Origin of the sequence: Cohaesibacter sp. CAU 1516 (assembly GCF_005771485.1) — a bacterium.
GTDB lineage: Bacteria > Pseudomonadota > Alphaproteobacteria > Rhizobiales > Cohaesibacteraceae > Cohaesibacter > Cohaesibacter intestini.
Genome location: NZ_VANT01000001.1, coordinates 747,093 through 804,763, shown reverse-complemented (window position 1 = coordinate 804,763; position 57,671 = coordinate 747,093). Strand labels below are relative to the sequence as shown.

53 protein-coding genes, 4 tRNA genes and 1 pseudogene (2 of these 58 cut by a window edge) are annotated in these 57,671 nt (G+C 55.4%); 26 read left to right on the top strand and 32 right to left on the bottom strand.

Annotation, left to right across the window (positions count from 1 at the left end):
- The 9 genes from rpoB to FDK21_RS03630 all read right to left on the bottom strand — a co-directional run.
- Window positions 1-1,953 carry the 5' end (the start) of a DNA-directed RNA polymerase subunit beta gene (gene rpoB, locus FDK21_RS03670; RefSeq protein WP_114009126.1) on the bottom strand. 2,190 nt of this gene lie to the left of the window's left edge, so the window shows 1,953 of its 4,143 coding nt (coding positions 1-1,953); its start codon is at window positions 1,951-1,953; its stop codon lies off the left edge, out of view.
- Window positions 1,954-2,109: 156 nt separating this feature from the next.
- Window positions 2,110-2,481, bottom strand: a complete 372-nt coding sequence (gene rplL / locus FDK21_RS03665; protein ID WP_114009127.1) for a 50S ribosomal protein L7/L12 — start codon at window positions 2,479-2,481, stop codon at window positions 2,110-2,112.
- A 54-nt stretch (window positions 2,482-2,535) separates the two neighbouring features.
- Complete coding sequence (gene rplJ, locus FDK21_RS03660; protein WP_114009128.1) at window positions 2,536-3,054, bottom strand: 50S ribosomal protein L10; 519 nt, start codon at window positions 3,052-3,054, stop codon at window positions 2,536-2,538.
- A 335-nt stretch (window positions 3,055-3,389) separates the two neighbouring features.
- Entirely contained in the window at window positions 3,390-4,082 is a 693-nt protein-coding gene (gene rplA / locus FDK21_RS03655; protein ID WP_138147547.1) for a 50S ribosomal protein L1, read from the bottom strand.
- 6 nt (window positions 4,083-4,088) lie between these two features.
- Window positions 4,089-4,517, bottom strand: coding sequence for a 50S ribosomal protein L11 (gene rplK, locus FDK21_RS03650; RefSeq protein WP_114009130.1), 429 nt, complete (start codon window positions 4,515-4,517; stop codon window positions 4,089-4,091).
- A gap of 108 nt (window positions 4,518-4,625) precedes the next feature.
- Complete coding sequence (nusG, locus tag FDK21_RS03645) at window positions 4,626-5,162, bottom strand: transcription termination/antitermination protein NusG (RefSeq protein ID WP_114009131.1); 537 nt, start codon at window positions 5,160-5,162, stop codon at window positions 4,626-4,628.
- A gap of 6 nt (window positions 5,163-5,168) precedes the next feature.
- A complete protein-coding gene (secE, locus tag FDK21_RS03640) occupies window positions 5,169-5,366 on the bottom strand; it encodes a preprotein translocase subunit SecE (RefSeq protein WP_114009132.1) in 198 nt (65 codons plus the stop codon).
- A 98-nt stretch (window positions 5,367-5,464) separates the two neighbouring features.
- Window positions 5,465-5,540: transfer RNA gene (locus FDK21_RS03635), tRNA-Trp, on the bottom strand.
- Between the two features lie 197 nt (window positions 5,541-5,737).
- Entirely contained in the window at window positions 5,738-6,682 is a 945-nt protein-coding gene (locus FDK21_RS03630; RefSeq protein WP_114009133.1) for a ribose-phosphate diphosphokinase, read from the bottom strand.
- Between the two features lie 326 nt (window positions 6,683-7,008).
- Here FDK21_RS03630 and FDK21_RS03625 point away from each other — a divergent pair, with 326 nt between their 5' ends.
- Both FDK21_RS03625 and FDK21_RS03620 read left to right on the top strand, forming a co-directional pair.
- The gene (locus FDK21_RS03625; RefSeq protein ID WP_138147546.1) at window positions 7,009-8,040 is read left to right on the top strand and encodes a 3-oxoacyl-[acyl-carrier-protein] synthase III C-terminal domain-containing protein; all 1,032 of its coding nucleotides are present in this window, start codon (window positions 7,009-7,011) and stop codon (window positions 8,038-8,040) included.
- Between the two features lie 64 nt (window positions 8,041-8,104).
- Window positions 8,105-8,956, top strand: coding sequence for a class I SAM-dependent methyltransferase (locus FDK21_RS03620; protein ID WP_138147545.1), 852 nt, complete (start codon window positions 8,105-8,107; stop codon window positions 8,954-8,956).
- Between the two features lie 61 nt (window positions 8,957-9,017).
- Here FDK21_RS03620 and tuf read toward each other — a convergent pair whose 3' ends face one another.
- The 3 genes from tuf to FDK21_RS03605 form a co-directional block, all read right to left on the bottom strand.
- The gene (gene tuf / locus FDK21_RS03615) at window positions 9,018-10,208 is read right to left on the bottom strand and encodes an elongation factor Tu (protein ID WP_114009121.1); all 1,191 of its coding nucleotides are present in this window, start codon (window positions 10,206-10,208) and stop codon (window positions 9,018-9,020) included.
- Between the two features lie 156 nt (window positions 10,209-10,364).
- A tRNA-Gly gene (locus FDK21_RS03610) sits at window positions 10,365-10,438 on the bottom strand.
- A 20-nt stretch (window positions 10,439-10,458) separates the two neighbouring features.
- A tRNA-Tyr gene (locus FDK21_RS03605) sits at window positions 10,459-10,543 on the bottom strand.
- Between the two features lie 398 nt (window positions 10,544-10,941).
- On the opposite strand from FDK21_RS03605, the gene FDK21_RS03600 reads away from it, so the two are divergent.
- Window positions 10,942-11,781, top strand: coding sequence for an RNA methyltransferase (locus FDK21_RS03600; RefSeq protein ID WP_138147544.1), 840 nt, complete (start codon window positions 10,942-10,944; stop codon window positions 11,779-11,781).
- Window positions 11,782-11,871: 90 nt separating this feature from the next.
- Here the strand turns inward: FDK21_RS03600 and FDK21_RS03595 are convergent, their stop codons facing one another.
- Window positions 11,872-12,255 carry a hypothetical protein gene (locus tag FDK21_RS03595; RefSeq protein WP_138147543.1) on the bottom strand — a complete coding sequence of 128 codons (384 nt, stop codon included), beginning with the start codon at window positions 12,253-12,255 and terminating at the stop codon, window positions 11,872-11,874.
- Between the two features lie 222 nt (window positions 12,256-12,477).
- Between FDK21_RS03595 and FDK21_RS03590 the strand changes: the two genes are divergently transcribed.
- The 3 genes from FDK21_RS03590 (at window position 12,478) to FDK21_RS03580 (ending at window position 13,840) form a co-directional block, all read left to right on the top strand.
- Window positions 12,478-12,861: a DUF2147 domain-containing protein gene (locus FDK21_RS03590; protein WP_138147542.1), complete on the top strand. Its 384-nt coding sequence runs from the start codon at window positions 12,478-12,480 to the stop codon at window positions 12,859-12,861.
- Window positions 12,862-13,106: 245 nt separating this feature from the next.
- Complete coding sequence (locus FDK21_RS03585) at window positions 13,107-13,565, top strand: TerB family tellurite resistance protein (RefSeq protein WP_138147541.1); 459 nt, start codon at window positions 13,107-13,109, stop codon at window positions 13,563-13,565.
- A gap of 199 nt (window positions 13,566-13,764) precedes the next feature.
- A tRNA-Thr gene (locus tag FDK21_RS03580) sits at window positions 13,765-13,840 on the top strand.
- 131 nt (window positions 13,841-13,971) lie between these two features.
- On the opposite strand, the gene FDK21_RS03575 is transcribed toward FDK21_RS03580, so the two are convergent.
- The 8 genes from FDK21_RS03575 to FDK21_RS03540 all read right to left on the bottom strand — a co-directional run bounded on the left by FDK21_RS03575 (window position 13,972) and on the right by FDK21_RS03540 (window position 24,607).
- Entirely contained in the window at window positions 13,972-14,244 is a 273-nt protein-coding gene (locus tag FDK21_RS03575) for a hypothetical protein (RefSeq protein ID WP_138147540.1), read from the bottom strand.
- Between the two features lie 353 nt (window positions 14,245-14,597).
- Window positions 14,598-18,620, bottom strand: a complete 4,023-nt coding sequence (locus tag FDK21_RS03570) for a M10 family metallopeptidase C-terminal domain-containing protein (RefSeq protein WP_171021936.1) — start codon at window positions 18,618-18,620, stop codon at window positions 14,598-14,600.
- Window positions 18,621-18,737: 117 nt separating this feature from the next.
- Complete coding sequence (locus FDK21_RS03565) at window positions 18,738-19,184, bottom strand: hypothetical protein (RefSeq protein ID WP_138147538.1); 447 nt, start codon at window positions 19,182-19,184, stop codon at window positions 18,738-18,740.
- Between the two features lie 753 nt (window positions 19,185-19,937).
- The gene (locus FDK21_RS03560; RefSeq protein WP_138147537.1) at window positions 19,938-20,429 is read right to left on the bottom strand and encodes a hypothetical protein; all 492 of its coding nucleotides are present in this window, start codon (window positions 20,427-20,429) and stop codon (window positions 19,938-19,940) included.
- An 8-nt stretch (window positions 20,430-20,437) separates the two neighbouring features.
- Window positions 20,438-20,947, bottom strand: a complete 510-nt coding sequence (locus tag FDK21_RS03555; protein ID WP_138147536.1) for a hypothetical protein — start codon at window positions 20,945-20,947, stop codon at window positions 20,438-20,440.
- A 126-nt stretch (window positions 20,948-21,073) separates the two neighbouring features.
- A complete protein-coding gene (locus tag FDK21_RS03550; RefSeq protein ID WP_138147535.1) occupies window positions 21,074-22,393 on the bottom strand; it encodes a helix-turn-helix transcriptional regulator in 1,320 nt (439 codons plus the stop codon).
- A 103-nt stretch (window positions 22,394-22,496) separates the two neighbouring features.
- Window positions 22,497-23,438 (bottom strand): carbohydrate kinase, encoded by a 942-nt coding sequence (locus tag FDK21_RS03545; RefSeq protein WP_281405401.1) that lies wholly within the window; start codon window positions 23,436-23,438, stop codon window positions 22,497-22,499.
- Window positions 23,439-23,581: 143 nt separating this feature from the next.
- A complete protein-coding gene (locus FDK21_RS03540) occupies window positions 23,582-24,607 on the bottom strand; it encodes a LacI family DNA-binding transcriptional regulator (protein WP_171021935.1) in 1,026 nt (341 codons plus the stop codon).
- 252 nt (window positions 24,608-24,859) lie between these two features.
- On the opposite strand from FDK21_RS03540, the gene FDK21_RS03535 reads away from it, so the two are divergent.
- Window positions 24,860-25,537, top strand: a complete 678-nt coding sequence (locus FDK21_RS03535; RefSeq protein WP_138147534.1) for a D-lyxose/D-mannose family sugar isomerase — start codon at window positions 24,860-24,862, stop codon at window positions 25,535-25,537.
- A gap of 126 nt (window positions 25,538-25,663) precedes the next feature.
- Here the strand turns inward: FDK21_RS03535 and FDK21_RS03530 are convergent, their stop codons facing one another.
- From FDK21_RS03530 to FDK21_RS03520, 3 genes are all read right to left on the bottom strand, one after another.
- Window positions 25,664-25,999, bottom strand: coding sequence for an acyl-CoA thioesterase (locus tag FDK21_RS03530; RefSeq protein WP_245418438.1), 336 nt, complete (start codon window positions 25,997-25,999; stop codon window positions 25,664-25,666).
- 225 nt (window positions 26,000-26,224) lie between these two features.
- Complete coding sequence (locus FDK21_RS03525; RefSeq protein ID WP_138147533.1) at window positions 26,225-26,926, bottom strand: GntR family transcriptional regulator; 702 nt, start codon at window positions 26,924-26,926, stop codon at window positions 26,225-26,227.
- A 2-nt stretch (window positions 26,927-26,928) separates the two neighbouring features.
- Window positions 26,929-28,299: a formimidoylglutamate deiminase gene (locus FDK21_RS03520; RefSeq protein ID WP_138147532.1), complete on the bottom strand. Its 1,371-nt coding sequence runs from the start codon at window positions 28,297-28,299 to the stop codon at window positions 26,929-26,931.
- Between the two features lie 136 nt (window positions 28,300-28,435).
- Here FDK21_RS03520 and hutI point away from each other — a divergent pair, with 136 nt between their 5' ends.
- The 15 genes from hutI to FDK21_RS03445 all read left to right on the top strand — a co-directional run bounded on the left by hutI (window position 28,436) and on the right by FDK21_RS03445 (window position 45,786).
- Window positions 28,436-29,593 carry an imidazolonepropionase gene (hutI, locus tag FDK21_RS03515; protein WP_246657475.1) on the top strand — a complete coding sequence of 386 codons (1,158 nt, stop codon included), beginning with the start codon at window positions 28,436-28,438 and terminating at the stop codon, window positions 29,591-29,593.
- Window positions 29,590-31,107, top strand: a complete 1,518-nt coding sequence (gene hutH / locus FDK21_RS03510; RefSeq protein WP_138147530.1) for a histidine ammonia-lyase — start codon at window positions 29,590-29,592, stop codon at window positions 31,105-31,107. Before hutI ends, hutH begins: the two co-directional genes overlap by 4 nt.
- Window positions 31,104-31,886: an N-formylglutamate deformylase gene (gene hutG / locus FDK21_RS03505; RefSeq protein ID WP_138147529.1), complete on the top strand. Its 783-nt coding sequence runs from the start codon at window positions 31,104-31,106 to the stop codon at window positions 31,884-31,886. Before hutH ends, hutG begins: the two co-directional genes overlap by 4 nt.
- Window positions 31,886-33,559: a urocanate hydratase gene (hutU, locus tag FDK21_RS03500; protein WP_138147528.1), complete on the top strand. Its 1,674-nt coding sequence runs from the start codon at window positions 31,886-31,888 to the stop codon at window positions 33,557-33,559. Before hutG ends, hutU begins: the two co-directional genes overlap by 1 nt.
- 84 nt (window positions 33,560-33,643) lie before the next feature.
- Window positions 33,644-34,729, top strand: coding sequence for a TRAP transporter substrate-binding protein (locus tag FDK21_RS03495; protein WP_138147527.1), 1,086 nt, complete (start codon window positions 33,644-33,646; stop codon window positions 34,727-34,729).
- Between the two features lie 92 nt (window positions 34,730-34,821).
- On the top strand, window positions 34,822-35,334 hold the full coding sequence (locus tag FDK21_RS03490; protein WP_138147526.1) for a TRAP transporter small permease subunit: 513 nt from the start codon (window positions 34,822-34,824) through the stop codon (window positions 35,332-35,334).
- Window positions 35,327-36,877: a TRAP transporter large permease subunit gene (locus FDK21_RS03485; RefSeq protein ID WP_138147525.1), complete on the top strand. Its 1,551-nt coding sequence runs from the start codon at window positions 35,327-35,329 to the stop codon at window positions 36,875-36,877. Before FDK21_RS03490 ends, FDK21_RS03485 begins: the two co-directional genes overlap by 8 nt.
- A 332-nt stretch (window positions 36,878-37,209) precedes the next feature.
- Window positions 37,210-38,565 carry an extracellular solute-binding protein gene (locus FDK21_RS03480; RefSeq protein ID WP_138147524.1) on the top strand — a complete coding sequence of 452 codons (1,356 nt, stop codon included), beginning with the start codon at window positions 37,210-37,212 and terminating at the stop codon, window positions 38,563-38,565.
- A gap of 102 nt (window positions 38,566-38,667) precedes the next feature.
- Window positions 38,668-39,981: a sugar ABC transporter permease gene (locus FDK21_RS03475; RefSeq protein ID WP_138147523.1), complete on the top strand. Its 1,314-nt coding sequence runs from the start codon at window positions 38,668-38,670 to the stop codon at window positions 39,979-39,981.
- 12 nt (window positions 39,982-39,993) lie between these two features.
- Window positions 39,994-40,830: a carbohydrate ABC transporter permease gene (locus FDK21_RS03470; RefSeq protein WP_114009159.1), complete on the top strand. Its 837-nt coding sequence runs from the start codon at window positions 39,994-39,996 to the stop codon at window positions 40,828-40,830.
- Window positions 40,830-41,888, top strand: coding sequence for an ABC transporter ATP-binding protein (locus tag FDK21_RS03465; protein ID WP_138147522.1), 1,059 nt, complete (start codon window positions 40,830-40,832; stop codon window positions 41,886-41,888). The genes FDK21_RS03470 and FDK21_RS03465 overlap by 1 nt, the downstream gene beginning before the upstream one ends.
- A complete protein-coding gene (locus tag FDK21_RS03460; RefSeq protein WP_138147521.1) occupies window positions 41,888-43,405 on the top strand; it encodes a glycerophosphodiester phosphodiesterase family protein in 1,518 nt (505 codons plus the stop codon). Before FDK21_RS03465 ends, FDK21_RS03460 begins: the two co-directional genes overlap by 1 nt.
- Entirely contained in the window at window positions 43,402-44,445 is a 1,044-nt protein-coding gene (locus FDK21_RS03455) for a LacI family DNA-binding transcriptional regulator (protein WP_171021934.1), read from the top strand. Before FDK21_RS03460 ends, FDK21_RS03455 begins: the two co-directional genes overlap by 4 nt.
- Complete coding sequence (locus tag FDK21_RS03450; protein ID WP_138147519.1) at window positions 44,442-45,236, top strand: inositol monophosphatase family protein; 795 nt, start codon at window positions 44,442-44,444, stop codon at window positions 45,234-45,236. The genes FDK21_RS03455 and FDK21_RS03450 overlap by 4 nt, the downstream gene beginning before the upstream one ends.
- Window positions 45,237-45,267: 31 nt before the next feature.
- On the top strand, window positions 45,268-45,786 hold the full coding sequence (locus FDK21_RS03445) for an aminoglycoside nucleotidyltransferase (RefSeq protein WP_138147518.1): 519 nt from the start codon (window positions 45,268-45,270) through the stop codon (window positions 45,784-45,786).
- Here FDK21_RS03445 and FDK21_RS03440 read toward each other — a convergent pair.
- The 4 genes and pseudogenes from FDK21_RS03440 to FDK21_RS03430 form a co-directional block, all read right to left on the bottom strand.
- Entirely contained in the window at window positions 45,777-46,691 is a 915-nt protein-coding gene (locus FDK21_RS03440) for a LysR family transcriptional regulator (protein WP_114009164.1), read from the bottom strand. The genes FDK21_RS03445 and FDK21_RS03440 overlap by 10 nt on opposite strands.
- Window positions 46,692-46,864: 173 nt before the next feature.
- Window positions 46,865-47,011 carry a hypothetical protein gene (locus FDK21_RS20555; protein ID WP_171021933.1) on the bottom strand — a complete coding sequence of 49 codons (147 nt, stop codon included), beginning with the start codon at window positions 47,009-47,011 and terminating at the stop codon, window positions 46,865-46,867.
- Between the two features lie 331 nt (window positions 47,012-47,342).
- On the bottom strand, window positions 47,343-48,236 hold the full coding sequence (gene iolE / locus FDK21_RS03435; protein WP_138147934.1) for a myo-inosose-2 dehydratase: 894 nt from the start codon (window positions 48,234-48,236) through the stop codon (window positions 47,343-47,345).
- 56 nt (window positions 48,237-48,292) lie between these two features.
- Window positions 48,293-49,186: pseudogene (locus tag FDK21_RS03430) on the bottom strand (DUF2090 domain-containing protein); the annotation flags it as partial.
- 428 nt (window positions 49,187-49,614) lie between these two features.
- Here FDK21_RS03430 and FDK21_RS03425 point away from each other — a divergent pair.
- The 3 genes from FDK21_RS03425 to FDK21_RS03415 all read left to right on the top strand — a co-directional run bounded on the left by FDK21_RS03425 (window position 49,615) and on the right by FDK21_RS03415 (window position 52,577).
- Window positions 49,615-51,129 (top strand): CoA-acylating methylmalonate-semialdehyde dehydrogenase, encoded by a 1,515-nt coding sequence (locus FDK21_RS03425; protein ID WP_138147516.1) that lies wholly within the window; start codon window positions 49,615-49,617, stop codon window positions 51,127-51,129.
- Window positions 51,130-51,283: 154 nt separating this feature from the next.
- Complete coding sequence (locus FDK21_RS03420) at window positions 51,284-52,162, top strand: MurR/RpiR family transcriptional regulator (protein ID WP_246657474.1); 879 nt, start codon at window positions 51,284-51,286, stop codon at window positions 52,160-52,162.
- A 91-nt stretch (window positions 52,163-52,253) separates the two neighbouring features.
- Entirely contained in the window at window positions 52,254-52,577 is a 324-nt protein-coding gene (locus tag FDK21_RS03415) for a hypothetical protein (protein ID WP_138147515.1), read from the top strand.
- Here FDK21_RS03415 and FDK21_RS21055 read toward each other — a convergent pair.
- From FDK21_RS21055 to FDK21_RS03395, 4 genes are all read right to left on the bottom strand, one after another.
- Window positions 52,574-53,632, bottom strand: coding sequence for a cupin domain-containing protein (locus FDK21_RS21055; RefSeq protein ID WP_138147514.1), 1,059 nt, complete (start codon window positions 53,630-53,632; stop codon window positions 52,574-52,576). The two genes, FDK21_RS03415 and FDK21_RS21055, sit on opposite strands and share 4 nt — an antisense overlap.
- A complete protein-coding gene (pdxA, locus tag FDK21_RS03405) occupies window positions 53,632-54,630 on the bottom strand; it encodes a 4-hydroxythreonine-4-phosphate dehydrogenase PdxA (protein WP_138147513.1) in 999 nt (332 codons plus the stop codon). Before pdxA ends, FDK21_RS21055 begins: the two co-directional genes overlap by 1 nt.
- A 147-nt stretch (window positions 54,631-54,777) precedes the next feature.
- Window positions 54,778-55,653, bottom strand: coding sequence for a hypothetical protein (locus tag FDK21_RS03400; protein ID WP_138147512.1), 876 nt, complete (start codon window positions 55,651-55,653; stop codon window positions 54,778-54,780).
- Complete coding sequence (locus FDK21_RS03395; protein WP_138147511.1) at window positions 55,650-57,236, bottom strand: acyl-CoA synthetase; 1,587 nt, start codon at window positions 57,234-57,236, stop codon at window positions 55,650-55,652. The genes FDK21_RS03400 and FDK21_RS03395 overlap by 4 nt, the downstream gene beginning before the upstream one ends.
- Before the next feature lie 371 nt (window positions 57,237-57,607).
- On the opposite strand from FDK21_RS03395, the gene FDK21_RS03390 reads away from it, so the two are divergent.
- On the top strand, window positions 57,608-57,671 hold the 5' portion of the coding sequence (locus FDK21_RS03390) for a TetR/AcrR family transcriptional regulator (protein WP_114009172.1). The gene runs 539 nt beyond the window's last position; 64 of the gene's 603 nt are visible here — the first part of the coding sequence; its start codon is at window positions 57,608-57,610; its stop codon lies off the right edge, out of view.

Genomic DNA, 57,671 nt, shown 5'->3' with positions numbered 1-57,671 from the left:
CATCACATCGCCAGCGTGACGGCAAATGACGGTTTCGTCAACAAAGCCACCTTCAGCGGTCAGTTCGATGTTGGCCTGTGCCACATAGTGCTTGGCTTCTTCCATGGCGGAGAGGTAAACCACTTCGCCAGTCACGCGACCATCCTTGACCTTGCGGTAAGGAGACTCGATGAAGCCATATTTGTTGACACGGGCAAAGGTCGCCAGCGAGTTGATCAGACCAATGTTCGGACCTTCCGGCGTTTCAATCGGGCAGATACGACCATAGTGCGTTGGATGCACGTCGCGAACCTCAAAGCCCGCACGCTCACGGGTCAGACCACCTGGGCCCAACGCGGAGAGACGACGCTTGTGAGTGATCTCGGACAGCGGGTTGTTCTGGTCCATGAACTGCGACAGCTGCGAAGAGCCGAAGAATTCACGCACAGCAGCAGCAGCCGGCTTGGCGTTGATCAGATCCTGAGGCATCACGGTATCGATCTCGATCGAGGACATACGTTCCTTGATCGCGCGCTCCATACGCAGCAGACCGATGCGATACTGGTTTTCCATCAATTCGCCAACGGAACGAACACGACGGTTGCCAAGGTTATCGATGTCGTCAATCTCGCCCTTGCCGTCACGCAGATCAAGCAAAGTACGAATGACTTCGACAATGTCTTCCTTACGCAGAATACGAACGGTGTCTTCGACATCCAGATCCATGCGCATATTCATCTTCACGCGACCAACCGCGGACAGATCATAGCGCTCTGCATCAAAGAACAGCGACTGGAACATTGCTTCCGCGGTTTCGATGGTAGGCGGTTCACCCGGACGCATCACGCGGTAGATGTCAAACAGAGCCGATTCACGATCGGAGTTCTTGTCAACCGACAGAGTGTTGCGGATGTATGCACCAACGGTGACGTGGTCGATATTCAGAACAGACACGTCCTCGAAACCGGATTCTTTCAGAGTTGCGAGGATTTTCTCGTCAATCTCGTCACCCGCTTCGGCGAAGATCTCACCAGTGGTGTAGGACACAGCATCTTCAGACAGGTACTTGCCATACAGGTCTTCGTCCTCGACCTTGAGGAACTTCAGGCCACCATCAACCAGTTTGCGGATTTGACGGGCGGTCAGCTTTTTGCCGCCTTCAAAGACCACTTCACCGGTTTCCGCATCCACCATATCGCGTTCTGGCTTGGTGCCTTTGACTTCATCGCCCTTGAAGGCGACGCGCCAGGCATTGTCACTACGCTGATAGTTGACGGCGTTATAATAGGTGTCGAGAATTTCCTCGGTGTCGAGACCAAGAGCATAAAGCAGGCTGGATACCGGGATCTTGCGCCGACGGTCGATACGGGCATAGACGATATCCTTGGCATCAAACTCGATGTCGAGCCAGGAACCACGATAAGGAATGATGCGCGCAGCGAACAGAAGCTTGCCCGAAGAATGGCTTTTGCCTTTGTCATGATCGAAAAAGACGCCCGGGGAACGGTGCATCTGAGACACAATCACGCGCTCGGTGCCATTGACAATGAAGGTACCCTTGTCCGTCATGAGCGGCATGTCGCCCATATAGACATCTTGTTCTTTGATGTCTTTAACAGACTTGGCACCGGTATCCTCATCCACTTCGAAGACAATCAGACGCAGGGTCAGCTTCAGTGGGGCCGAATAGGTCATACCGCGCAGGCGGCATTCCTCGGTGTCATATTTGGGAGCCTCAAATTCGTAGCGCACGAACTCAAGCTGAGCCGTTCCCGAGAAGTCCGTAATCGGGAAAACAGACGAAAAGACCGCCTGAAGACCCTCATCGAAGCGTCCGGAGGCGGGTTCATCTACTTGCAGGAATTGGTCATATGAAGCCTTCTGTACTTCGATAAGATTTGGCATTTCTGCCACTTCTTTAATATGACCAAAGTATTTTCTTAGCTTTTTGCGACCAGAAAACGTCTGAGCCATCGTCGCTCCTCGTATCGCTCTGTGGGCGGTTGGCCAAAAAGCCCGTCACAGGATTGTGCAGGCTCTTGAGAAAAACGCCCAATTAAAAATTGGACACCTGATTTTGGGCGAATTCCGGAGGAGTGATTCCCCCGGAATTCATCATAAGGATAAACCTTATTTCAGTTCGACGGTAGCACCAGCAGCTTCGAGCTTTGCTTTCAGCTCTTCTGCTTCTGCTTTGTCTACGCCTTCTTTGACAGCTTTCGGAGCACCTTCTACCAGCTCTTTGGCTTCTTTGAGGCCAAGACCGGTGATGCCACGAACTTCTTTGATGACGTTGATTTTCTTGTCGCCAGCAGAAGCCAGGACTACGTCAAATTCGGTTTTCTCTTCAGCAGCTTCAGCAGCTGGGCCAGCAGCAGCGGCAACAGCAACAGGAGCAGCAGCAGAAACGCCCCACTTCTCTTCAAGCATGGTGGACAGCTCAGCAGCTTCCATAACGGTGAGGGTAGAGAGTTCTTCTACGAGCTTTTCAAGATCAGCCATCGTATTGTTTCCTATTGGTACGAACCTAGATTTCTAAATGTTTCGAGAACGGCCTTATGCCGCTTCGTCCTTCTTGGCATATGCGCCGAATACACGCGCGAGCTGTCCGCCCGGAGCCTGCAGAACCTGAGCAACTTTGGTCGCCGGTGCCTGAATGACACCGATGATCTTGCCGCGCAGTTCGTCCAGCGATGGCATGGTTGCAAGTGCATTCACGCCCGCGGTATCGAGTACGGTGGTTCCCATGGCACCGCCCAGAATAACGAGTTTGTCGTTTTTCTTGGCGAATTCAGAGGCCACCTTCGGTGCTGAAACCGGATCGCCAGAGGTGGCGATAACGGTCTGACCCTTGAACAGGTCAGCGAGTGGTTCAGCGTCCGTGCCTTGAAGAGCGAGCTTGACAAGACGGTTCTTGGCAACCTGCACCGTGACACCTGCATCACGCGCTTGACTACGAAGCGCGGTCATTTCGGCGACGGTGAGGCCAGCATAGTGAGCAACGACCACCACTTCCGCGCTGTTCAGCGTTTCATGCAGGGACGCGACAAGCTCTTGCTTTTCCGCTCTATCCAATGCCTTCTCTCCAGTTACCGGCCCATGTTCGAGACAAAAGCCGGAGGTTACACTTGACCAGATCACGCTTATCAATAGCGGTAAGGAGACCTGGCGCGAAGGGACCTGTCCTCCTTGCCGCCTCGATGCACGAGAGTGGCAAGCATAGGTTCGAACCAACAGACAAAATCCTTTGTCATATCAGTCCACCCCATCTGTGCAGGATATTAAGCGTCACACCAAAAGCGATCGGCCCCCACAGTCTTGGACAGGCGTCTGACAGGGTCATCAGATGACCACAACCAGACATCCCCCCGATCGGAATCGGAGGGAATCAAGTTTGACTTCTAATCGGTTTATTCGACAGAAGCAAGATCTACGCGCACACCTGGCCCCATTGTGGAGGACAGGGACAGCTTTTTCATGTAGGTGCCTTTGGCGCCCGATGGCTTTGCCTTGGAAACCGCAGCGACGAACGCCTTGATATTTTCAACAATGGCAGCTTCTTCGAAGCTTACTTTGCCAACGCCGCCATGAATGATACCGGCTTTCTCAACGCGGAATTCTACAGAACCACCTTTGGAATCCTTCACAGCCTGAGCAACGTCAGGGGTAACGGTACCAACTTTTGGGTTCGGCATCATGCCGCGTGGGCCGAGCACTTTACCAAGACGACCAACCAGAGGCATCATGTCAGGGGTTGCAATGCAGCGATCAAAGTTGATCTTGCCGCCCTGCACTTCCTGTACAAGCTCTTCTGCACCAACGATATCAGCGCCAGCGGCTTTTGCTTCTTCGGCTTTGTCGCCACGAGCAAAAACAGCAACCTTGACGGTTTTACCGGTACCGGCTGGCAGCTGACACACACCACGAACCATCTGGTCGGCATGGCGAGGGTCAACACCAAGATTCAGGGAAACCTCAACGGTCTCGTCGAACTTGGCACTGGCAGCACCCTTGATGGCCTTGACCGCTTCCTCGAGGGAGTAAGTGGCGTTGGCGTCGATTTTTTCGCGCGCGGCGCGAACACGTTTACCTAGATTAGCCATATCGAATTACCCCACGACCTCAAAGCCCATCGCGCGGGCGGTGCCTTCAATCTGCAACATCGCAGCTTCGATGTCGTTGGCGTTCAGATCTTTCATTTTCGCTTCCGCGATTTCTTTGACCTGATCCTTGGTGACCTTGCCACCAACGTCGCGACCCGGAGCAGAAGAACCCTTCTGTACCTTTGCAGCCTTCTTCAGGAAATAGGACGCTGGAGGCGTCTTCATTTCGAAGGTGAAGGATTTATCCTGGAAAATGGTGATGATGACCGGAACCGGTGCATTCTTTTCCATTTCCTGCGTCTTGGCGTTGAACGCCTTGCAGAATTCCATGATGTTCAGGCCGCGCTGACCAAGAGCAGGACCGATTGGCGGCGACGGGTTAGCCGCACCAGCAGGCACCTGCAGCTTCAGGTAGCCTTGAATCTTCTTTGCCATAGTATCTTTCCCCTACATCCGTAGATGTATGCGTTAGACATGAGAAAGGCGCGCGGTTGGATGGACTGCTTGGCAAACAGACCAATCTCCCGCACGCATGAGAAATAATCAGAGCTTGTCGACCTGATTATATTCGAGCTCGACAGGGGTCGCGCGACCAAAGATCGACACGGTCACCTTCAGACGTGCACGTTCTTCGTCCACTTCTTCCACGAGCCCGTTGAAGGAGGCAAACGGGCCATCGGAAACCCGAACCTGCTCGCCCACTTCGAAACTGATGGTTGGCATCGGCTTGTCGACACCTTCCTCTACCTGGGACAACAGACGCTCAGCCTCAGCATTGGAGATTGGCATAGGTTTGTTGTCGGATCCCAGAAAGCCGGTAACTTTCGGCGTATTCTTGATCAGGTGATAAGCATCATCCGTCATCGCCATTTTCACCAGAACGTAACCCGGGAAAAACTTGCGCTCGGATTCAACCTTGCGGCCGCGCCGGACTTCAACGAACTTTTCAGTCGGAACCAGCACTTCCTCGAAAAGGTCAGCCAAACCGGTCTGCTCCGCCTTAAGGCGAATATCATCGGCGACTTTCTTTTCAAAATTCGAGTAGGCGTGAACGATATACCAACGCTTTGCTTTTGACATCTTGGCTTATCCTCCCAAGCCCAGAATGTAACTCACACCAAAGCTCATCACCTGGTCAGCAAGCAAGAAGAACAGAGAGGCAAGTGCTACCATCACGAAAACCATCAAGGTGGTAACCAGAGTCTCTTTCTGCGTCGGCCATGTAACCTTGGCTGCTTCAGAACGCACTTGCTGCAAAAAGGTAAAAGGATTGGTCTTGGCCATATAACCGCTCACATATAATAACGCGCGAAACAGGTTCCGCGCGTTCAAAAGATTCTCACCATATATAGTATCTTCTGCACGAAGATCAAGCACGAAAATGGCAGGGGCGGAGGGACTCGAACCCCCGACCCTCGGTTTTGGAGACCGATGCTCTACCAGCTGAGCTACACCCCTACTTCCGTGTCACTCAGTGAAAACCAAGTTGGTGACTACCTATTGAACTTCTCTGCCCACCGCAAGGCCAAATTCTAAAAAAAGTGCAAAACATCAACAACTGATGACAAAAGGATGACCATCTCGAATCCGACATTCCTGCGAAAACGAGTGAAACATCTCACTTTCCCGTAGAGCCCACCACCGCGTTAAAGCGCTCAGAGAAATAAATCCGAGACAGACGCCCCATTGTGGATCGACTCAATCGCCTTCGCAAACATCTCTGACACGGTGCAAATTTCTATCTTTTCGGTCTTCTCGGTCGCCAGAATGGGCAAACTGTCGGTTGCCACCAGAGAACGAATGGGAGAATCGGCAATGCGCGCCACGGCTTGACCAGACAGAACCGGATGCACCACCGCCGCCTCAACGGACAAGGCACCGCGATCCAGAACAAATTTCGCCGCTTCGATCAAGGTGCCGCCACTCGCCACCTCATCATCAATGATCAGGGCATGTTTGCCCTTCACATCGCCGATCATGTGAACGGCGCGCGGCTTTTCATCATCTCCATAGCGGCGCTTGTCGACGATGGCGATCGGCAGATTGAGACGGTTGGCATAACCGCCAATCTCTTTCGCCTCCCCCACATCGCCAGCCACAAGAACATAATTGTCGAGATTCCGCGTCTGTTTGAGATAGTCGCACAGCAAAGGTTCAGCCTTCAGTTGATCCACCGGAAAGCGGAAAAAACCCTGCACCTGTGGCGCATGGAGATCCATCGTCAACACCCGATCTGCCCCTGCCGTCTCCAATAGATCAGCCATCAAACGGGCTGTCACCGAGATACGCGGTTGATCCTTCTTGTCAGAACGGGAATACGGGAAATAGGGAATGACGGCCGTGATGCGCCGGGCCGACGCATGCTTCAAGGCATCGATGGTGATCAGCAGCTCAAGGATTCCGTCTGATACCGGTGGACTGGAGGGCTGGATGACAAAGACATCCGCTTCTCGCACATTCTCCATGATCTGAACCAGAATATTCTCGTTAGAGAATTTCACCACCCGGCTTTCGCATTGCCGAATACCCAGATGGTCGCATATTCTGGTGGTGAACTCCGGATGAGCCGTTCCCCCAATGATCCGAATGTCGTTGCGCATGGCCAATCCTTCCGCTCATTGACTGGTCTGGTCTAAACATCTTCAGATAGGCCCTATCGCCGCTCACAGCCAGAGTCAAGCAAACACGCCAGCCAAGCCCTTCCGGGCTTGATGCTACATGCGTAGCTCTAACAAATCATCGCATTTGATGGAACTCTGGAAGGGTCGGCGAAAGCTCGAGTGGAGCGCCATAGGCTCCTGACGCCAACATATGGGCCCCTTCTGGCAATCTCCGGCCATCAGCCAGATGATCAATCTGCGCCTCAACTGATCAAGCGACCATCGACAACCGATCGGCCTGCGCGGACAAGGGGGGAGTCCCGAGCATGAAATTCCACGCCATCAAGCACGCTGTGCCCGAGCTTGTCATCGACAATGATCAGGCCCTGATGATGTTTCGTGACCGCAATCACGGCCACTTTTCCGAACAAGACCTTGATGAAATGGAGCGGAAAATTCGCGCGGGCCTTGAGTTGACCGGCATCAAGAAGCGTCATATCACGCCCCCCGGCCTGCCCGTCGGCCATCTCGTACTGGATGCGGCCCGCCGCGCCATGCAGGAGGCGGACACAGCGCCCGAGGATATTGATCTGGTGCTCTATGTCGGCATCGGCCGTGGCTGGCTGGAACCTGCCATGGCAAGCTGGGTTCAACATGAACTCGGACTGACCAAGGCAACCGGCTTTGACATTCTCGATGCCTGCGCCAGCTGGATGCGTGGCCTCGACACCGCCCAGGCCTTTCTGGAACAAGGTCATTTCAAAAGGGTGTTGCTGGTCAACAGCGAAGCAGGCATGAGCGCCTTCGCCAATCTTTCGCTCACCAACACAACAATGATGGAACAGGCCTTTGCCATTTTCACGGTCGGCGAAGCCGCCACCGCCACCATCCTGAGCAACGCAAATCCCGAAAAGCCACATATCCGCCTGCGCTCATTTCCCGAAGGCTTTGATTGGTGCCTCATTCCCCTGAGCAATGCCGCCTGCTATGCCCCCGACACAATAGGGAAGCTCGATCCGGGTCGTTTCTATGCAGCATCAGACAAGATTGTCAGCACATCCATCCGCCGCATCGTTCAGACCTATCGCTCGGATGACCATTTCAATCATGGGGCCTATGACATTTTCTTCTCGCACTCCGCCAGTGGCAAGGCCATCGAGATCATTGCCGCGCAACTGGGTCTGCCAATCGAAAAATATGTCAGCACTCACGAAGAATACGGCAACACGTCCAGCGCCTCCATTCCTCTCGCCATGAGCCTTGCCTTGGAAAAGGGCCAGCTCAAACGAGGTGACCGCGCCCTCGCAGTGGTTGGCAGCGCAGGCGTGACCATCGGCCTCGCGAGTTTCACCTTCTAGCCTCGCCGGCCAAAGCCAGAACACTCACCCACTGGGCAGCACAGCATTTTGTGAGAAGAAACCGATGGCAAGCACAGCAGAAGTTCGCAATCATTATGACACGCCAGCCGCTTTGTTCGAACTATTCCTGGACGATCACTATTTATCCTACAGCGCAGGACAATGGCAGGATCATGATGATCTTGAGACCGCACAAACGCGCAATCTGACAGCAATCACGCACACCATAGCTCTGGACGCAGACAAATCCGTTTTGGATATCGGCTGTGGCTGGGGTGCCTTCACCTGCCAATGCCTCGAGCAGGCGACACACGCCCACTATCTTGGCCTGACACCCAGCCCCGCCCAGATCGCTTATATCAAGCACCGCTTTCCCAATCATCCCGCACTGCGGGAAACCACTTGGCAAAGCTACGCACAGAATGGTCAGCGCTTCGACGCACTGGTTGCTCTGGAATCAACCGAACATATTGCCTCCTACAAATCTCGTAGGGATGGCACGGCAATCAAGGAATACAGACACTTTTTCCAAAGCTGTGCCGAGCTGTCAAAGGATCACGCTCCCCTCTATCTTCAGACATCTGCCGTTCAACGCCTCCCGCGCACACGTGCCGAGTTGAAAGACTGGAACTTCTTACTGCACGCGGTCTTTGCCGGTTCGGCCCTTCCCGACCTGCCCATTCTGGAGCAGGCAAGCGGCAGCAGCCACGCCATCACGCAATGTGACTGGAATGCGGAGGATTATATCAAGACACTGCAAGCATGGTGCAAACGCCTGAGAAGCAACGAAGATGCCTTCATCACCAAATTCGGGCAAAGGCAGTATCACTTTTATCAAACCTATCTGGAGAGCTGCATTCGACTGTTTGATAGTGGGATAGCCAACCTGCTACGCCTCCGGCTGGAAAAGAAGTAGGCAACAAAAAAGCCCCGCTCTGCTGAGCGGGGCTTCTCAAGAATTCTGATGTTCGCGAGACTTACTCGACGATAGAGCCGACGATGCCGGCGCCTACGGTACGACCACCTTCGCGGATAGCGAAGCGCAGTTTTTCTTCCATGGCGATTGGCACGATCAGCTCGACATTCATCTCGACGTTATCGCCAGGCATAACCATCTCGGTACCTTCGTTCAGGGTAACAACACCCGTCACGTCAGTGGTACGGAAATAGAACTGAGGACGATAGTTGGTGAAGAATGGGGTATGACGACCGCCTTCTTCTTTCGTCAGGATGTAGGCTTCTGCCTTGAACTTGGTATGCGGGTTCACAGAACCCGGCTTGCAGAGAACCTGACCACGCTCAACTTCTTCACGCTTGGTACCGCGCAGAAGAACACCAACGTTGTCGCCTGCTTCACCGCTATCAAGCAGCTTGCGGAACATTTCAACACCGGTACAGGTGGTTTTCTGGGTGTCCTTGATGCCGACGATTTCAATCTCGTCACCAACATGAACTTTACCACGCTCAACACGACCGGTCACAACCGTACCACGGCCAGAGATCGAGAACACGTCCTCGATTGGCAGCAGGAACGGAAGGTCAACTGGACGATCCGGCGTTGGGATATAGTCATCAACCGCAGCCATCAGTTCCTTGATGGAATCACGGCCAATCGCTGCATCACGGTTTTCAACCGCAGCAAGAGCAGAGCCTTTAACGATAGGAATATCGTCGCCTGGGAACTCGTAGGAGTCCAGCAGCTCGCGCACTTCCATTTCAACCAGCTCAAGCAGCTCTTCGTCGTCAACCTGGTCAACCTTGTTCAGGTAAACAACCAGAGCAGGCACGCCAACCTGACGGGCAAGCAGGATGTGCTCACGGGTCTGTGGCATCGGGCCATCGGCTGCGGAGCAAACCAGAATAGCGCCGTCCATCTGAGCCGCACCGGTGATCATGTTTTTCACATAGTCAGCGTGGCCTGGGCAGTCAACGTGGGCATAGTGACGGTTCTCGGTCTCATACTCAACGTGAGCAGTCGAGATCGTGATACCACGTGCACGCTCTTCTGGCGCACCGTCAATCTCGTCATAAGCCTTGGCAGTTGCACCACCAACTTCCGCAAGGGTCATGGTGATTGCTGCAGTCAGGGTGGTTTTACCATGGTCAACGTGACCAATCGTGCCGATGTTTACATGCGGCTTATTACGTTCAAACTTTTCCTTAGCCATGGAAACAGCTCTCGTCGTCTTCAGGCCAATCGAGTTGGCTCACTTCAGCGCAAAAGGGAAGCAACTCTTCTCTGCAAGAAGCCGCAAACCCGGTTCAACACAAAAAGACCGTATTGGAAGGAAATTCGAGCCGACCTGATCGATAGCTGGAGACGGTGGAGCGGGTGAAGGGAATCGAACCCTCGTCATCAGCTTGGAAGGCTGTTGCTCTACCATTGAGCTACACCCGCGCGAGACTACAAGATGAAGATGGTGGAGGAGGCTGGATTCGAACCAGCGTACGCTAAGCGAACGGATTTACAGTCCGTCTCCTTTAACCACTCGGACACTCCTCCAAGCTTCATCTTCCTGTCCCTGCGAACAGGATGGTCTCGAAAAGCCCGCCAAGTCGCGGTCAGTTCGTGAGCGGCTTTATGCAAAACCACATGAGCGAAGTCAACACGCATTTTATCATTTTTGTGGGTATTCCCTTTTTCCTCTTCTGCCTTGGGGATATTTCCGGGCAAATCTCAAATACGATCAAAGACTAAGGACGTATGTGACAAAAATTCCCCGCTCGCTTCTCCAGTCTCTGGCACAGGGTCAAACAGCACCGCACCACGCCGACACCATCCTCCATCTTGTTGCGATGAAACAGCCTCCCACGGAAAGGGGATCACAAAAAGAAAGGGAAAGACCACAAAAGCACTGCTTTTCACTTGTTCTTTGCCAAAAATGCGCCATAACTCGGCCCATGACAAAAAATCGCTCCCAAAAACAGAAAAAGGCTCGGCAGGCAGCGCAAGCCAATGCCGCAAGCCGCCAAAAGCGCCGGCCGCAGGACGATCAGGCGCGCATTTTCGGCATTCATGCGGTTGCCAGCGCAATCGCCAATGAAGAGCGCGAATTGATCCGCCTGCATGCAACCACAAATGCGCAGGCCCGTCTGGTTGACGAGATTCGCAAGATCGGCGGCAACCCGGCCCGTCTCGATGGTCTGGTGGAAACCGCCAATCCCAAGGATATCGACCTTCTGGCTCGCGACGCCGTGCATCAGGGCGCCGTCCTGATCGCCCATCCCCTGCCCCCACTCGACATTTCCGATATTTTCAATCACCAGCTGGTTGTGGTGCTCGATCAGATCACCGATCCGCACAATGTCGGCGCGATTATCCGCTCCTGCGTGGCACTGGGCGCCGAAGCCATCGTCATGACCGGTCGCCACAGCCCTGAAGAATCGGGTGTGCTGGCCAAGACAGCTTCAGGTGGTCTCGACATGATCTCTATGGTCACTGTGCCCAACCTGGCACGAGCCCTCGATGATCTGGCTGATAACGGCTTTGATGTGATTGGTTTTGATTCCGAGGAAAGCCAGCCGTTCGAGACCATCATCAGCGAACAGGATGACAAGCGTCCAATGGCTTTGGTCTTTGGCTCGGAAGGCAAGGGCCTCAGACGCCTCAGCCGCGAGAAATGCACCGCCCTCGCCCGCCTCGACATGCCCGGCCCGATCAAGAGCCTCAATGTCTCCAACGCCGTGGCCATGACCCTCTATGCGGTCATGCTGAAACGTCAGGGACTGTTCACGCGTTGAGGGCAACGACAGACAACCAAATCAATAAAGGCAGGGCCAGAAACAGCCCTGCCTTTTGTTTTTCCAATTGTCTTTGCCAGTTGGCGCCTCTTACGGACAGACGCGGAAAACCCGATGCTTGCCGCGATATTTGCTCCCCATCGTGTCAAAGGGCTGCAAACAGGCAGACGCCTGACCGACGGTCCGCGTGCGCGTGAATGTCATCCCCTCATGCACCCGTACCGCACGATAGCGAACGGCATAATGCCTGTGGCCCGATGTATGAGGATTCACGGTGATATATTCTGGATAGATGTAAGATCTTGACTTCTTGTCCCAATGTGCCGGCACGAAAATCCGGTGCCCAGCCTTGTTGCTCTCAATGAGACTGGTCTTTTTCTTGCCCCAATAGCCAGCCTCGGCAGAGGCGACCATATTGGAAAAGGCAAAACCAGCGACAGACACAGCCATCGCCGCCAACAATAACTTATTCATTACGCTACTCCCCGAGGGCTTTTTGAAAACAGTCTTATCATCCCCCGGTTGCAGCTTAACACTTTATTAGTATTTTGCCTAATACGAACCAAAAATGGTTACGCCCAAGCTTACCCACACCTCGCATATGCACTACCCCTACGACAACTTGACGCAAACGTCACTTCATGTTCACACTGACCCGGAAACAAACACTCATTCGTTTATCTGGGAGGAGACAGAATGAAGAAGACACTAGCAGCGATCGCAGCCGTTGGTTTGTTGATGGCCAGCCCTGCCTTGGCTGATCCGGTTCATGGCACATGGAAAAGCGCCCCGGGCGATGATGGTGCCTACATCCACGTAAAGATCAATGATTGCGGCAGCAAGATCTGTGGCACGATCGTCAAGGTGATTGGCAAGAAGAATCCGACGTCTTTGGGCAAGAGCATCATCAAGAATATGATGTCTGATGGCGGTGGAAAATATTCCGGCGGCACCATCTGGGCACCGGACAAGGACAAAACCTACAAAAGCAAAATGTCGCTGAACGGCAACGCACTGAAAGTCTCGGGTTGCGTTGCGGGCGGCCTGTTCTGCCGCAGCCAGACCTGGACCCGCCTTTAGACTCACATGACGTTTCTTCAGGGCGGGACCGATGGTACGCCCTGAAGACCCAGACGGCTGCCAAAGGCAGCAAAAATCTATTGACTTCTTTCTCACGCACCCCAAATTCCAAACCATGGCAAAACGGCTAGCGGCTCAAAATTCCGCCATCTTGCAGATATCAGATCCGCACCATATTCTGGAGCGGCCCTTGATCTGCAAATGATCTGGCACCATGATCCGCCCCCTTGTTGGAGGAATTAATTTTGGGACTTTTCAGCGCGCTTGATCGCAGCAACATCAACATAGACTTCCGCGACGACATGCATGCCAAGGCGACATTGATCACCGCCATGTCGGCCCTGGACGGCGAAATCTCGAAAGACGAAATCGACATTGCGCCGATCGTCAAGGCCCTCTGTGTCGGGCTCGACAACACAGATCAGGCCAAGGATCATTTCAAAAGCCTCAGAGAAACCTACTCCACCCCGGAAATCATAGCAGCAGCCTTTAGCTATATCGAACCCGAAGCCCACCGCACGGTCTTCTTTGCCGCCTGCATGGTCACCATGGCCGATGGCTTTGTCGATTTTGACGAGCAGGAAGCCTTGTTTGATATGGCCACACTATCACCAGCTTTGTCAGACGACATTGCCAGCCAGATCGTTGGCGTTGCAGGGATGCTGATCAAGGAAAAGAAGCACCAGCAGCAAAAGCAGGCCTAGCGATCTGTGCGTCAAACCGAAGCGGCAACCGCACAACGCAAAAGGTTACCGCCCGACATTGTGCCACAAGCATTCACGCGGCACCTTCACCACGATGTGGAAAAATGAAATTGGCTTTGCATCACCAAAGAAACTGTCCTATGAGCTATTCCTCATGAGGTCTCTTGGTTCCCATGGCAACCACAAGCAAGACCATCAAGCCGCTATAGCTCAGCTGGTAGAGCACCTGATTTGTAATCAGGGGGTCGGGGGTTCGAATCCCTCTGGCGGCACCACTTTTTCCCCGCAAGAATCGAAAAATTCGCCAATAAAATCAACGTATTAGATCAGGATTTTCCCGATATCGAATTTTCGGCTTTAGGTTTTTGTGCAACTTCCACCAGCATCCGCACCGCACCAGACACAGCTATGAGCCAGAGAGTTTCGCCAAAAGATCATCAAGTCGACGGTTGATTTGAGCATTTTCTTGGCGGCTTTCATCCCGCATATCTTTAAGCCCTTGATCAATTCGGCCAATGTGTTGATGCAAATCATCACGGCGAACATACTCATCTCTGATCCGGTTCACACGCTCATGAAGACGGTCATCACCGTCCCTGATCTGCTTAGACAAATTCCGGCATCTCACGATGATGCCCCCGATCAAGGCAGGCAGAGACAGGATGTTGCCCTCAATCATGCCGCGTCTCCCTTTCCAGTTCTGGGTTTGAATTTTTCAAGAAATGGAGTTGGCTGCAGATGATCATTCCCACCCACCAGATGCGGAATAGGTTGTGGCAGAACGTCGGTGGAAGCTCTGATTGACGGAAAAAACTGGAATGAGAGGTTCGTAGGTCAAAACTGATCTGACAAATTGCCGCCTTCCAAACGGCAACTGTCAGACCAAGTCTAAACCTCTACAAGCCAATGCGTCATACGACCATCAAGCTTGGCATTGTCTAGCAGAGCAACATCATGACTCGATGTGCATTTCGAGGCCAACAATCATGAAGCCCATGCACGCCCCATTGACCTCAGTGATGTTCAGCATACTCAAACGAAACTGAAGTCATCTGCTCCCAGTAGGGTGTGATTGAAGTTATTGAGCACGACCGTTGAACCATCAAACTGCACGATTGTGTCAGCACCATCATCCGAAATTTTTACTTGGCTGAAAGTGTTGCTGCCCGTTGCGATTCTGATCGTGTCGATGCCATCTTCAAAATCGGTAATGATGTCAAATTCGCCGGATCTTTGGAAGATAAACGTATCTGCTCCAGTTCCACCAGTGAATATGTCATTGCCACTGTCGTCGAAGAAGATGTCGTTGCCAGCACCACCGCGTAGAATATCTTGTCCATAGGCTCCATTCAGGACATTGTTGCCCGAGTTGCCTGTGATGATATTGTTCAGCCCGTTGCCCGTGCCATTGATGTTGCCGGCCCCCAGAAGGCTCAGATGCTCCAGATATTGGGAGTGATTGCGCAGCGTAAAGGAGACGTAGCTGAACACCTGATCGGTTCCGCTGCCCGCACTTTCCTCAACTCTGTCACCGACATTGTCGACATAATAGACATCATTGCCGGTCCCGCCAATCATGCGGTCCGCACCATTGTCATCCTTGAAGATGTCGTTGCCAGCCCCCCCGCGCAAAAGGTCGTTTCCATAGGCTCCGTTCAAAACATTGTTGCCAGCATTGCCAGTGATGGTGTTGCCCAGACCATTGCCTGTGCCATTGATATCGCCGGATCCCAGAAGGCTCAAATGCTCCAGATATTGGGAATGATCGCGTAGCGCGAAGGAAATATAGCTAAAGACCTGATCCGTTCCGCTGCCCGCACTCTCCTCGACCCTGTCACCGCCATTGTCAACATAATAGACATCATTGCCGGTCCCACCAATCATACGGTCGGCACCAATATTGTCTTTGAAGATGTCGTTGCCCGCACCACCCCGCAGAATGTCGTTTCCACCGGCCCCATTCAAAATATTGTTGCCCGAATTGCCTGTGATGGTGTTGTGCTGCGCGTTACCCGTCCCATTGGTGTTGCCAGACCCCAGAAGGCTTAGATGCTCCAAATATTGGGAGTGATCGCGCAACGCGAAGGAGATGTAGCTGAAGACCTGATCGGTTCCGCTTCCAGCACTCTCCTCAACTCTGTCACCAACATTGTCTACATAATAGACATCATTCCCGGACCCACCGATCATGCGGTCTGCACCAACATCGTCCTTGAAGATGTCGTTGCCAGCACCTCCGCGCAGAACGTCGTTGCCATAAGCCCCATTCAAGACATTGTTGCCCGAGTTGCCCGTAATCGTGTTGCCCAGACCATTGCCTGTTCCATTGATGTTACCGGGCCCAAGCAGGCTCAGATGCTCCAAATTTTGGGAGTGATCGCGCAGCGCCAACGAGATGTAGCTGAACACCAGATCGTTTCCATTGTCCGCATTTTCTTCAATAGTGTCTCCGACATTGTCGACATAATAGACATCATTGCCAGCGCCGCCTGCCATGCTGTCCGCCCCTTCCCCGCCATTGAGCACATCATTTCCGGCCCCAACAGTAGGTGGTTCCCCAATCGCACCATTCACAGACACATGAAGCTCATATGTTCCGCCCACCGGAATGGGCGAAAGGCTCGAATAAGATCCAACAGCCACATAATAGGTGCCCGCGCTTCCAAGCGTATGGGACAGGTATGAATCATGTGAGTCAACACTTCCCGGATCGCCGCCATAGTCGTCGTCACTATAGCTTAGCTGGTTACCGGAACTATCATACAGAACGATCCAGCTATCAAAGTCCGAAGCGCCAATATTTTGGTCGGCATAATCAATGTCCAAGACAACCGACAACCCGGCAGCTGCCACTGTGAAACTGTAATAGTTTACACTGCCACTTCCGGTCCCCTGTACCGTTGCATGTGCCTGGGTTGTTGAATTCTGAATATCTTCATCAAAGCCCAAAGTGAACAAGCTGTTAAGGGACAGAGATGAGGGAAATAACGAAGACGAACTGTCTCCATCACCGAGAAGCACATCGTCGCCATCACCACCCACTAGCCGGTCGTTGCCTTCTCCCCCCAACAGGTTGTCATTGCCTGATCCACCCAACAGTTGGTCATTGTCATCCCCACCGAGCAGGCTATCATTGCCGCTGCCACCATCCAGAAGATCGTCTCCCCCATTTCCGGAAATTGTATCGTCACCACCCAAGCCATAGATGCCATCGGCAGTATCACCGCCAGCAAGGGTGTCTCCGGAAGAGGTTCCTGCTTCCGTCACCTCAGCGTCGATGGAAGCCAATGCGTAACGAATGGAATCGGCAAAATCAGCGCTATCACTCTCAATTGTGACCACAACACCAGTGCCCAGCTCGTTGGCCAGATTTTGATATGTAGAAACCTCACCTGAGGCCACAGCAAAAATGGGAATGATGTCATTGGAGGCCATAAGTGCCGCGATGGATGCGATGCTTTCGTAATTGTGATAGCCAGCATCGGTTGCCAATATGAAAATCCGAGTTGAGCCGGATTGATAGGACAGGCTTGAATCCGTGGAGGCCTGAAGAAGCGCTGTAAGCTGTGCTTCAGGTGTGTCTCCACCGCCTGTGGCATTCATTGAATTATAAGTTGATACAAGACTTGAAGTCGATTGTGTGAAATCCGCCTCCACACGATAAACATAGCTATCACCAGTATCTCTGAATGAGGTGACTGCGAAACGTGAATTTGCATAGGCATTTTGAATTACCGCAGCGATATCGTCCACCGCCGCCCTCATAGAGGGAAGATCATCAATGAACGAAGCGGTAAGATCCTGCAGGAAGACAACATCCAGAGGGCCTGTCAGAGGCGCCAACGCGACTTCGCGATCACTGAACACCGCATACTCAATATCGCGGACGGTATCTGTGCCATCGCTGCGATCACCACCAGTATGAGCGATGGTGAAACTGCCATCTATATTCTCGGTAATGGAGTATTCGGAGTAGGCGCCGGAATAAATGGCCTTGTCTCTTCCGTCTCCACCCTGCAAATTGTCATTGCCGCCGTTACCACGCAGTTCATTGCTGCCCTGATTGCCGATGATTGTGTCGTTGCCACGACCACCATTGGCGTTTTCAATCAGTGAACGCAAATCTCCTTCAAAGAGAAGCGCATTGGCAACATTGCCTCTTGCCAGATAATCGGATCGGCTCCCTCCGTTCAAATCAGCCAATTGCGCCTGTGAGAATATAGACCATTCACCGGGATTCAGATTGATACTGAGGTCCGTCGTGTAGTTGCTCAAATCGTAGGTATCGACACCGTTTCCATCCCAGATGGTTCTAAATATCCGATTTTCGACCGGCGTCCCCTGTCCGGCACCATTGATCGACATTTGTCCTGAGCTTGGGTCAAAGGTGTAAACCGTGTCTCCACTCCAAACATTGCCTGAGGCAGAATAATCAGCGCCATACATATATTGAAGAGCAGCGATGTCATACATCATGTAGGATTGAGCGTTGCCGCCAATCTCATTCTCGCTGGGGTCTGTAAAGCTATCGCCGACATGATCGCGATAGGTCATCACTGAGAATTCGTTGGAATCGACATTTGAGGGAAGCGCCCCAAAAGGATTGCCGGAATCGTGGCCATGCGTCAGGCCAAGGGTATGCCCGATTTCATGCATGAACCCTTCATTATACGCATACGATCCCAGACGCGGATCGTCGTAGTTCCCGTCATTTCGGTACCATGAATCTCCGGCTTCATCCGACCCGTAAGGAAAGTAACCAGCAGCTGTTGGGGTATTATTCAAGGTCATGGCGAACCTGAGCTCCGCATGGGTGGTGCTCGATTCTGTCACTTCCGTGAAAGTCAAATCCGTAAAGGATTCAATCTCGTTGTAGAGACTTCTTACGGCGTCCTTTTGAACGCTGTTGAGGGCTTCGAAGCCGAGGTCAGGCTGTTCGCTGCCATAAGTGGATGCATAAAATGAGGCGCTTGTTGGGAAACTGAATTGTAGGCTGCTTACGGCCCATTTCGTATCATGAAGAACGCCTTTCCAGACTTCGCCAGGATCACTCACGGAAGCTGTAGACGCAGTGAGACCGTCGCCAGACTCAGAGCCAGACAGTGGAGTAAAAGTTTGACCGTGAAAGTCCGGCAGCCCAATGCCACATAGAGTGCACATCCTAAAACCTCGCTATTCTCTGAAACCCAACTTTGTTTGACTCAACAATTCACGTTTCTCGGCGTCACTGAGAAAGCATGGCTTTAAAACAACCAGACCATCCAAAAACTTTTTTTCTTCCAAGCTGTTCAATATTTCTGTTTCCGATTCAGAGAAAACCGGTGTGATGGACACCAACGCTCCGTCAACAGATTTGGATAGCCAAACAGAATTTGTTTCTTTGGACATGCCCGATGAGCATTCAATTAGGAAGGCCGCTGATCCCTTATGTGAAATCCGGACGGCATTGCATTGAATTTTAGAATCCACAACATTGCTATTGTAGAATTCCAATATAGCCTCGGTGGATCTTTTCTCCATCATTTGCAAAGACATGATACCGCTAGACATGGCCGGCCTTAAGACTGGGAAAGACAACAAAAATATCGATGACAAAAAAAGAATACGGAGAATGATCATAAAAATTCCACCAGCTACATTCACCAAGTTGTAACTAATACAAACCAAAGAAAGTGTCAATTCTTTTTAACACGTACAGGTTGCGTTATAACGATAACCCAAGCAGTCTCGGTTGCTCCGGTGCAGGTCGCAGAACCATCATGTCAACGCATTGAAGCGGCTTGAGATAACGAGTAATTTCATTACAATAAAACTTACTCGAACTTGCTGAAAATGCGAGGGAGATCTCCGAACCCCAATCGAAACCATCCGAGGACCTCTATGGAACGGTCCGGCTTATGGTTTTCCACTTCATTTCATTATGCGCAGGTATCGGCATGGTTTGGAAGGGTCAAAAAGGGGGAGCCGGTCTGGGACAGACACGGGCCATCGGGAGTTGGGTTTGCTCTGGTCCTTCGTGCCAAAGAAAACATGATTTGGTGCGGATAGGGAAAACTCGTCCCGAAGACGCATACTCGAAACGCAATAAACCGAGTTGAAACAACAACCTGCTTCGCAAGCCCGCCAAATGGCCGCACAGACAGAACTGACAAAACTGGTTGAAGATGTCACGCGCAAGCAGGTCGTGATGAAAGTGAGGCGCGATCAGGGGCAATGCTGGAAAAAGTCAATGCGGCAGTCGAAGCACCCACGGCTCAGATGCAACCAATGGTCGATCGCTTCAACCCACCCTCACTTCCGGCACCAAAAACGAAGTTTAAATTCATTAAATTACAATCGCTTGCTTAGAAGAACCAATCTCTGGCAGCACCACTATCCTACCCTTTTGCGCAACGTCTCAAAGACCATTTCAAACGCCGCTTTCGTCTCAAATCCAAAGTCGGCAATTTGCGTATGGCCTGCAGCATGTTTGATGACAATGAAGCGCATCGCGGCTCGGCTGGCAGATTGTTGATTGACAGATCGGATCGTACGATACGGAATGGCAATTATCTGGTTGGAAAAAGGATTCTTGGGCAACAGAACCCGGTCTTCTTCAAACCGGATCTGACGTTCCCCATGCCGCTGCATCGCCCACGCACGGGCCATAATGAAAATCGCAGTAAAGGCCACCAAAGCCAGTGCCCCATACAGGAATGCGCCTGCCGGATATCCGACAGGCATGCCAATGAAACGATCCGGCTCGGTCCATGCCATGAACAGCATCAACCCGCCAAACAGGGCGATCAAAAGCCCGATCAGACAGACAGATGGCCCTTGCAAGTGATAGGGGAAAGACTGGATTTCCATGCGGGTCTTATTCATTTGCAGGATCACGCCAACCAAAATAATTCATAAAGGCAGTAAAACAGCGTCAACCAGGCAATCCCGTAGATCAGATAAGCGGTCTGACGGTTGCGCACGGCCCCTTTTGCTTCCTCTTCTGCCGAGACATAAAGGCTTTCCTCGACCGGGACAGACAGGCGGGGCTTTTTCACTGCTCCAACGACGGGAGCATGACGGGCCAGCGCGAACTGTCCGGCCCAAAAGGCATATCCCCCAAGCCCGATCAAAAGCAAAGCGATGATGCTGTTGCCCGGAGCCTCCAGTAGGAAGCCCATTGCCACCCCAAGGAGGCCAAGCACAAAACCCGATAGCGCGGTTGAACGCCGGGATGATGCACATTCAATGACCTCACGATGATCACACTGCGAACAGACATAGAGAAATCGGATGCCTCCTCCGCCCCAAGAGCCGCCCAGCCCGGCCTTCCGGGCCTGAAAGCCATGCTTGCTGCAGACGGGACATTGCCTGATTTCCTCAGGCAGAACGACTTCTCTCATAACGGTCACACCCAAATTGTCGCGCGTCTCCAAAAACTGGCACAGCGCTATTTTCGGCGCAACCGCTATAAATGCACCATTCCGCAGGCAGGATGCCGCAGGTCAGCCCCTTCACGGTCGGCACGATCAGGTATCAAGCAATGGCACATGAGCGGCGACCACCAGCCGTGCCAGTTCGGTGCGATTGCGGGCATTGGTCTTGCTTAGCACCGATCTGATCTGACTTTTCACCGTCTCGCGCGACACCCCGCGCATATCGGCGATATGGTCATATGTATATCCCTTGAGATAATGGGTAAGGCTCTCGGCCTCGGCTTTAGACAGCCCGAAACTGCCTGCCAGCGACAAGCCATTGGTCGCCAGTTGCCATTCCGGTGCGATGGCGAAAATGATCGCATATCCGCGACTGACAGGACCATCAAAGGCGCTGAAACGCACAGGCGAAATATCAAGGCTGAGCGGGTCTTTTTCCAGTCCGCGCGACAAAGAGGTGGTCACACCGCTATGCAGGCTCTTTTTCAGGCTGCAATCGGCCGCGCGCAATATCTGATGGGCGAAGGCTCCTTCTGCATCCGGATCCACAGCCCGCAACCTGCCGTCTCCCCCTGCCCGCAAGGCATCTCCTTCCGAAAGCAGTCGATCAAAGGCGGTGTTTTTCAGCACGATCTCGCGCGCGTCAGTCACAATTGCCGTGCCGATCGCCAAACGGTCCAACACTTCAAGCACCATGGCATAGCGCCGCCGCAATGCCGTCAGCATCCGACCAGAATTGAGCGCCCGCGCAATATAGGGTGCCATCATTGCAAGTTGCTGCCCAGCCCCATCCGGAATCTCGTCATGCTCCTTGGAAAACTGGACGGTCAGAATGTCCCGCCAAGGCTCGCCCCGATTGAGGACCACGCCGATCCGGCGAAAAATATCGATGGATTGGATCGAGGTGGCAAAAGGCTCAAGCTGTCGCATATCATCAGGAGCCACCTGCCGCAGCCCCATTGGCAGCAAATCCGTATCGAGAAACAGATCCCCATTTTCCGCATTGCGCATCAGGGTCTGAATTTCGGAGTATAATGCGCCTTCAGACTGGGCCGTATTGACGGCATAGTCCGCGACGACCTCCTTTTGCAGATTGCTGCTGAAAACCGTAAAGGCCAGATCGGGCAAGTCGTAGGGATCGTGATGGACGCCGGTTTCATGATTGAAATAGTTGATGACAGCGGTGTGGGCAAAACAGGCATCACGAATCCGGTCAACGGCTTCTGGCCACAAGCTCTCGTCGATGACCGCTTCATAGCAGCTGGCCACCGCATCCAACACCGGCTTCACATCCATCCATCCCCCTTCCGGCGCACCAAAGGGCGTGCCGCTCTGTGTCCAGTCACGCAGCAATGGCTGCTGGCAACCATCGTGAAACCAGCCGCTTACACGATTAATGTAGAACGATAACAAGAGCGGATGCTACCATTGATCCGCATTTTTGACAATCAAACCTGCATCGCTCAGACCCATCCCAATGGCACATGCGCGTCTTGCGATGCGGATCTGACACGCTTCAGAGCTCCTTGCGCCAAGGCGGATTTGCCCCTTTGCGCGACACATTGATCGCTGCCACTTTCGAGGCAAAACCGAGCGCTTCGCGCATCTGATCGTCGGAGATCGTCCGAACCGCATCTTTTGACAAAAGATTCAGCTCAGCCAGTTTGGCAAGGATGCCTGCATTGAACGTATCGCCAGCCCCGACCGTATCGACCACCTCGACGCGCTCGGAAACAACCGAGACTTCCCGACCATCAGCCAGATAAGCGGTCGCCCCTTCGGCCCCCTTGGTCACCAGCAGGATCGCAGGACCGGTCGCCAGCACCGCCTTGACCTGTTCATCAAGGCTTGCCGCATCCGGCATCATCCAGTTGAGGTCCTCGTCCGACAGCTTGACGATATCCGCATGGGCAAACATGCCATTGATCCGGGTCCGGTAAACATCCGCATCCGCAATGAAGCCGGGGCGTACATTGGGGTCGATCATCACCAGATGGCCAGCAGCTTCACGGGCACACAAGGCCTCATAGGTGCGAGCGCAAGGCTCGACCGCGAGGCTGATACCTCCAAAGAAAACAGCCTCGATCGTGTCTGGAACCTCTCCGACATCTTCAAGTGCAATCATCCGACCCGCGGAATTCTCGTCATAGAAAAAGTAACTGGCATGGCCATTTTCCAACTTCACAAAGGCCAGCGTCGTGGGGCGATCAGATCGTTTGCACAGACTTGTGGCGACCCCGCTTTCGGCGAGAAAATCCTGCAATTGCTGGCCGAACATGTCCGATGATAGGCCAGTCAGAAATTCCGTACCAACCCCAAGGCGCCCCAAGGCAACGGCTGTGTTAAAGACAGCGCCACCAGAGCAAGGTTGAAAAGCATGCACACCGGGCTCGATTTCAGCCGGGATCATGTCAATCAACGCTTCCCCGCAACACAGAATTCTGGCTTGATCGCTCACTGTCTTTCTCCGTTTTCTTATCCAGCCCTTTGCCGGAACCCTTTCCCGGACCACAGGCTTTTATTCATGTCCACACATTGATATGGCGCAGAACCGCACCAGCGGCCCGAGCCGCATCCACCGAAAAAACAAATCCCAGCGCCTCAGCTGCCGTCCGTTTCAGTGAAAACCGCTTGCGGTGTCTGGATGATCTGCTGAACACCTGACGTCTCGCCACGCAGCTGTGCCAGCATCGCCCGTCCCATCAGCTCGCCCGCTTCACGAATATCTTCGGAGAACCGCTCAAGACCCGGATGGATCTGTTCAAGGATAACCGAGTTGGTCTTGACGACGGCGTGATAGTCGACCCCACGCTGCCGCCCAAGCTCACGCAAGCCAGAATGAACCGCCAGATAGGAGCCTTCCCCCAAGCAGACGAACCCGTCGATGTCATTGGGGCCATTGGGGCCGAAATAGCTATCGACCCAGCCACGCATATCAGTCACGGAGGATTCCAGCGACAGATTTTCAGGGATGACATAATCCATCCCGCGCTCGCTGACCGCCTTCATGAAGCCATAACGCAGATGCTGATGCAGGGTAAATTGATCGCGTGGCAGAATGATTGCGATCTTCTTGCAGCCCTTGTTGGCCAATCGGGTCGCCGCCCGATAAGCAAAGGCCTCATTGTCGAAATCAACAAAATTATGAGCCTGCGAAAAATCGGTCCGCCCGTGGCTGATAAAGGGAAAATCCTTCTCCAGCAAATATCGGATCCGTTCATCGAAGTTGCGTGTCCGGGTCAGTACGATGGCATCGGCCAGATTGTTCTGCACCAGCCGCCGTATCGGTTCCATATCGTCATCTTCGGTGAAGGTGGGCGTGATCGTCAGGTGATAATCCGTGCCGCGCAGCGACTGCGACAGACCGGTGATCATCGAACTGCCGAAATCGAGCATTTCATCCCACGGATTGAGCACCAAGGTGATGACCCGCGTTTTGCCAGTCCGCAAACGCTGCGCCGCCCTGTCGGGAACATAACCGATCTCGGAAGCAACACGCGCCACTTCCCTGCGGGTTGCCTCGGCGATTTTTGGATCGCCCTGCAAAGCCCGTGAAACTGTCGTGACGGCCAACCCCGTCATTTCTGCAATCGTTTTCTGTGTTGGCCTGATATTCCCTTTTGTCATTCGTATCCGTTTCCGATATCGTGTCATCAAGGAGCCAAGTTGCGGCCACCAGCCTTTAACACGTCATCCTGACGCATTTGCCCGAGTCCCTGCGGCACTATACACCGGTTTCCAAACAGATAGGACCTATCCTTAGCTATCAGTTTGAAACGATTTAAGGGACTTTTGGCAAGGTATCTTCTTCACATACCCCGGCTGTTTCGCAACGGCAACCCTATTATTACACAGTGCAGATATGAACAGGACAAGACCATGAAACGTTCCTATATCAACGAGATCCTGAAGGAAGGCGACGCCTTCATTCGCTCTTTCGGATATGTGATGCCACCTTTTGCCTATCTCTCGCCCGAAGAGATGAAGGCGGCCGACCATTCCATCTATGTGGAGCGCGGCATGGGCTGGGATATCACTGATTATGGATTGGAAAAGTTTGACGAACTGGGTCTTTTTCTGTTCACCGTACGCAACGGCATTGCCGAAGACCTGAATAAAGGCACCGGCATGCTCTATGCCGAAAAGATCATGATCAGCCGCAAGGACCAGCTTTCCCCCATGCATCGCCACTATATCAAGGCGGAAGACATCATCAACCGTGGTGGTGGCAAGCTGGTACTGGAGCTGTTCGCCCCCAATGAGGACGGCACGATCAACCGCGAAAAAGATGTCACCGTGCCGGTCGATGGTCGTCTGGTCACCTTGCCAGCGGGCGGTCTGCTGAAACTCGATCCGGGCGAGAGCGTCACCCTGATGCCGGGTGTCTGGCATGCCTTTTGGGGTGAAGGCGGCGATGTGCTGATTGGTGAAGTTTCCACCGTCAATGACGACCGCACCGACAACTGGTTCGAAATGAAGATTGGACGCTTCTCCAACGTCGAAGAAGATGTCGCCCCGACCCATCTGCTGGTCTCAGACTATGACAAGTTCCTCTAAGACGGGGCACAACTGACGATAGGTCACCTTCAGGCCAAACAAATAACCCGTCACCAATGCATCGAGGCAACGAGCCTTGCTAGCACCGGTGGCGGGTTTTTCATTGCCGAGAGGTCAGGCGTCTGATCACTCGTAGAAAATCGGGCGGGGACGGCCCTCTTCTCCAAGTGCAACAAAGACAAATTCCGCTTCGGTGACAATATCGGACTTGTTGGCATAACGCGGCCGCGCCCAGACATCGAGATGGATGGTGATCGAGCTGGTGCCAACTTTGGACACCGTCGCATAGAGGGTCACCTCGTCCCCCACCTTGACCGGGCGGATAAATTGCATACCTTCGACCGAAACAGTCGCACAGCGCCCCTGCGCCACACGCGCAGCCATATTGCCGGCAGCCAGATCCATTTGCGACATCAGCCAGCCACCAAAGACATCACCCGCCGGGTTGGTATCCGCCGGCATGGCAATGGTGCGCAGGATCAGTACACCGTCCTTTTGCTGTCGCCCATGGGAAGCCAGCTTTCTGGCCCGCTCCAACCGCTCCTGGCACTCTTCAGTCATACTATCGCTTCCCTAAGCTGTTCCACACAAAGTGGCCGATCATCGATGCGGTCCGACTGTAATGATCTGGTACCAAAAGGGAAATGCAACGATTGCCTATTGTGCAAAAACCAGACAATCCGGCACCTAGCTGGTGGTCGAAAGCCGATAGCCCGGCGCGGTAGTCGCTCGCACATGGGTGATCGGGGCATCATTCAGCCACGTCGTCCTCTCGATATGAAGCAAGGCTGATCCGGGCGCAACAAGCATTTGTTCTGCAATCTCGCCCAAGGCAGCCTCGGCATAAAGCTGCACCGAACAGCGATTGTACGGCCGGTTGCGCACCAGCCATTCATTGGCATTCTGGCGCTTGAGATCGACCTTGAGGATCTCGGGCACGGTTTCAAGGCTGATCCAGCGATCCTCATAGATGAAGGGCTTGCCATCTGACAGATGCAGCGCCTTGATATTCAGCATCACTTCCCGCTCCACCAGTCCCATCACGGCAGTAACTGATCCGGGCGCCAACAGATGCCGACAATCGACCATGTGATAGGCATAGACAGCACCACTCATTTCAACTTCCAGCCGGGTAACCGGAATATCGAGCCGGGTGCGGGTCACCGGATCGGTACAGACGATGGTGCCCCCCTTGCGGCGGCGCTCGACAATCCCGCTCTCCGCCAGGGACCGCATGGCCCGATGAACAGTCGTCCGGGCACATCCCAACTCTAGCGCCAGATCCTCATCGCGCGGCAACTTGTCCCCCGGCCTATAAGTGGCATCGAGAATGCGCGAATGGATAAGCTCCCGAATATCGGACCAGCTGTGTTTTTGGTCGGAAGTCAAAGTCAATGATCCAGTTGCTTCATCACCGCCTTGTAGCGATCCACGATGGCATCGCGGGCAATATGGCGGCCTTGTTTGACGATAGGACGGCCCGCACTCCACACATCCGTGATGCAGCCCTGCCCGCGCCCTGAGAAAATCAGGCTATCCAGTATCACATCCCCTTCACGGCCACAAATACACTCATTGTCGGTGTCCAGCGCAATCAGGTCAGCCTCAGCTCCCGCCTCAAGACCACCTGCTGCCCTCTGGGCTGCCTGAGCTCCACCAGCTACGACGGCATCAAACAAGAACCGACCGGTTGATTTCTCCGTCGTGGCGTAGGCTGCGCGGCTTCGATCTCGCAAACGTTGGGAATATTCCAACTGTTTGAGCTCTTCCCAAAGGCTGATCTGTATATCACTGTCCGAACCGACACCGATCTGGCCACCCGCTTGGGCAAAGGCGACGCCATTGAAGATGCCATCCCCCAAACTGCCTTCGGTGATCGGGCACAAGCCCGCCACCGCACCGGTATTCGCAAGCCCGACCGTCTCATCGCTGGTCATCTGGGTGCAATGGATCAAACACCAATTGGGCTTCACGTCATGGTTGGCGAGCAGCCACTCCACCGGACGTGCCTTGCGATGAGCAACCAGCTCCTCGACCTCAGGCACCTGTTCGGCCAGATGCATATGCAACGGCTTGTCACCGGCCAATTGCACCGCCCGTTTCAAGCCCTCCGGATCGACCGCCCGCAAACTGTGCGGCGCAACGCCAATAGTCCAGTCATCAGGGCCCGAAAGAACCGTGGCTTCGGCCTCCTGATACAGCTTGGCAAACTGATCAAAATCGTTGCCAAATCGTCTTTGCCCGCCCACCAGAGGACGCTGGTCACAGCCGCCATATTGATAAAAGACCGGCAGCAGGGTGAGACCCAGCCCCGTCGCTTGCGCTGCCGCAGCGATCCGATCCGCCATCTCGCTCAGGCGATCATAGGCGACGCCCCCTTGAGCATGGTGGAAGTAATGAAACTCCGCCACCGAGCCAAAGCCCGCCTCGGCCATTTCCATAAAGGCGAGCGCCGCGATCGCTTCCATCTGGTCCGGCGTCAACTGGTCAAGAAACTTGTACATCAAGCGCCGCCAGGTCCAGAAACTGTCCTTCGGATCCGGGCCCTTGGCCTCCGTCAGTCCGGACATGGCCCGCTGGAAGGCATGGCTATGCAGATTGACCGGCGCAGGCAAGATCAGGTCAGCATGATGATCCGCCGGCTCCATCGGTCCCGCTTGTGGAGAAATGCGTTCGATCTTTCCCGCCTTGGTGAGACAAATATCGACATTCTTTGCCCAACCAGTGGTCAGAAGCGCCGATTTTGCACGGATTTTCATCATGGAATTTCCCCTCGAGACAATGAAGCAAAATTGCAGTTGACATTATTATGTTGCTACATATTAAATATTAATAGGCACATTAACAAGGGCCCTGTCGATGCCAAAAAGCACTTTATCTAATCTCACAATCGCGACGATGAGGGATCATTCCGGCTATGGACTGATTGAAAATGGCGCGATTGTTCTGGATGGCTCCTCGATTGTCTGGGTCGGGTCTTCCGACACTCTGCCAGCTGAATTTTCGTCTCTGCAAAGCACGGATTTTGAAGGCCGGTTGGTAACGCCGGGCCTGATTGACTGTCACACCCATCTTGTCTATGGCGGCAGCCGCGCCCGCGAGTTTGAAATGCGTCTGAACGGCGCAAGCTACGAAGAAGTGGCCCGTGCGGGCGGCGGCATTGTCTCGACCGTCAGCGCCACGCGTGAAGCCTGCGAGGCTTCCCTGTTGGCCGATGCCCTGATCCGCGCCGATCAGCTAATCGCTGAAGGGGTCACCGCCATCGAGATCAAGTCCGGCTACGGCCTCGATCTTGAGACCGAACGCAAAATGCTGCGTGTGGCCCGCACACTGGAAGCCATGCGCCCCATCCGGGTGCGCACCACCTTCCTTGGCGCTCATGCGACGCCCAAAGGCATGGATTCGGACGCCTATCTCGATGAGGTCTGCCTGCCCGCCCTTGAGGCGTGCCATGCGGAAGGGCTGGTCGATGCGGTCGATGGTTTTTGCGAAGGCATCGCTTTTTCCCCCGCCCAGATTGAGCGGGTCTTTGAACGCGCCCAAAGCCTTGGTCTGCCGGTCAAACTGCATGCCGAACAGTTAAGCAACATTGGCGGCACGCCCCTTGCCGCCCGTTATAATGCGCTGTCCGTCGATCACGTGGAATATGCCAATGCAGACGACGCCAAGGCCTTGGCCAAATCCGGCACAGTGGCGGTCCTGCTGCCCGGAGCCTTCTACACCTTGCGCGAAACACAGGCCCCACCGGTCGATGCCTTGCGCGCTGAAGGTGTGCCAATGGCGGTTGCCACCGACTGGAATCCCGGTTCTTCACCGCTGGGCTCTCTGCTACTGGCGATGAATATGGCCTGCACCTTGTTCCGCCTCACCCCGGCAGAAAGCCTTGCTGGCACCACCAAACAGGCAGCCCGCGCTCTGGGCTACAGCGATGCGGGTATCATTGCCCCGGGCATGCGGGCTGACCTCGCCATCTGGGATGTCACCGACCCGGCTGAATTGTCCTATCGCATTGGCTCCAATCCGCTGCACAAACGCATTTTCGGAGGGCTCGCATGAGCATCACCCTAATTCCCGGCAGCACAGATCTGGCGGTGCTGGAAGCCATTTGGCGCGGCGCAAGCTGCGCCCTTGATGCCGACGCAAGGAAAGCCGTCGAGGCTGCCGCAGCCATCATCCGTGAAGCCGCCCAAGGGCCGGTCCCGATCTATGGCGTCAATACCGGCTTTGGCAAACTGGCTTCCATCCGCATTGCGCCCAAGGATACAGAAACCCTCCAGCGCAATCTGATTCTGAGCCATTGCTGCGGCGTTGGCGAAGCGCTGGATACCGCCTCGACCCGCCTGATGATGGCCCTAAAACTTCTGTCTCTTGGCCGCGGCGCATCCGGTGTGCGCTGGGAGGTATGCGCCCTCATCGAAGCGATGCTGGAAAAAGGCATTGCCCCGGTCATTCCGGTGCAGGGCTCTGTCGGGGCGTCGGGCGATCTCGCCCCTCTGGCCCATTTTGCCGCCACCCTGATTGGCGAAAGCGAGGTCCTCTACGAGGGCAAGCGCATGCCATCGTCCAAGGCTTTGGACCAATGCGGCCTGAAACCTGTCGTGCTGGGCCCCAAAGAAGGCCTCGCCCTGATCAATGGCACGCAATTCTCCACAGCGCTGGCCCTGACAGGCCTGTTCAAGGCCTTTGCCATGCTGCGCAACTCGGTCCTGAGCAGCGCGCTCTCCACTGATGCCATCATGGGTTCCACCCAACCCTTGCAGCCTTCTATTCATGCCCTGCGCGGCCAGCCGGGCCAAATCGACGTCGCCCGCGAAATGCGTGCCCTGCTCGATGGCAGCGAAATCCGCGAAAGCCACCGCGAAGGTGATACGCGGGTGCAGGATCCCTATTGCATCCGCTGCCAGCCACAGGTCGCCGGCGCTGCTCTCGATCTGTTGCGCTTTGCCGGCCGGACACTGGAAATCGAGGCCAATGCGGTCACTGACAATCCGCTGGTCACCGAAGATGGCATCCTGTCGGGCGGCAATTTCCATGCCGAACCGGTCGCCTTCGCCGCCGACCAGATCGCGCTGGCCCTCTCGGAAATCGGAGCCATAGCGCAGCGGCGCGTCGCCCTGATGGTTGACCCGACCCTCAGCTTTGATTTGCCGCCTTTCCTCACCCCGAAACCGGGCCTCAATTCGGGCTTCATGATTGCCGAAGTCACCACCGCCGCCCTGATGAGCGAGAACAAGCATCTGGCCAATCCCTGCTCGACCGACAGCACCCCAACCTCGGCCAATCAGGAAGACCATGTCAGCATGGCTGCCCATGGGGCCCGCCGCCTCGACCGGATGGCCGCCAATCTGTCGGTGATCCTTGGCGTTGAAGTTCTTTGCGCCGCGCAGGGCATCGAGGCCCGTGCCCCCCTTAAAACCGCGCCACGCTTGCAACAGGCCATCGCCACCTTGCGTCAGCAAATCCCAACCCTTGACGAGGATCGTTTTCTGGCCCCCGACATCGAGAAAGCAGCACAGCTCGCAGCCGATGAAACGCTGGTCAAGACCGTCAATCTGGAGATTCAACCATGAGCCTTCTCGACATCAAGCAGGGATCATCGCCTCTGGTGCTGGGCTTCCCCCACACCGGCACCGAAGTGCCTGCGGACATTGCCCTCAAGTTGAACGATAACGGCCTGAAACTGAGCGACACCGACTGGCACATTCACACGCTCTATGAAGATCTCGCCCCAGACGTCACCAGTGTGCGCACCAAGATCCATCGCTATGTGATCGACGCCAACCGCGACCCGAGCGGGGTCAGCCTCTATCCGGGCCAGAATACCACAACGCTGGTGCCGACCACCGATTTCGACGGTGTTGCAATCTGGAACAATGAGCCGACCCCTGAAGATATCGAAGCCCGGCGTCTCGCCTACCACGCCCCCTATCACGCGGCATTGCAGGCCGAGATCTACCGCGTCAAGGCAATCCATGGCTTTGCCATTTTATATGATTGCCACTCGATCCGCTCAGACATTCCCTTCCTGTTTGAAGGCATTCTGCCCGATTTCAACATCGGCACAAATCTTGGCACGACCTGCGCCCCGAGCATCGAGAAGGCCGTGGTCGACATTTGCGGTGCCGCCGAAGGCTATTCCAGCATTCTCAATGGCCGCTTCAAGGGCGGCTGGACCACACGCTATTACGGCCAACCAGAGGATGGTGTCCATGCCATCCAGATGGAACTCGCCCAATCTAATTACCTCGCAACCGAAGCCGCCCCGTGGGACTATGACAGCGCAAAGGCCGAGCGCCTGCGCAACCATCTGCGCACGATTGTGAGCACGCTCATCGAATGGAGGCCATGATGACCGATCCACGCAAAAATTCCCGTGACATCTTCCCGCCGACCGGCACAGAAATCACTGCCAAAAGCTGGCTAACCGAAGCGCCGATGCGGATGCTGATGAACAATCTGCATCCAGATGTCGCCGAAAATCCGCACGAACTGGTCGTCTATGGCGGCATTGGCCGCGCCGCCCGCACATGGCAGGATTTTGACCGCATCGTCGCCACCCTGAAAGATTTGGAAGCAGACGAAACCCTGCTGGTTCAGTCCGGCAAGCCCGTCGCCGTGGTCCGCACCCACAAAGATGCCCCGCGCGTGCTGATCGCCAATTCCAATCTGGTGCCAAACTGGGCCAACTGGGATCATTTCAACGAGCTCGATAAAAAGGGCCTGATGATGTATGGCCAGATGACCGCTGGCTCGTGGATCTATATCGGCACGCAGGGCATCGTTCAGGGCACTTACGAAACCTTTGCCGAAGCCGGTCGTCAGCATTATGACGGCGATCTGACCGGCAAATGGATCCTCACCGGCGGCCTTGGCGGCATGGGCGGCGCTCAGCCACTGGCCGCGGTCTTTGCAGGTGCTTGCTGTCTGGCGGTAGAATGCAACCCGGACAGCATCGACTTCCGCTTGCGCACCAAATATCTCGACGAGAAAACCGACAGCCTTGATGAAGCGTTGGAGATGATCGAGCGCTGGACCAAGGCGGGCGAGGCCAAATCTGTTGGACTGCTGGGCAATGCCGCCGATATTTTCCCACAAATCCATCGCCGAGGCGTCCGCCCCGACATCGTCACCGATCAGACTTCGGCCCATGACCCAATCAATGGCTATCTGCCACAGGGTTGGAGCGTCGCCGAATGGAAGGAAAAGGCCCAAACCGCACCCAAGGAAGTCGAAAAAGCCGCCCGCGCCTCAATGAAGGTTCATGTCGAAGCCATGGTGGCCTTCCACAAGGATGGCGTCCCCACCGTCGATTATGGCAACAATATCCGCCAGATGGCGCTGGAAGAGGGCTTGGAAGACGCCTTCGCCTTCCCCGGCTTCGTGCCAGCCTATATCCGCCCGCTCTTCTGCAAGGGCATCGGCCCCTTCCGTTGGTGCGCCCTTTCCGGCGACCCGGAAGACATCCGCAAGACCGATCAGGCGATGAAAGAGCTGTTCCCGGAGAATAAGCATCTGCACAATTGGCTGGATATGGCGAGCGACCGCATCGCCTTCCAAGGCTTGCCTGCCCGCATCTGCTGGATCGGCTTGGGAGATCGTCACCGTGCGGGCCTCAAATTCAACGAAATGGTCGCCTCGGGCGAGCTGAAAGCCCCGATTGTCATTGGCCGCGATCATCTGGACAGCGGCTCGGTCGCCAGCCCCAACCGCGAAACCGAAGCCATGCAGGATGGCTCAGACGCCGTTTCCGATTGGCCCTTGCTCAATGCCTTGGTCAATACCGCCAGCGGCGCGACATGGGTCAGCCTCCATCATGGCGGCGGCGTCGGCATGGGCTTCTCCCAGCATTCGGGCGTGGTGATTGTTGCCGATGGCACCGAAGATGCCGCCAAGCGGTTGGAGCGCGTGCTGTGGAACGACCCGGCCAGCGGCGTCTGGCGTCATGCAGACGCAGGCTATGATATTGCGCTTGACTGTGCCCGCGAACATGGATTGAAATTGCCGGGCATCCTCGGCAACTAAAAAGCAAAGCGATTCAAAAGACATAACAAGAATAAGGGCAAAGCAAGCCCATCCACACATCCACCTTCCCAGAGGAGTTATCAAATGGAAAGAAGAACCTTTTTGAAAGCAGGCGCTGCTGGCATCGCCGCAGGCGCCCTTGCCACGCCGGCCATCGCACAAGGCAAAATGCAGTGGAAAATGGTCACCGCATGGCCAAAGAATCTGCCCGGCCCCGGCGTTGCCGCCCAGATGCTGGCAGACCGCATCACCGCCCTGTCCGGCGGTCGCATTGAGGTCAAGCTCTTTGCGGCAGGCGAACTGGTTCCCGGTCGCGGCGTGTTTGATGCGGTCAGCGAAGGCACCGCCGAGCTTTACCATGCCGTGCCTGCCTATTGGGGCTCCAAATCCAAAGGCATCCTGCTGTTTGGCTCCCAGCCATTTGGTCTGCGTGCCGACGAACAATTTGGCTGGCTCTATCATGGCGGCGGTCAGTCGCTCTATGACGAAATGTATGGCCGCTTCAAGATCAAGCCATTCCTCTGCGGCAACTCCGGCCCGCAATGGGGTGGTTGGTTCCGTAACGAGATCAACTCTCCGGATGATCTCAAGGGCCTGAAATTCCGCACCACGGGTTTGGCTTCCGAAATGGCATCCAAACTCGGCATGGCCGCCGAAGCCATGTCTGGCCCCGCCATGTTCCAGGCCCTGCAAACCGGCGCACTGGATGCGGGTGAATTTATCGGCCCATGGACCGACAGCGCCCTTGGCTTCTTCCAAGTGGCCAAAAACTATTATTGGCCGGGTGTGGGCGAGCCTTCTTCGGCTGAAGAATGCGGCGTCAATGCCGATGTCTATGCAGGCCTGCCGGACGATCTGAAACAGGCCGTCAGCCTTGCTTGTGAGAGCCTCTATAATCCGGTTTGGACCGAATATACGACCAAACATGCGGCAGCCCTCAAGAACATGGTCGAAAAAGAAGGCGTTCAGGTCAAAATGTTCCCTGAAAGCGTCATCAAGGCCATGGGCAAGGCAGCAGGCGAAGTGATTGACGAACTGCGTCAGGATGACGACGAGCTGGTCAAGCGCATCACCGAAAGCTTCGTCGCCTACCGCGATAGCGTCGGTGGTTACATGACCTTTGCCGACAATGGCCAGATGAACGCCCGTGCGTCCATCATGGGCTATTGATCGGACAGTCCTCGACGCATTTACACCATCTATAATATGCCTATCTTTGGTCCGGCGCACAGACATGCGCCGGACTGAAGGAAAGGAACAGCATGGATAAGGTCATAACCGGCCTTGAAGCCGTCAATCGCGCCGTTATGGCCTTTGTGCGCTGGCTGGCCGTTTTGATTGTGGCGGTTCAGTTCATCATCGTTCTCGGACGCTATGTCTTTGGCGTCAATTCCATCGCCGCTCAGGAAAGCGTGCTTTATATGCACGCCACCCTCTTCATGCTGGCCGGGGGCTATACCCTGCTGATTGATGGGCATGTGCGGGTTGATGTTTTTTATGCCAAATTCTCCCCCCGCATCCGCGCCGCGATCAATATATTCGGCCATCTATTTTTGCTGATGCCCTCTATGCTCGCCCTGATCTATTGGTCATGGCCATCGGTCGCCAATTCTTGGGCCATTCTTGAAGGCCCCATTGCTGTTGGCGGCATCAAGGCGGTCTTCCTGATGAAATCCCTCATTCCCGCCTTTTGCTGCCTCATCATGCTGCAGTCACTGGCCTGCCTTGTCCGCCATGTCAGAGAGCTGACCAAGGGGAGCATTGAGAATGCTTGAATATCTTGATCTCCTGATGTTTGGCACGCTGGTTGTGGCCATTCTGTCCGGCTTCCCGGTGGCCTTTGCCATTGCGGGCACGGCCGTCATCTTCGCCTATCTCGGCTGGTCCGTTGGTGCGATGGACATCAAACTGCTCGGCGCACTCGGGCAGCGGGCCTTTGGCCTTCTCTCCAATCAGGTGCTGATCGCCATTCCTGTCTTTATTCTGATGGGGGCAATCCTTGAGAAAAGTCGCGTCGCCGAACGGTTGCTCGAAACCATGGGCAGCCTGTTTGGCTCCATGCGCGGGGGCCTTGGCATCTCTGTCGTGCTGGTCGGCGCCTTGCTTGCCGCTTCCACCGGCATTGTCGGCGCGACCGTGGTGGCGATGGGCATGATCGCCCTGCCGACCATGCTGCGCACCGGCTATAACAAACCGCTCGCCGCAGGCATTGTCTGCACCTCGGGCACCTTGGGGCAGATCATCCCGCCTTCGACCCTGCTGATCATCCTGTCCGACGTCATGTCAAATGCCTATCAGCAGGCCCAATATGAACAGGGCAAATTCACCGTCGAAGCCCTGTCGGTGGGCCAATATTTTGCGGCAGCGCTTGTTCCCGGCCTGCTGCTGGTCATGCTTTATCTGATCTATATCGTCATTCGCGCCAATCTGCGGCCCGACGACATGCCTCCCGTCTCCACCAATGGCGAACGCCCCAGCTGGAACACGGTGTTTGAAGCCATCATCCCGCCGATCCTGCTGATCTTTGCGGTGCTCGGGGCCATTCTGGGTGGGGTAGCCACCCCAACCGAAGCCGCATCCGTCGGGGCGGTTGGTGCCTTGCTGATGGCAGGCCAACGCTATGGCATTTCCCGCAAATTGATCATTCTTGGCGCGGCGGCCTTCCTGCTGGCAGGCATTCTGTCGGGCTTTCATCCGGTCCGTCTGCAAAGGGACAATCTCGACGTCACCGACATCGCGCTGGGTGCAGCCAATATCATTCTGCTGGTCATCGGCATCATTGCTGCGGGTATTTGCCTGCGGCGGGCCATGCGTTCTGGCATGATGCGCGAAGCAGCCACCTCGACCACCACCATGACGGCAATGATCTTTGCCACGATCCTTGCCGCCAGCTTCTTTTCGCTGGTCTTCATTGGTCTTGGCGGCGAAGAGCGTGTGGCCGAGATCCTCAAGCAAATGCCCGGCGGTCCGACCGGAGCCCTCTTCTTCACCATGCTTCTGCTGTTTGTCCTCGGCTTCTTCCTCGATTTTGTCGAAATTGCCGTGATCGTCCTGCCTCTGGTCACCCCGCAGCTGATCCTGATGGGACATGATCCGGTTTGGCTGGGCATTCTCATTGCCATCAACCTGCAGACCAGCTTCCTGACCCCACCCTTCGGCTTTTCGCTGTTCTACTTACGCGGCGTGGCACCAGATGACGTGCGCACCATCGATATCTATCGGGGGGTCTTGCCCTTCATCGGCCTGCAGATCGTTGGCATTCTCCTGATCTGGTCGATGCCATGGATTGCCACCACATTGCCGTCCCTGATTTTCTGACCGCAAACAGGCGCAACTGGCAAACACACTGACTTAAAAAGATAAAACCAGAGGAGCATTGAGCGTGCTCCTCTGGTTTCTTTGTGGTCAGGGCTTGGCTTCTGGCACGGCAACCTCCATCCCCCACAACGCGAACCCACACTTTTTGCCTGAATTCAAGCGAATTATTCAAACTGGCATAGAACTGTAGTCGGGTTGTCATAAAGACTGTGTAGGGTAATAATTGCACACGCGTGCAAGACCATAACAACAAAAATTTGCACACGCGTGCACATTGTTTCTGAACATATCGTTTCAAACAGGTGACAACACACTCTCGGAGGAATAACCCGATGCAGATCACCAAGACCCTCAAGGTTGCTGCCCTTACCACAGCTCTTGCCCTCTCCGGCACCGCAGCTTTCGCCAAGGATTTCACCATCAGCGTCTGGGCTGGCGGTTCAAACCAGAATGATGCCTACCGCGCTGACGCCATTGAAATGGCCGCCGACATTCTGACCCGCGAAGCTGCGATCCGCGGCGAGGAAATCAACATCACCGTCGAGAAAAAGCTGTTCAATGACGGTTGGGACAATTTCAAGCAAGCCGTCACGCTGGCCGCTGAATCCAAAACCGCTCCACACATCATTGTCACCTCTCATGCGGACATTGCCCCATGGTCCCAATCCGGCCTGATCCGCCCAATCGAGGATTATGTCGATCTTGACGCGTGGCCGCTTAATCAGATCTATGACAATCTGCTCGAAATCACCTCCTATAATGGTCAGGTCTGGGGCATTCCGCAGGATGCCGAATCCCGCCCCTTCTTCTTCTGGATCCCGCATCTCAAAGCCATCGGCTACAGTGACGAACAGATCGAGGACCTGCCAGCCAAAGTCGAAGCGGGTGAATATACCCTCTATGACGTGCTCGAAGACGCCAAGAAAATTCAGGACAAGGGCCTCGTTGAAAAGGGCAAGGGCTTCTCCCCTCGCGTCTCCAACGGCCCGGATTACTGGCAATTCTATCAAAGCTTCGGCGGTGAAATGCTCGACAAGGAAAGCGGCAAGCTGATCTTTGACAAGCAGGCCATGACCGACATGTTCCAGTTCTTTGCCGATGCGGTGAAAATGGGCGTCACCTCTTCCACCCATCTGGGCGGCGACTGGGGCCAATGGTACAACGAAGTCGCCAACGGCAAGGCCGGCACATGGCACGGTGGCACATGGCACTATGCCCGTTACACCGGCAAGGAAGGCCTTGATGATTTCTTCGGCAACATCCAGTTCTCCCTGATCCCGACTGGCAATGACAAGGGCCACGCCAACACCATCACCCATCCGCTGACCTATCTGATCTCCAGCACCGGTGATGATGAAGTGGCAGAAATCGCAGCCCAGCTCGTCTCCATCGCGTCCGAGCCACGCCTCAACACGCTGCATGCAATCAAGTCAGCCCATCTGGGCATTGGCCGCGAACAGTCCAGCATTGCGCTCTATGCCAATGACCGTTGGGCGTCTGAGGCCACCGACCGCCTGCTCGGCCATGCCAGCGCCATGCCAAACAACACCGATTTCGGTGCCTACTGGCAGATCATGTTCAAGGGCCTTGAGGCCGCTTGGACCGGTCAGAAATCGGTTGCGGATGCGGTCGCCGGTGTGGAAGCCGACATCAAGTCTTCCATGGCCGATGCCGTGATCATTAAATAAGGCAGCACTGCCTCTCCAGAGGCGTCGGGTGCATCAAGTCGTGCCCGGCGTCCCCTTCTCGCTTTGACGCAACACTTCTGTCGCACCAAGGAAGCACGAGACATGCGCGCCCGCACCAGCCTCCTAGGGCTTGGCTTCATGACGCCAGCCCTGATCATGGTCCTGACCTTTTTCCTTCTGCCGGTGATCTTGACCGCCGTTTTCGCCTTCACCAACATGTCCACCGCTACGGGCATCAGCGGTGGCGACTATCTGCTCTCGCCCACCACGCTGAAGGCAATGAAAGAGGACGATCGTTTTGACCCGCCCTTGCTTGAGGCGCTTGGCAGTACCTCCTATCAAGTCGATGCCGCCGCGCTGGAAAAAGCCAAGAGCGAGAAATTGAAAGCCGCTTTCCTCAGGGAAATTGAAAAGGAACTGAAGGGCAAGCGGTTTCAGTCGCGACGCCAGATGGAACGCGCCCTGAAGAAGCTGAAATCCCGGCCACGCAGCATCCGTGCCCTGAAACAGGCGACGGAACCCTTTTCCCGCTCGATCCTCAATATCCGCTTTGACAAGGAAGGCGACCTTCTTGCCGCTCTGGATGAAATCGGCATTGAGGCCAGCGACAGCCAGAAGAAGGCCATTATCGCCCACAGCTATACCGGATGGAGCTGGACGAGCGACAATTTCACCACCTTGCTGCAAAAGCCCGGCACATGGACCGTTGCTTTCAACACGTTGATCTATGTCTCCTTGACCCTTTGCTTCAATGTCGGTTTCGGGTTGTTCCTTGCCATCACCACCTTCTACTTGCCCGCCGGACAGGCCGGGTTTTTCCGCGCTGTTTGGCTGTTGCCGCGCATTTCGCCGCCGGTTCTCTATGTGTTGCTCTGGAAGTGGTTTACATGGGATGGCGGTTTCATCTCTACCATTACAGGCTGGTTCGGCGCTCCCGCTTTCAACTTCATGCTTGGCTCGATCTCCAGTGCATGGACCGTGGTCATTCTGATCAACGGATTTGTTGGCGCTTCTCTGGGCATGATCCTGTTTTCCTCGGCAATCAAGGCCATTCCCACCACCATGCTCTATGCCAGCGAAGTGGATGGGGCTTCCCGCTGGCAGCAAATCCGCCGGATCATCCTGCCACAATTGCGCTGGCCAATCCTCTTCATCACCTCCTACCAGACCCTCTCTTTGCTGACCTCGTTCGACTATATCCTGCTGTCGACTGAAGGCGGCCCGGGCGGTTCAACCACCCCTTGGGCCTTGGAGGCCTATTTCGTGGCGCTCAACAATTATGCGGGCAATCTGCAATATGGCTATGGCGCGGCGATGGCCTTGGTGCTGGTCACGGTGGGCATCAGCCTGTCGCTCCTCTATCTGCGGCTGTTCAAGTTTGACGATCTCGTCAGCAAACCGCGCATTGAAAATTAGGGAGCTGGCATCATGTCCCATCAAACCACACGCAATTACCAGAGCTGGCCGGTCCTGTTGATCCTCGCCCTCTTCTCCTCACCTATCCTGATCATGTATGTCTATCTCTTCATAGACACGATCTCCAACACCGAACCGGGGTCGCTGATCCCGTCCGAATTCACGCTGGAGCATTGGCGCTTCCTGTGGGAGACCGACACCGGCACCACCAATATCTGGGTGGCCACGCGCAACACCCTGATCTTTGCCTCGACCAACACGGCGATCATTCTCAGCGTGTCCCTGACCGCGGGTTATGCGCTCTCCCGGCTTAACATGCCCTTTCGCGCCTTCTTTCTGGCAGGCGTTCTGACGCTCCACGCCTTTCCCACCATCACCTTGGTGATCGCCCTCTTCATCGTGCTGCAAATGGTCGGTCTCTATAACACCCTGATCGGGGTCATCCTGATCAAATCGGCCCTGATGCTGCCCTTTGGTATCTGGGTGATGAAGGGTTTCTACGACACCGTGCCATGGGAAATCGAAATGGCGGGGGTTCAGGATGGCGCCCATCGCTTCACCGTCTGGCGGCGCTTGGTGCTGCCGCAAATTCAGCCCGGCTTGATTGCCCTTGGGGTCTTTGCCTTCCTTGATGGCTGGAGCGAATATATCCTGCCACAGATTTTCGCCCCCAGCGCCAATGTGCAGGTCCTGTCTGTCTATCTGGCCTCATTGATTGCCGATGACCAGAAATTCGACTTCAATCTCTTCAAATCGATCGGGCTCTTCTATGTCATCCCGGTCATCATTCTCTATCTCATCTTCCAGAACAAACTGATGAATATCTACGGTGGAGGCACAAAAGGCTGATGCGTATCCTTCTCGACAAATTCTCCAAACGCTTTGGCGACGTCACCGTCATCGACGAAATGGATCTTGAGATCAAAAGCGGCGAAATGATTGCCCTGCTTGGTCCATCCGGCTGCGGAAAGTCCACCACTCTGTTCGCCATTTGCGGCATTCATCAGGTCAATGGCGGCCGCATCCTGTTCGGCGACAAGGATGTCACCCACAGCACGGCGCAGGCCCGCAATGTCGGCGTGGTCTTCCAGAATTATGCCCTTTATCCGCATATGAATGTGTTTGACAACATCGCCTTCCCGCTGACCGTGCGCAAAGATGACAAGGCAACCATCAAGCGCGAGGTTGAGGCCATTGCAGCGCTCGTTCATATCAGCGAATTGCTGGAGCGCAAACCGGCCCAATTGTCCGGTGGCCAGCAGCAGCGTGTGGCTCTGGCCCGCGCCCTCATCCGCAAGCCCGACGTCCTGTTGCTCGACGAGCCCCTTGCCAACCTTGACGCCAAGCTGCGCCTTGAAATGCGCTCGGAAATCCGCCGCATTCAGTTGGAGACCGGCATTTCAGCCATTCTGGTGACCCATGATCAGGTCGAAGCCATGTCCATGTGCGACCGTATCGCCATCATGAATGATGGCAAAATCCTCCAGATTGCCACTCCCAACGACATGTATAACAACCCGGACACGGATTTTGTCGCTGGATTCCTTGGCAACCCACCGATTGCCTTTTTGGAAGGCCAAGCGGTCGATGGCCATTGCCAACTGGCCGACACCGACATCCGCCTGCCTCTGCCGGAGCATCTGTCCGACCTCAATGGACATCAGCCGATCCGCCTTGGGGTCCGGCCAGAGCTGGTCGGCAACAAAGATGGGACGGATGTGTCTGGCACCATCAGTTTTGTGGAAACACAGGGCCGGGAAAATCTTTATGACATCACGCTTTCAAATGGCGCCATTATCCGCTCTATTCAGCATGTCCGCGACGATGTAAGGCTTGGTGACGCGGTCACATGGCCGATCGATTGCAGCAAAATGCTGGTCTTTGACCAGAACGGAACCCGATTGTAATGACATTTGCCAAAAAAATCGCTGCCCTAGGCTGGCCAAATAGCCGTTTCGATGGACCGGCCATCATCGGCCATCGCGGCGCGTGCCACCACGCCACCGAGAACAGCTTGGATGGCTTCGTGCTTGCCAGCAAACTCGGGGCCGATATGTGGGAGTTGGATGTGCGCCTGACAGCCGACGGCACATGTGTCGTCAGCCATGATGATGACCTGTCCCGTGTCTTTGGGGTCTCGGCAAAGCTCTCCGAGTTGACCATCGCCCAATTGGAAGCACTGGAGGGAGTACATGTCCCCACCTTTGATGAGGTGATCACCCTGGCGATCCTGCTCGAAGCAGGTCTCTATATCGAGATCAAGGCAGATGGTGCAGGCCCGGCGGCTTTGGCTCTGTTGCAGCAAAGTGGCTTTGCCTATGCGGCGCTCGGCTCTTTTGATCCCACCCATGTCGCACAACTCGCCGCTCTTGATTGTCCTTATCCCCTGTCGGTACTGGTGCGCATCGGCGACGATCCGTTCGAACAGGCGGCCAATGCCAGAGCGGATGCCATTCATCCCTGCTGGGAACGCGCCTCCGACCGACCAGACCAATTGCTGACCCCTGATCTGATGCAGCGAGCCAAAGACACGCAGCTTCCAATCATTCTCTGGCATGAAGAACGACCGGACGTCATCAAAGCCATCATGGCGATGGATGTGTTTGGCGTCTGCACCGACCGGCCCGAGTTGCTGGTGCCCTATCCCGGCTCGCCCTCCCGCCCAACACCTTTGCCCAAAGGCCCTGAAGTGGTCTGTCATCGCGGGGCCAACAAGCTCGCCCCGGAAAATACCCTATCCGCTGCCTTGATGACCTTCGAGCAAGGCTTTGACTGGCTGGAACTCGATATACGCCAATCCTTGGATGGAGACCTGTTCGTCATTCATGACGAGACACTGGACCGCACCACCAATGGACGCGGCCCTGTCGCCAGCCACAGCGCCGAGCAATTGCGAGCCCTTGATGCTGGCAGTTGGTTTGATCCTCGTTTCACCGGCACCAAAATCCCGACCTTTGAAGAGATCATCGATCTGGCCAAGGCACGTCAAAAAAATCTCTATGTCGAGATCAAGCAGGCCGACCCGGCCAAGGTGCTGGATCTCATCAAGGCCAAGGATTTTATGGCCCATTGCTTCTTCTGGAGCTTCAACCATGCTCTGAGCGATGAAGTCCGACGTCTGGCGCCCGATGCCCGGATCATGGCCCGCACGCTCGATTTCCCGACCATTAGCGAGGCCATTGCCAGCGTCGGGGCCGAGATCATCGAGGTCAATATGGCCGAGGAGCAAGTCGAGGAGAAAGCCACCAATATACACACCAGCGGAGCCAAGCTGATGCTATGTTACAACGGCTCGGACCGCGCGGTGATGGAGCGCATGCTTGCCCTTGCCCCCGATTTGGTCAATCTGGATCAACCCAATCTCTGGAAAGAAGTCTGGTATCAGGCCCAGAGGCGACATGCGAAAGAGACTGTGGCCCCATGAGCGATAGCAGCGACGAACAGGACAGCATCAAGCCGGTCACCTCAGTGGATGTTGCCAAACGGGCGGGCGTGTCCCGCTCGGCGGTGTCGCGCACCTTCACACCTGGCGCATCCGTCGCCCCAGCAACCCGCGAGCGGGTGCTCAAGGCGGCAGATGAATTGGGCTATCGCGTCAATCAACTGGCCCGCAGCCTGACCAACAAGCGCTCCGATCTGGTCGGCATTGTCGCCGCCAATATGGACAATCCCTTCCGCGCCCAGCAGGTCGAGCATATTGCCCGTGCCTTGGTCAATGAGGGTTACCGCCCAATCCTGTTGCCCGCGGAGGCCCATGAAGATCCGCGCCGGGTCATTGGCATGCTGCTCGAATATAATGTGTCCGGTGTCATTGTCACCTCCGATACCCCGCCGCAAAGCATCTGTCAGGAATGCGTCTCTCTGGGGGTGCCGATGGTGTTGGTCAACAAGGCTGAGATCGACGCCAAGGTGGACCGGGTTCTGCTCGACAACCACAAATCCGGTGCGCTGGCGGCAGACTTTCTGATCCGTCACGGCTGCCACCATCTCGCGGCCATAGGCTCGGAGAAGCCATCCTACTCTCTTTCCATCCGTCTGGAGACTTTTGAGAAAGCCGTCAGGGCATCCGGCACCCACAGCAGTGGCCGCTACACAGCTCCCTTCCAGAATTATGAGGGTGGCTATGAGGCAGCCCGCAAATTGTTCGAGAGTGGCGTTGCGGTCGACGGCATTTTTTGTGTCACCGACTATATGGCTCTTGGTACCCTTGACTATATCCGCCTGCACACAGATAAACGCATCCCAGAAGACATCCAGCTGATCAGTTGCGATGACATTCTGCAGGCGGATTGGGCGGGCTACAATCTCACCACCATCCGTCAGGATACCGAAGAAGTTGCCCGCCGGGTGGTCTCCACCCTGACCATGCGCTTTGAACAACCGACCGCACCGTCGCAGACCAACATTGTCGATGTTTTCATCGTCGAGCGCGGCACAACAAAAACAAGTGGAACGACCGAATGATCGAAGAGCGTTATGCGCTGCTGCAAACCCTTGCGAAAGAAGCTGGGCAACTGGCGCTGAACCATTTGCAGGCCCTGAAGGAAAATCGCTTCCCCATTGAAGTCAAGGGGCCGCAGGATTTCGTCACCAAGGCGGACCGCGATGTCGAAACCTTCATTCGCACCAAACTCAAAGAGGCCTTCCCCGAAGATGGCTTGCTGGGCGAAGAGCATGGGCTGGAAGCGGGCAGCAACGGCTTTACCTGGGTCATCGATCCGATTGATGGCACAGCAAACTATATCCGCAGCATCGATCAATGGGCCATTTCCATCGGCCTCGTATCAGCTGATCGCATGGAAGCAGGCGTCATATATGACCCTATGCGCGATGACCTCTACCGTGCCGCCACCGCACAAGGCGCCTTTCTCAATGACAGTCCGCTGGCCAAGGCCAAAACGGAAGCGCCGACCGACCCTATCCTCATTCTGGGTCGCTCCAAGCGCAAACCCTTTGACTCCTACCTCAAGACCTTGTCTTTCCTTGAGAGCAAAGGCATCGAATATCGCCGCTTTGGCTCGGCCGCCATGGGGCTGGCGCTGGTCGCAACCGGACAGGTGGATGGTTATTTCGAGGCCGATCTCAATCCGTGGGATTGCATGGCCGGCCTGTTGATCATCAAGGAGATGGGCGGAGTGATCGCCGCCGGGGAACAGGCCTTTGAAAGCCTCCAAAACCAACCCATCTGTGCCGTTCATCCCTATATGAGAGACGAAATGACCGCGCTGCTGGCCATGATTGCCGAGATCGAGTGACAAAACGAACGCCGAAGGGGACAAACCCTCAATGCAGATCAGCGATGTCATAGGCCTTTTGCACCTTATCGAGCGCCATGACATCACGCTCTGGATCGATGGTGGCTGGGGCATTGATGCCCTGCTCAAACGGCAAACCCGACCCCATGGGGATCTCGACATCGTTGTAGAAACCCGCACACTGCCCCGCCTCATCGCGCTTCTCTCTGAAGAGGGATTTCAAAGGCTGGAAACACCAGATTCCCGTGACTGGAATTTCGTCATGGGCGACATAATGGGGCGCCGAGTGGATTTCCATGTCATCACGCTCGATGATCGGGGCAACGGTCTTTACGGTCCCGTCTCTGGCGGGCAAGCCTATCCCGCTTCCGCGCTAGAGGGCAAAGGACAAATTGGAAACCATCCGGTGCACTGCATCTCGGCGGCCTATCAGGTGGCTTCGCATGATGCGGGCTATCCACTGCGCCCTCAGGATTATCAGGACATGCAGGCCTTGTGCACGGCCTTTGCCCTCCCCTTACCGGACCGCTTTTTGCCGCCTCAAGCGTGAGGAACAGACAGCACAGCTCCGATTTCCTCGGCAATCAGATTGCGCATCCACCCATGGGCCTCGTCCTTGTGATGGATCGCATGCCAGCACAATTGATAGCAATTGTTATGGGGCGGCATCGGCAAGGAACGATAGGTTGTTGCATAGCGTTGCTGCGCTTTGACCGCGACATGTTCGGAGACGATCAGCAGAAAATCACCACCAGAGACAATTTCAAAGGCTGCGGAGAAGAACGGCACCACAAGTGCCACACGCCGCGTGAGTTTCTTGGCTTCCAGAGTGCGGTCAAAGAAGCGGTCCTTGTCGCCACCACTGGTGATCAACACAAAAGGATAATCGAGCAACGCTTCAAGTGTGAGGTCATCTAGTCTCGAAAGCGGATGGTTGTCGGCCATCAGACAGACCGACCGATCGCCACCCAACGGCACCGAATGGACATTCTCTGGCAATGTCGGATTGGCCAGACAGACAAAGTCCAGATGCAACTTGCCCAACTGTCCCATCCATTCCGGTTTCATCATCTCATAGACAACATCCACATCGGGCGCCTCATAGGTCAGCCGCTTGGCAATGGCAGGAAAGTGGAATTGCGCCACATAATCCGTGCTGGCAAACCGAAACTGACGCTGGCATTCATGGGGCCGGAATTCGCTGACCTGTGTCAGGGAGTCGATGTCAGTCAAAATGCGCTGCAATTTTGGCAACAGCTTCTCTGCTTTGACGCTCAACCAGTAGACATTGCCTTCCCGGATCAGCAAAGGGTCGTTGAAATAGTTGCGCAGCTGGCTCAATTGCTTGCTGATCGCCGACTGCGTCAGGAACAGTTTGTCCGCCGCACGGGTCAAGTTGCGCTCTTCAAGCAGGATGCGCAAGGTCAGCAATTGATTGAGATTGAGGCGTTCCATATGAGTTTTCGGACACTGAAGGCAGAAGCACTATTCCCCGGAGGAATAGAGCATTCGCATCTCCCTTTCAATGGCCTATAAGACGAGGCTTTTGCCATTGGCACGGAGCCATAAAACGCAAAAGGCCCGCCCAGTAGGACGAGCCTTTTCATGCAAATGAACGCTTCTTCCGATTACCACAAGGCAGGTTCCAGAAGGGATGCGGGAAGGGTCCGAACGGGTGTTGGACGTTTTTTTGCGTCATAGGCCAGCTCGTCGACATAGAAATAAAGGGCAGCCATGAACGGGCTGGCAAGGACAAGGCTCAAGATCAGAAACATGGGATCACTCCAGGCAAAGGGTCTGCCGTCTACCCCTCCCTAGGATGCGACATGACTGTGAGTTAACACAGCTTCCTGTCAGGAAAGAAGTGAATTGCATTCCCGAATGCTATGCCTGAAATTCATAGGCTTCATCCTTTCGCTAGGCGCAAATTACGCGACGTAAACTGACAATTACGCGACGTAAACTGGTAGATGCATTTTTAGCCCATATTTCTGCCAAAACACGAAAAACCCCGCTGCAGGAGAACAGCGGGGCTTGGCCTTTTATCCAAAAGCTTTTGTGACGACAGTCTACATGAGGCTGATCTTGACTGCGCCTTTCGGCCCCTTATGGAGCGACCTTGTATCCAGCAGCAGCCATCACGCGCAGCAATTCCTTGTGGCCTTTGACCGCCATGTCATAAGGCGGATTGGCGACCGGATCCTGCTCGGCTTCCACCACGAACCAGCCTTGATACTGTTTCTCGGCCAGCAACTTGGTCAGCGCCTCAAAGTCCAGAGATCCATCGCCGGGCACAGTGAAGGCCCCCTTGACCACCGCATCAAGGAAGCTTTCCTTGCTGCGATCAAGCCCATTGATCACATCCATCCGCACATCCTTGGTGTGGACATGGGTGATGCGGGCAAAGTGATTTTCCACCACGCGGAAAATGTCACCGCCAGCAAAGGCCATATGACCGGCATCAAACAGCAAAGGCACAGAGCTGTGTTTCATGAACAGATCCAGCTCAAGCTCGGTTTCCACCGCAGCGGCCATATGATGGTGATAGGAGATCGGCATGCCCTGCTTGCCGCACCAATCGGCAAAGTCGGACATTTTCCGACCATAGACTTCCATCTCGGCTTCGCTCAATTTTGGCTTCTCAGCCAATGGTGTGTCCTTCAGACCCTGCACCGAGCGGGCGGTTTCGCCATAAACAATGCACGGTGCATTGGCTGCCTTGAAGAAGGCCATCTGTTCGGCGATGCGGTCTTTTTCGACCTCGATATCGCCATCGAGCAGCAGACCGGAGAACCAGCCGCCACAGACCGAAATGCCGTAGCGATCAAGGATCGGCCCCAACTCTTCCATATTCATCGGGAACCGGCGACCGGTTTCCATGCCCGTAAAACCAGCATCCGAAGCCTGACGCAGGCATTCCTCGAGGCTTACGTCATCGGACAATTCTTCCAGATCATCATTCCACCATGCAATTGGGGCAATCCCCAGTTTGGCTTCCAACATCGTCTCTACTCCCTGACGTGTTTCAATAAGACAAGCATTTGACTTGGTTCAATTTATACCCGCGCACGGGCCCGATCCCAGATGGAACAAAGGCGCTCATACCGTGCTGCCATTTGCAGAACGGCCTCCCGGTCACTCATTTGACCAATCATCCAATCCCGGGCAGCGTCGCCAAAGATCGAGCGACCGACAGCAAAGCCCTTGACCAGCGGAAAGGCAACAGCCACCTCGAAAGACGCCGCCAAGTCAGCTTCCGGCGCATCCAAACCCAGCACCACGATGCCGCGCACATTGGCGTCATTCTCTTCAATCGCACTCACCGCATTGGTCCATGCTGCAGCATCAATCATCGGCTCAAGCTTCCACCAATCGGGATAGACACCAATCTCATAGAAGCGACGGATCAGCTTGGCGGTGGTATCCGCATCGACCGGCCCGACCTTGGAGGGGATCACTTCAAGCAGGAAGTCCAGCTTGTTGGCGCGGGCCGACAAAAAAAGCTGTTTGACTGTGGCTTCCTGTGTGGCCTGCATCTCGGCATCATCATCGGGGTGGCAGAAACAGAGCACCTTGACCACATGCTCCCCGGCCCATTCCGACAGACCAGCCCCATCGGGCCCCACTTGCGGTTCCAGTTCCAACGGCCGCGATCCCGGCCATTCGCATGGACGACCGATCCACAACCCGGAGCCCGTTGCCTTGTCGAGCGCATCCATGCCAATCCGCGCGTCACACAGAATGCCAAATCCATGCGCCCCGTGCTGCACCTTCAGGGCCGCTTCCAGACAAAGCTCCTTGAACCGCCCGCCTTTTTCAAGACTATAGCCTTCCATTTCTTCGAGTTGCATGCGGTGATCGAAGGCGAAAGTCCGCAGATCGCTCCAATCCACCTCACGTTCGGCAGGACAGCGCAGTTGCTCTGGCAGTTCCGAATTGATGCTCATGTCAGTTCCTTTGCAAATGGTCTGAGCGCAGCCCCTTCGCCGACAGCTCCAACAGTTTGGTGCGCCTTCCTCAATCAGCCATCTCCCCCGGAAATTTTGTCCCTCTCAGGGTGGGCATCGCTTCGGCCAAAGCACACAAAGTCCCGATAAGTAAATGCTTGTAGACAGGATGGGTCAAGCCAAAATGAAATATATTCACCGATCAATTTAATTTATGAAATAAATATTTCATTTTTGACTTGGCTCAATTTCATCGGGCCTTGACGCGCCTATCGCTGGTGCATGTTGCAAAAGGGAGGGGACCCCTAAGAAGGATGAACCGTGCGGCCTATTGCGCCCACTGCCACGCCATCCCCCGGGCCAGACCCGAACGCCCCACCCTGCATCAAAGTGCTTTTGACAGCGTCGCTGTCTGACTGGAGGATCCTAGGATGGAAGTTAAACGCCTGAAATTTTGCGTCGACAACGAGTGGCGCGAGTCGAAAACCAAAAAATACATGCCAGTGATGAACCCATCGACCGGTCAGTTGATCGCCGAGGCTCCCTGCTGCACGCAGGATGAGGTGGATGCTGCCGTTGATGCCGCATCGGCTGCCTTTCCTGCATGGCGCGACACGCCACTGCCGATCCGCATCCAGTTGATGTTCCGTTTCAAGCAACTGCTTGACCAGAATCTTGATGAACTGACCGAGCTGCTCGCCACCGAGAATGGCAAATGCCTTGGTGAAGCCCGCGGTGATGTGCTCAAGGCCATCGAAGTGGTCGAATGCGCCTGCTCCAGCCATTATCTGATGCAGGGCGACACCTGCATGAATGTCGCCAACGGCTATGACACGGTCTCCTATCGCGAACCACTGGGCGTCTTTGCAGCCATTGCACCTTATAACTTCCCGGCCATGATCCCGATGGGTTGGATGATTCCATTCTGCATCACCACCGGCAACACTGTCGTGTTGAAAGCCGCCTCCATGGTGCCGCAGACCGCGTCGCGCATGCTGGAACTGCTGATCGAAGCTGGCCTGCCAAAAGGCGTCGTCAACATCGTCACCTGCTCACGCGTTGAAGCCGACACCCTGCTCAAGCATCCGGTCATCAAGGGTGTGACCTTTGTTGGCTCCACCTCGGTCGGCATGCATATCTACCAGACCGCAGCCGCCCACGGCAAACGGGTGCAGGCCCTGACCGAAGCCAAGAACCACGCGCTGGTGATGGAAGATTGTGTTCTGGAACGCTCTGTCGCTGGCATCATCAACTCCACCTATGGCTGCGCCGGTCAGCGCTGCATGGCGCTGCCTGTTATCTGTGTGCAGGAATCCATTGCTGACGAATTCGTCGCCATGCTGGTTGAAAAAGCCAAACAGCTCAAAGTCGGCCCGGCTTACCTGCCAGACTCCCAGCTCGGCCCACTTGTGTCCGCTGGTCAGAAAGAATTTGTCGAACGCTCCATCCAGCGCGGTGTCGATGAAGGTGCCGATCTGGTGCTAGACGGTCGCGGTGTCGCGGTTGAAGGCGCAGAAGGCGGCTTCTATGTTGGCCCGACCATCTTTGACAATGTCAAACCGGGCATGTGGATCGGCGATGAAGAAATCTTCGGCCCGGTCACCTGCATCAAACGGGTCAAGGATTTCGAAGAAGGCCTGGCCATCATGAATGCCAACCGCTTCGCCAATGGCTCCTGCATCTACACCACTTCGGGCCGCCTTTCGCGCGAATTTGCCCGCCGGACCGATGGTGGCATGGTCGGGATCAATGTTGGCATTCCTGTGCCTTACTCAATCTTCCCATTCTCCGGTCACAAGCAGTCCTTCTTTGGCGATCTGCATGCGCTCGGCAAGGACGGGGTGGCCTTCTTCACTGAAACCAAGTCTGTCACCTCGGTCTGGTTCTCCGAAGAAGACGCCAAGAAGTCCGTTTCCACCTGGGACGGCACCCTGACCAGAAACTGATCAATCCATCGGAGGGGGGCGTGGCTCCCCTCTTTTTCTTTCCTGATGGCATACCCAAAGAGAGATCATTGCCGAAAGTTGTTCTGGCAATCCCTTCGACGGTTCAATATCTTGGGGTAAATCCTTACTCTGCAGACCATCAGGACCGCCCAAGATGAATGCTGACATGCCCGCTGCCAAAAATGTAACCGAATTGCTGGAACAGATCCGCACCGATTATGACGGACTGAGCAAGCGCCTGCAGCAGGTCGCCCATTATGTGACCAACAATCACAATAGTGTCGCCTTTGACACCATCGCGGTCATCGCCGAGAAGGCGGAAGTCCCTCCCTCCACCATGATCCGGTTTGCCAACAGCTTCGGCTTTACCGGTTTCAATGACATGAAGCAGCTGTTCCGTGACAAGCTGTTGGAGGAAACGCCGAGCTATACCGAGCGGGCCAAAATGACCAAAGCCTTCGTGGCCGAGGCAACCCCTGCGGACCGCTCGCGCAAGATCCTAGCCGACTTTGCCGATGCCACGATTCTGTCCCTTCAAAACGTAACCGAATCCATTCCCGCCGAAAGCCTGCAAAGAGCCATTGACCTGCTGGCAGAGGCCCGTAGGATTTACATTGCCGGGATGGGCCGCTCCTTCAGCCTTGCAGTCTCCTTGCGCTATGCGCTTTATCATCTCGAACGCAGCGTGGTGATGATTGACGGGTTGGGCGGCATGCATCGCGAACAAATGGGCAGGATAGCCAGCGACGATGTGCTGGTCGCCATCAGCTACGCGCCCTATTCAAACGACACCCGCGCCGCAACGGAGGCCGCCAAGAAAGCAGGCGCCGGGTTGATTGTCATCACGGACAGCCAGATCAGCCCCATCGCCACTTTGGGCGATGTCTGCTTTGCCATTGACGAACCCCATATCGACGCTTTCCGCTCGACCGCTGCCACCCAGTGCCTAATCCAGTCCATCGTCGTGGCTCTGGCCTATCAGATCAGCAACAAGGCCCCGGAACCAGACACAATGCCCCATAAGGGCAACTGATTTCATCGCTCCTCCTTCCCGGCACCCGATTGAACCAGAACGCCCCAAGGAGCGTCATACAATCATCAGCCGCAAAATGAAGGATCGCCGCATGCACAAGATCGAACTACACATTATCGGAAGCCTGCCACCCCCACGCTCTGTTGCCTTTGCCCTGTGGGGCAAGGATTGCGTCTTTGACTCGTTTGGTGACGCCTCCCATCCTGACGACACCAACTGGCGCGAACTGATGCTATGCCTGCGACGCCCAAACCCTGAGACAGGCTTTTATCACTCAGACGAAAGCACCCGCATCGACATCACCCCGAGCAAAAGCGATCGGGACCGGGTGATCCTGTCCTCTCTTTCTTTGGAACTGATCGACAAGATCTGTGTGTTTCTGAAAGACCAAAAGGCCATCAGTCGCAAGGCCTAGATGCTTTCAAGCACCTCGCGGCGGCGCTCATCCTCAGCCGTGCCGGTATTGACCGTGCTGGCCGGTTCCAGCAAAACCACCTCGCATATATCGGTCAGCGCCACCGGGCAATGCTCGACCCCATGCGGCACAACGATGAATTCCCCTTCCTCGACAATCTCTTCACGGTCCCGGAAGCGCATCAGCAGCCGTCCACGATGAACGAGAAACAGCTCGTCTTCCTTTTCGTGGAAATGCCAGGTGAAGGCCCCTTGGAACTTTGCCAGCTTGATCTGCATATTGTTGACCTGTCCGGCCACCCGCGGCGCCCAGCAATCGGAAAAGCCACCGAAAGCCAAATCGAGGCTTTTCTTGCCGAATGGCGACAGATGACCATTGAGCGCAGCAACATCGCGCACGATCGCCGCCAGTTGCGCTTCCACCGGTTCTGATGAGCCAAGATACGCCCCGTCAAGCGCCGCCGTGCCGATGGTAAAGCCCGCCGCTCCCGTTTTGTGGACCGCTGCGATCCGGTCTTTGTCCGCAATCGAGCCCGCGACAATCACCGGCTTGCCAGCCGCCTTGCAAACCGCCGTAATCAAAGCGGGAATGTCCGGCAACTGAGCCCGATAGGCCAGCAGATCAAGCCCATGCACGCCGTCATGGGACGCCAGCGTACGGGCGCTTTCGGCAATCTCGTCAATCGTGCCCTCCAGCACGCTCGGATGGCCCGTAATGTGGCCGGGGAATGGGAAATAGTCAATCGCGCTGCCCGCAATCACCGGCAACACATCTTCCACCCGCGTGCCACCAAGCAGCACATCAACGCCAATATCAACCGCTGCCTTGGCCGAGCGGATTTCGCTCTCCCGGTCCAGCGACACCACCTCAAGATAGGATGTCGCCCCCTTGGCCTTGATCATCTGATTGAGTTCCTTCAAAGCCGGGATCGGCAGTCCGATATCCTTGAAGCCAATATGGCGCACGCCCAGCGACAGGGCGGTGGCGAGATGATCGATCGCATCCTCGACCGTCCGGTCGTCGCGGGTCAGCATGAAAATGAAACGAAGGCCCATCAGACAGTCTCCTCGGCTTTGGTCCGTGTGGCAATCAGGGTGCGGGCATAATCAATCGCCAGCGACAGGCTGCTTTCATCGGCGATTCCCTGCCCGGCAATGTCAAAGGCGGTGCCATGGTCGGGGGACGTGCGAACGAAGGGCAGGCCAAGGGTGATATTGACCCCCTTCTCGACGCCAAGATATTTGACCGGAATCAGCCCCTGATCATGATATTGCGCCACCACCACATCAAACTTGCCACGCCGCGCAGCCATATAAACCGTGTCTCCCGGCCACGGACCGGACACATCCAGCCCCTTGGCACACATGGCTTCAATCGCCGGGGCAATGATGTCGATTTCCTCACGGCCAAACAGCCCGCCTTCCCCGGCATGGGGATTAAGACCCGCCACCGCAATGCGCGGTTTCTCAATGCCCAGCGCCAAGCAGCCTTCATGAGCCAATTCAATCGCGTTGATCTGGGCGGCATAATCGCCGCCCCGAATGGCATCAAGCATCGAGCAATGGATGGTGACCAGAACCGTACGGATTTCGTCATTGGCCAGCATCATAGCCACCCGGTCCGAGCCACCGAAGGCAGCCAGCATTTCCGTATGGCCGGGGAACTTAACCCCTGCTGCCGACAGCGCTTCCTTGTGGATTGGTGCGGTGACAATGCCAGACGCCTGCCCTGTCTTGGCCAGTTCGATGGCTTTGACAATTGCGTCAAACGCCGCCTTGCCGCTCGCCGCTGAAATCTGCCCAACGGGGAAGTCGATATCCGCATCCCCCGTTTCCAGCACATCAACCACCCCATCCTGCAACAGGGCATCCTCGATTTGTGCAATCGGATGGACATCAAGCGGCAGACCAAGGGCTTTGACCGCCTCACGGATCACCGCAGCGCTGCCAGCGATGACACAGTCTGCATTCTTGCCAAGAAGGGATTTGACGGAGATTTCAGGGCCGATCCCGGACGGGTCCCCCATTGTGATGATCAAGGGCGCTTGGGTCATGGGTGAGGCTCCTCATTCGGCATTCTCTGGCCAGACTTTTGCCTGCCCAATCAATCGCCCGCAATCTAAACCGGGAAACGCCCCCCTTCAAGCAATGGATGGACGCCGCACACCATGAACTGCCTTCATTCTCATTTCACGCCCGCCTCACAAGAGACGTTGCAGCAGGATCTCGGCGGTCACAAGAACCGGATTGGCCCCACGTGTTACCCGTCCGCGCAGACCTGCCCCGCCCGCTTCGCCGACAATGACAATCTCCGGGCCACTGTGCTGACCGGGATCCGTCATTCCGGGACCATGAGCAAGCGCATCACGAATGACAAACTCCGTGGCAAATGAGTCAAGCAATCGCCCATCTTCAAAATCCGCACCGACCAGACTGCCAAGCCCATGGACACGCGCCTGCCGCCAGCCAAGCCGAGCGCAAACCGCATCAAGCCCCAACGCCAGATCCTCATTGGGCAACATCCGCAACAACGCGAAATCAGCTTCATTCGACGCTGGCTGCGACAGACTTTTGGGCTTAAACAGGGAAAAATTGCTCTCCGCATCGGGCAATCGTTCAAAACAGGCATCATCCAGCAAAAAGCCGCACGCTATGACATCTTGCGCCAGCATGGTCTCGGCAAACAGCAAATGGCCGAACCGCGTCGCGCCATCAGTTTCGGACCATGAGCCATGGCCATGCAGAAACAAACCGCCATCCGCCTGTCCTACCACCAACCCCAGATGATGAATGAGACCCGGTGCCCTGAGGTGGTGCGTTTGCGAATACCATGCCACGGTCTCAGCCGTGGGTGCCTTGTCCGGAATGACATAAGCCAAAGCATCCACCGATGCAGTCTCCAGCTCCAACCAGCCGCTATAAAGGCCAACATCGGACAGAGCCGCAGCGATGGCCGACTGGAGATCCTGACCGCCTCGCAAAGCCAGCGTCACCGCCCGCCCCCTCGACAGGGCAAAAGGCAGACGCTCGATTTCCTTCGAACCCGGATGGGTCACTGAGCGCGGCACCGACCTCATAGCTCGCCAGCCTCGATTCGCCGCTCAAGCTCTGCCCGGATCAAACGCTTGGCCAGCTTGCCCACCCCGGATTTGGGGATTTCCTGCCAGAAATAGAACTGTTTGGGGATCTTATAGCTCGCCACATGGGCGCGGAGATAGGTTTCCAACTCTTCGGCACTCAGACTATGACCCGGTGTCAGGGTGCAGACTGCAACGCCAATCTCGCCCCATTTCGGGTCCGGCATGCCAAAGATCGCGGTCTCGGTGACCGCCGGATGCTCCAGAATTTTCTCTTCAATCTCAAGCGGATAGATATTGGAGCCGCCAGAAATATACATGTCGGACGCCCGGCCGGTGATATAGAGATAGCCCGCTTCATCCATATGCCCCAGATCGCCCGTTCGGAACCAGCCATCGCGAAAACTCTTGTCATTGGCCTGAGGGTTGCGCCAATAGCCAGCAAAGACCGCCGGGCCAAGTACGCAGATTTCACCCGTCTCCCCGGCGACCAGCGGCTCACCTTCTGGCCCCAGAATTTCCACCTGCATCCCCGTGCGGGCAAAACCGCAGGTCCCGACACGCATGTCAGCCCCGACACTATGCTCATAGGTTGGCAATTGGGTGATGGTGCCCGTCACCTCCCCAAGACCGAAATATTGCACAATCACCGGCCCCAGCGCCTCCAAAGCGGTGATCTGATCGGCGCGATACATCGGAGCGCCCGCATAAACGATATGACGCAAGCTGCTTTGATCATGATCCGCAAGTTGGGGCGCTTCGACCATCATTTTCAGGATCGTCGGCACGGTGAACATCGTGCAGACCCGCCAAGTCTCAATCAAAGACCAGATTTCTCCCGCATCGAAGCCGGGAGCCGCAGGCAGGATCGTTGCTGCCCCGCGCGCCACCATCAGCATTTGATGCAGCCCTGCGCCATGGGTCAGGGGAGCCACCACAATGGACGCATCCTCAGGGGTGATCCCAGGCACCAAATCGGCCAGATGATTGTTGATCACAAAGCCCAGTTGCCCATGGGTCAGCATTGCCGCTTTTGGCTTCCCCGTTGTCCCTGAGGTGAAAAACAGCCAGCAGAGATCATCGCGATCAACCGCAGCAAGCGGCGGAACCTCGCCATCATATTGCGTAATCAGGCTTTCAATATCCGGCCCGAAGTCCGACGCCCCAATCGACAATCGCGTCTCGATGTTTGGAGCGTCAATCGCCGCATGCTCTGGATAGGCCGCGTTGCACAGCATCACCTTGGCCCCGGACAATTCCGCCATCCAAGCAAAGTCCCCCGGCGCACAGCGGAAATTGGCAGGCACCCAGATGGCACCCAACCGCAGGCAGGCATAGAAGGATTCAAACAACTGATTGCAGTTCTGTGACTGGATTAACACCCGATCGCCCTTGCGCACACCAGCGGTTTCTGCCAGTACGCCGGCCATCCGCTTGACCCGGTCATCAAAGGCTTGCCAGTCCCAGACAGTCTCCCCCCAGACAAAGGCTGGCCTGTTCGGCAGGCGGCGTCCCTGCTGTTCAACATAATGGGCCAGATTCATCGTTCTGGTTGACCATGGCATGCGTATGTTGGCGCTCATGCGCGTCTTCTCCCCCTGATAGCATCGCCCGGCAAACACGCTCCCAGGATGAATGCTTGTTGCAGTCTTTTGCCTCGGGATGCGTTGGCCGATCCCTTCTCCGTGCGTTCCTCCCACGCGGACAAAGGATTGATTTTGTTTACAAAGCCAACCATCGCCAAAAGCTCCGGACCTGTCAAACATCTTTCGTACTTTCCGGTCACGATTGAAGGGCCGTGCTGAACAGAAAGGCCGCAATCACCATTTCTGAGAATTTCGCATTTCTGCTCTTTAAATTGTAAACTGATTGGTGTACCCATAGAGATCGCCCAACCAAAAAGTAAACCTTTGTGTTTACATTCTTTGGAGAATGACTGTTGGAGAATGACTGATTGAAGCTCAAAGACCGAAAGAGACAGGATATCCTCGACGCTGCACTGGTTGAATTCGGTGAAA

Bases quoted from the DNA above. Each gene is read 5' to 3' on its own strand.
- FDK21_RS03630 (WP_114009133.1), bottom strand. From the start codon at position 6,682: ATGCGCAACGACATTCGGATCATTGGGGGAACGGCTCATCCGGAGTTC.
- FDK21_RS03565 (WP_138147538.1), bottom strand. From the start codon at position 19,184: ATGATCATTCTCCGTATTCTTTTTTTGTCATCGATATTTTTGTTGTCT.
- FDK21_RS03395 (WP_138147511.1), bottom strand. From the start codon at position 57,236: ATGAGCGCCAACATACGCATGCCATGGTCAACCAGAACGATGAATCTG.
- FDK21_RS03485 (WP_138147525.1), top strand. From the start codon at position 35,327: ATGCTTGAATATCTTGATCTCCTGATGTTTGGCACGCTGGTTGTGGCC.
- FDK21_RS03475 (WP_138147523.1), top strand. From the start codon at position 38,668: ATGCGCGCCCGCACCAGCCTCCTAGGGCTTGGCTTCATGACGCCAGCC.
- FDK21_RS03460 (WP_138147521.1), top strand. From the start codon at position 41,888: ATGACATTTGCCAAAAAAATCGCTGCCCTAGGCTGGCCAAATAGCCGT.
- FDK21_RS03450 (WP_138147519.1), top strand. From the start codon at position 44,442: ATGATCGAAGAGCGTTATGCGCTGCTGCAAACCCTTGCGAAAGAAGCT.
- FDK21_RS03445 (WP_138147518.1), top strand. From the start codon at position 45,268: ATGCAGATCAGCGATGTCATAGGCCTTTTGCACCTTATCGAGCGCCAT.
- rplL (WP_114009127.1), bottom strand. From the start codon at position 2,481: ATGGCTGATCTTGAAAAGCTCGTAGAAGAACTCTCTACCCTCACCGTT.
- hutU (WP_138147528.1), top strand. From the start codon at position 31,886: ATGACCGATCCACGCAAAAATTCCCGTGACATCTTCCCGCCGACCGGC.
- hutG (WP_138147529.1), top strand. From the start codon at position 31,104: ATGAGCCTTCTCGACATCAAGCAGGGATCATCGCCTCTGGTGCTGGGC.
- FDK21_RS03540 (WP_171021935.1), bottom strand. From the start codon at position 24,607: ATGACAAAAGGGAATATCAGGCCAACACAGAAAACGATTGCAGAAATG.
- FDK21_RS20555 (WP_171021933.1), bottom strand. From the start codon at position 47,011: ATGTTTCTGATCTTGAGCCTTGTCCTTGCCAGCCCGTTCATGGCTGCC.
- tuf (WP_114009121.1), bottom strand. From the start codon at position 10,208: ATGGCTAAGGAAAAGTTTGAACGTAATAAGCCGCATGTAAACATCGGC.
- rplK (WP_114009130.1), bottom strand. From the start codon at position 4,517: ATGGCAAAGAAGATTCAAGGCTACCTGAAGCTGCAGGTGCCTGCTGGT.
- rplA (WP_138147547.1), bottom strand. From the start codon at position 4,082: ATGGCTAATCTAGGTAAACGTGTTCGCGCCGCGCGCGAAAAAATCGAC.
- FDK21_RS03425 (WP_138147516.1), top strand. From the start codon at position 49,615: ATGGAAGTTAAACGCCTGAAATTTTGCGTCGACAACGAGTGGCGCGAG.
- FDK21_RS03465 (WP_138147522.1), top strand. From the start codon at position 40,830: ATGCGTATCCTTCTCGACAAATTCTCCAAACGCTTTGGCGACGTCACC.
- FDK21_RS03560 (WP_138147537.1), bottom strand. From the start codon at position 20,429: ATGAATAAGACCCGCATGGAAATCCAGTCTTTCCCCTATCACTTGCAA.
- FDK21_RS03620 (WP_138147545.1), top strand. From the start codon at position 8,105: ATGGCAAGCACAGCAGAAGTTCGCAATCATTATGACACGCCAGCCGCT.
- FDK21_RS03420 (WP_246657474.1), top strand. From the start codon at position 51,284: ATGAATGCTGACATGCCCGCTGCCAAAAATGTAACCGAATTGCTGGAA.
- FDK21_RS03590 (WP_138147542.1), top strand. From the start codon at position 12,478: ATGAAGAAGACACTAGCAGCGATCGCAGCCGTTGGTTTGTTGATGGCC.
- FDK21_RS03535 (WP_138147534.1), top strand. From the start codon at position 24,860: ATGAAACGTTCCTATATCAACGAGATCCTGAAGGAAGGCGACGCCTTC.
- FDK21_RS03555 (WP_138147536.1), bottom strand. From the start codon at position 20,947: ATGAGAGAAGTCGTTCTGCCTGAGGAAATCAGGCAATGTCCCGTCTGC.
- FDK21_RS21055 (WP_138147514.1), bottom strand. From the start codon at position 53,632: ATGGGCCTTCGTTTCATTTTCATGCTGACCCGCGACGACCGGACGGTC.
- FDK21_RS03520 (WP_138147532.1), bottom strand. From the start codon at position 28,299: ATGATGAAAATCCGTGCAAAATCGGCGCTTCTGACCACTGGTTGGGCA.
- FDK21_RS03470 (WP_114009159.1), top strand. From the start codon at position 39,994: ATGTCCCATCAAACCACACGCAATTACCAGAGCTGGCCGGTCCTGTTG.
- FDK21_RS03600 (WP_138147544.1), top strand. From the start codon at position 10,942: ATGACAAAAAATCGCTCCCAAAAACAGAAAAAGGCTCGGCAGGCAGCG.
- FDK21_RS03490 (WP_138147526.1), top strand. From the start codon at position 34,822: ATGGATAAGGTCATAACCGGCCTTGAAGCCGTCAATCGCGCCGTTATG.
- hutH (WP_138147530.1), top strand. From the start codon at position 29,590: ATGAGCATCACCCTAATTCCCGGCAGCACAGATCTGGCGGTGCTGGAA.
- nusG (WP_114009131.1), bottom strand. From the start codon at position 5,162: ATGTCAAAAGCAAAGCGTTGGTATATCGTTCACGCCTACTCGAATTTT.
- secE (WP_114009132.1), bottom strand. From the start codon at position 5,366: ATGGCCAAGACCAATCCTTTTACCTTTTTGCAGCAAGTGCGTTCTGAA.
- FDK21_RS03400 (WP_138147512.1), bottom strand. From the start codon at position 55,653: ATGAGGTCGGTGCCGCGCTCAGTGACCCATCCGGGTTCGAAGGAAATC.
- FDK21_RS03480 (WP_138147524.1), top strand. From the start codon at position 37,210: ATGCAGATCACCAAGACCCTCAAGGTTGCTGCCCTTACCACAGCTCTT.
- hutI (WP_246657475.1), top strand. From the start codon at position 28,436: ATGAGGGATCATTCCGGCTATGGACTGATTGAAAATGGCGCGATTGTT.
- FDK21_RS03625 (WP_138147546.1), top strand. From the start codon at position 7,009: ATGAAATTCCACGCCATCAAGCACGCTGTGCCCGAGCTTGTCATCGAC.
- FDK21_RS03575 (WP_138147540.1), bottom strand. From the start codon at position 14,244: ATGATTGAGGGCAACATCCTGTCTCTGCCTGCCTTGATCGGGGGCATC.
- pdxA (WP_138147513.1), bottom strand. From the start codon at position 54,630: ATGACCCAAGCGCCCTTGATCATCACAATGGGGGACCCGTCCGGGATC.
- FDK21_RS03595 (WP_138147543.1), bottom strand. From the start codon at position 12,255: ATGAATAAGTTATTGTTGGCGGCGATGGCTGTGTCTGTCGCTGGTTTT.
- FDK21_RS03530 (WP_245418438.1), bottom strand. From the start codon at position 25,999: ATGCCGGCGGATACCAACCCGGCGGGTGATGTCTTTGGTGGCTGGCTG.
- FDK21_RS03440 (WP_114009164.1), bottom strand. From the start codon at position 46,691: ATGGAACGCCTCAATCTCAATCAATTGCTGACCTTGCGCATCCTGCTT.
- FDK21_RS03415 (WP_138147515.1), top strand. From the start codon at position 52,254: ATGCACAAGATCGAACTACACATTATCGGAAGCCTGCCACCCCCACGC.
- FDK21_RS03455 (WP_171021934.1), top strand. From the start codon at position 43,402: ATGAGCGATAGCAGCGACGAACAGGACAGCATCAAGCCGGTCACCTCA.
- FDK21_RS03495 (WP_138147527.1), top strand. From the start codon at position 33,644: ATGGAAAGAAGAACCTTTTTGAAAGCAGGCGCTGCTGGCATCGCCGCA.